A 56,292-nucleotide genomic window follows, 5' to 3' on the forward strand; every position below is an offset into this window, starting at 1 on the left:
TGAGCCCTTACCTCACCAACTAGCTAATCAGACGCGAGTTCATCCTCAGGCGAATTACATTTCACCTCTCGGCATATGGGGCATTAGCAGTCGTTTCCAACTGTTGTTCCCCTCCTAAGGGCAGATCCTCACGCGTTACTCACCCGTCCGCCACTAACCCCGAAGGGTCCGTTCGACTTGCATGTGTTAAGCACGCCGCCAGCGTTCATCCTGAGCCAGGATCAAACTCTCCATGTTAGTTATTAACTCCGAAAAGCTAATAATCAATTAGTCACTCCGTGAAAGAGCAACCCGAAAAGCATGTCCCGGATACCTCAGTATCCGTTTCTGTCTTCTTCCTTGACTTAACGAAAACACTCGTGCTATCGTTAAACCAATTTAATCCTTGACAGGAACCTTGGCTTTGTTTCTAGATTATGTAGTTGTCGAGGTTCGCTTCGTCCCTCAGTAAGCAGTTCGTTCGAGCCGCTTCCCTCAGGCGCTTTATCAATATAGGGCGGATTCTCGGCAGTGTCAACACTTTAATCGAAGAAAGTTTTTTCGTTCAAAACCCTTGCGATGCAAGGGTTTTTGGCGTTCTAGGGCAAGGTTGTGGGTGGATTTAGTCAATTTTTTTCGGAAAAAGCTTTTTTGTCTACACCGCATCTAGGGGGCGGGAGCGGCTACAAAGCGGCACAGCTAGCGTCGTGAGATCTATGCGGGGTAAGGGTTAAGGGCATTAAGGTGGCGTTAATCCAGCTCTGTGATTGGGGCTACAGACAATCCTGGCAAACCACTTGATGGCTGCACGAGCAGACGGTTTTGAGGGCGGGCTTGATTTGAGAGCAAGGTTATCGGTAAGGAGTTCGTCGCCGTCACGATCTATTGGGACAGGTCTGTTGAATACTAGTAGAGTATTGAGCCAGAGCCTGGACCAACGGGGGAATCTGTGAATTTTCAGTCTGTAATTGCGACGCTGAACGACTTTTGGGCCAAACAGGGCTGCGTGATTATGCAGCCCTACGATACGGAGAAAGGGGCGGGGACGAAGAGCCCGCACACATTTTTGCGAGCGTTGGGGCCGGAGCCGTGGGCGGTGGCCTATGCAGAACCGTGTCGACGACCGGCGGATGGCCGCTACGGGGAGAATCCGAACCGTTACCAGCACTATTTTCAGTACCAGGTGTTGATTAAGCCATCGCCAAGTGATATTCAGGAAACCTATATAGAGTCGCTGCGATCGCTGGGCATCAAGCCAGAAGACCACGACATTCGCTTTGTGGAGGACAACTGGGAAGATGCAGCGGTGGGAGCCTGGGGCGTGGGCTGGGAGGTGTGGCTGGACGGCATGGAGATTACCCAGTTCACCTATTTTCAGCAGTGCGGGGGGATTGACTGTCGGCCGGTGTCGATTGAGCTGACCTACGGGCTGGAGCGGTTGACGATGTATTTGCAGGAGGTGGATGCGATCGCCAAGATTCGGTGGAATGATCGGCTGACCTACGGCGACATCTATATGCAGGCAGAAATCGAAAATTCGACTTACAACTTTGAAGCCTCAAGCCCTGAACTGCTGTTTACGCTGTTTAGCCTATATCAGCAAGAGGCTGAACAGCTTATGGATAGAGGCTTGGTGCTGCCCAGCTACGACTACGTGTTGAAGTGCTCCCATACCTTTAATCTGCTAGATGCACGGGGGGTAATTTCAGTGACAGAGCGCACTCGCTATATTCGCCAAGTGCGTGGGCTAGCCCGGCGGGTGGCGCAGCTGTATCTGGAGCAGCGGGAAAAGTTGGGATTTCCGCTGCTGGAGAGGGAAGATAAACGGGTGGCATAGGTATTGAACGCTCACTTCTGCTAGCCCCCAGTTAGGACTGGAGTCTGTGCAGGCTAGCGTACAGTCCTTCCACTTTTAGTAATTCAGGATGGGTGCCAACCTCTACAATTTGGCCTTGGTTGAGCACCACAATTTGATCGGCCCGTCGGATGGTGGACAGGCGGTGAGCGACCACGAAGGTAGTACGGCCTCCCATCAGTTGCTGGAGGGCTGACTGAATGAGGGATTCGGAAGCGGTGTCTAGGGACGCCGTGGCTTCGTCCAGGATGAGCACTCTGGGATCGCGGATGAGGGCGCGAGCAATGGTGAGACGCTGGCGCTGACCGCCGGAAAGCTTGGCCCCGTTTTCGCCAATCAGGGTGTCTAGCCCCTGGGGCAGGCGGTGAATAAATTCATCGGCATTGGCGGCTTCGATGGCCCAATGTAGTTTTTGTTCGTCCGCGCTGTCGGTGCCGTAGAGGATATTTTCACGAACGGTGCCCTCAAACAGGATGGTGTCTTGGGAAACCACGGAGACCCAGCGACGGTAGGTGCGCAGGTCGAGACCGTTCATGTCTTGACCATCGAGGTAGAGGGTGCCCTGGGTCGGGCGGAGAAAGCCAATGACCAGGTTGATAAAGGTTGATTTGCCGGCCCCGGATGGACCGACCAGGGCGATGGTTTGTCCTGGAGGTACGATGAGGGAAATGTTGTGCAGGGCGGCGTGGACCTGGTGGGGATAGGCAAAGCCAACCTGATCAAAGCGGAAATTTCCTTGAACGTGGGCGATCGCGAGCTTGCCCTGATTTTGTTCTAGATCCGGGCATTCCAGGACTTCCCCCACCGATCGAATGGCCTCAAAGCCAGTGGAGATTTGCGGCATTACCGTCAAAATCATGACGGTGGAGGTGGTGAGGGTGTCGAAGTAACCCGATAGCAACACCACATCTCCGGCGGTCAGCCCCTGACGGCCCTGGTAAGCCAGCCAGGCGGCGGTGATCAGGCAAAGTGCATTAAACGACCGCAGCACAACCCAGGTGGAGGCATTGGTGATGGCGTTGATGGTGTCCAAGCACAGGCCTGCCTGCTTGACCGCCTCCAACTGCTGGTTGGTGCGGCGCATGGCTTCGGCCTCAACCCCGTGGGCGCGGGTGATGGGAATCAGCTTGAGGGCATCGCTGAGGTTGGCTGACATGCCCTCAACCTGCCTGCGAAAGGTATGATTGCGATCGCGCATTGGCTTTCGTAGCCCCCAAATCAGCAGCACCGCTGCCGGGACGGTAGCCAGGAAAAATAGCAGAAACCAGGGGGCGCGGCGGGCAGTAATAGAAATCGCGATGATAATAGTCAACACTGCCGATGGGACAAACTGGAATAGGTAGCTGGTCAGCTGCTCAATTTTTTCTACGTCCTGCAGCAGTTTGGCCTGAAGTACGCCAGTGCTGCGCTGCCAGTGAAATCCCATCGATAGTTCCTGAAGCCGCTGGGTCATAGCTGACCGCAGGTTGGCCTCCATTTGGCGAGTGGCCCGAATGTGCAGATAGTGGGTAGGCAGATTTTGCGCAATCATCACCGCCAGCAGGGCTCCGTTTAGCCAAAGTTCATGCAGGCTATGCTGGCTGGGCTGAGCCACAATATCAACCACGTTAGCGATGATAAGAGGCCTCACCCATTCAGGGCTGTGCTTAATCAGAAAAAATCCAAAGGATTCCACCAGTTTTGGCCAATCGTGCCGATACAGGTTGAGCAGGGTCAAAAAAGGAGCATCGCTGCGATACTTGGTCAGTAGCGATGCGGTAGGGGATGGGGTGGGAGATGGGGACTGGTCGATCATTGGGTTAGGTGACTACCAGTTCCTTCATATCTCAGCCCCCAGCGAAGCATCAACCATAGAAGTCACGGTTAAGGCCATTCTCCTGGTGTAGCGGGGGGCTGTCGACTCTGCTAACTACGGACTCAAACTTTGCGCTTTAGGACGACTAGGGTGATGTCGTCGTAGATGTTGTGGTTGCCAATGTGAGCGTGCAGATCGGCGATAATAGCCGTGCTGATTGTTTGAGCCGACTGGGCTGAATGCTGCTGTGCCACCCGGATGAGGCGCTCCAAACCATAGAACTTGCGATCGCAATTTTCGGCTTCGGTAATGCCGTCGGTGTAAAGCACTACAGCATCGCCGACTCCCAGGTCAATGTGATGCTGGGCAATAAAATCGGAAATATTGTCTGTCAGCCCCACCGGGTATCCCAGGTTGAAGGTGTCGATGCACTCGACAGCACCGCTAGCGCGGACGACAATCACTTCTTCGTGCTGGCCGCTGATGGAGAGTCTGCCGTCGCGGTAGTTGATCAGGGCTAGCGACAGGTTGCGAAAGGAACCCATGCGCAGGCGATTTTGGTACATCACCTGGTTGAGGGCCTTAAACGCAACCAGCGGATCCGTTATCTCCAAAGCCTGGAGCATGCGCACCGCCGTCTGGGTCATGATCATCAGCACGCCGCTTTCGAGGCCGTGGCCGGTGACATCGCCAATGCCAATGGTGACCCGACTGTGGTCGTTCTGCGGCCCGCTGCCGGGCAGAACATCGTAGTAGTCGCCCCCCACTTCCTCGGCGGCTTCCATAAAGCCGGCAATGTCGAGGTGGGCGATCGCAGCCAGCTCCTCTGGCTTGGGCAACATCATCTGCTGGAGCTGGCGGGCCACGCTCAGCTCGGCCTTCATGCGGGTGTTGTCGGCCTGGAGAGCCTGGTTTAGATTGGTAATTTCCGCATTGGCAGCGGTGAGAGCAGCTTCGGCCTGCTGGCGCTGGCCCACTTCCTGGCGAAGCTGGGCCATGGCTTGCTCCAGGCGGTGTGACTGCTGCTCTAGCTCCCAGCTGTACTGCACGCCGCGAGAAACCTCCGCCAGCATTTCAATTACCACAGCGGCGGTAGGAAAGGATTCGGTCTCAACCCCCAACCAGGGCAGCGGGTGAATAGGCCCTGGACTGGAGGATACAATGCAAAACTGGCCATCAGCCTGGGCCTGGCCAATGTAGCAATCTTTTTGCAGGTGGTGGTTGGGTTCGCAGCACACCTCGCCGCTGGGGGAGTCCCAGCACTGCCCGTAGGCCGCCGCTCGCACCGCCTCACTGGACACCGTCTGGGCCCGCTCGACCGCCTGCCGCCACAGGTAAACCTGGGTGTAGGCCGTTTGAATGGGGGAACTTGTCACTCGATTAGCGCCGTAGCGCTGCTTAAAGTTGGCGACGAACCGCTGGTTGGCGGGCGTGTCTAAGCTTTGAAAGTAGCTGCGGCAGGCGTAGTGCCCAGCGGCGGCGGAACCAATGCGCTGGAGTTCGGCCTCGGCCATGCTCATGGCCATAATCGGCATTTGGCTAGGGGTTAGCCCCGCCTCCTGAAACTGCCGGTAGAGGGCCAGGTTGCTATCGCCGTTGACGGTGCTAAATACCGCATCGGGTTGCAGGCGCAGCAAATCTTGGATCACAGCCTTAAACTCGGTGGTTCCCAGAGGTACGTAGGCCTCTCCCGCCAGATCGCCGTGACGGTGGCGCAGCTGCCCCTTGAGAATTTTATTGGTCACCCGAGGAAACACATAGTCTGCCCCTAGCAGGTAAATGCGCTGCTTGCCTTGGGCCAGGAGCCATTCGAGGGCGGGTTCTACCTGCTGGTTAGGGCAAGAGCCGCTGTAGAATACCCAGGGTGACTGCTCTAGCCCTTCGTACTGCACGGGATACCACAGCAGCACCCGATGGGCCTCGAAGATAGGCACAATCACCTTACGGCTCAGGGATGTCCAGCAGCCAAATACCGTGGCCACCTGATCTACGGCGAGGAGTGTTTGAGCCATGGCCGCAAACTGCTGCGGATTTGAGGCCCCATCCCGGACAATCGGCTCCAGAGGACGACCCAGCACCCCCCCAGCCTGGTTAATTTCGGCGATCGCCATCAGGGCCGCATCCACCAGGGGCGCTTCGCTGAGGGCCATAGTGCCGGTCAGCGAGTGCAGCAGGCCAACGCGAATCGGTTCAGAAGGGGAGGGGCGCGGCATGAATTTAAGCGATCAGCACTGGCTTTTGAGCATTCGGCGATCATTTGGCGATCGCTCTAGATTACCCAGTAACAGACCCTAACCCTGCACCCCAGATGACAAAACCTGGCCATAAAAAACCGGCTGGTGCCGGTTCACTTAACCCAAATAGGAGCTAGCGGCAAACTACACCTGAGACTGATACGAGCGACCCATAAAATGCAGTGTAACAGGCGTAGGGGCAGCCGTAGCAGCCACTGTGGGGCTATGATACCTGGCGCTCCAGGCCACGCCCCGATACTTACCGATAACTTCCCCTTCGCGGGTTTCAACGCTTGGCCATCGGCCGGTGTATTCGGCACCAAGAAAACGCAGTCGCATAGGAATACCTTCGGTTAATTAATAGCTGGATTTCAAACAGATGTAACCAATGCACTACAGGGTTGCCTGAATTATGGCCGCAGAACATTAAGAAGTCCTGATAAGCTGTTAAGCATCTAAACTACATATTAGGGAGTGTATTTTGGTGAGTTATACATGCCAATCAAGAATTACCTAACGGCCGAAGAGAAACAGGAATTGCAGAAGCAGCTTAAATTTCATGAGCATCCCGACGTTCGTGAGCGTATTCTAATTCTGCTATTGCGAAATGATGGCAGAAAACAGCAAGAGATTGCAGACTTTCTAGGTTGCTCCTTAAGGAAAGTAGCCTATTGGTGTGCCCACGGAAATCCAAGTGACTTAGCCAGTTTAACCGATGAACGAATGCATGGGAATTATCATAAGGCCACCGATCAATATGTCAACTTATTATTGGATGTCATTGAGAAAGAGCCTCAAGAATTGGGGTACGAATTTGGTCGATGGACGGCGGCTCGGCTCGCCACATATTTAGAACAAGAAACCGGGATTCAGCTAAGTGGGAGTCAAGTGAGGAGGATTCTCAAGTCAAAAAAGTACGTTTACCTCTGGGCCAAATATAGCTTAGAGGAGAAGCAAGATCCAGAGAAGCGAAAACTCTTCAAGGCAAAACTGGAGGAGTATTTAAGAATTACTAAAGAATCCCCAGAGAAGCTCCAGGTCTGGTTTTGGGATGAATGTGGCTTTAGTTTGAGAGTGACACGTCGAAAGGATTGGGTCAAGAAAGGGACGCGCAAGAAGGTTTCTGGAATTCGACGGAAAGGACGTATCAATGTGATGGGAGGAATCCGCTATTCGGACAAGAAGCGGTTGGTGGACTTTCTCCCCAAAGGAACCGGTGAAAATTTTTATAAGGTTCTCAAGAACTTTTACGAGGAGGTTATTTATGACTGGGCTGGCGAGGATAGGAGCGTGAGCGAATTTGAGAAAGACGGGCCTAAGGTTGTGATTATTTTAGACAATGCGAGTATTCACAAAAAGGAGGAATTTACAGAGAAGATAAAGTTAGAGATGCCAAATTTAGTTTTGGAGTTTTTACCTGAGTATAGCCCGGACTACAATCTGGTCGAATTGGTTTGGCATTCAGCAAAAGAGTTCATCTCAAATCGTTTATTTAAGTCTATTGAAGATCTCGAGGCTCTTATCAATAAGCTTCTCAATGAAGGAGAACTGGCCATAAATTGGCATCGGAAGGTGAAAAACAAGGGAAGTGCTATTGATGCAATTTAGATGCGCAACAGCTTATAAGCATTAAATTGACAAATTTGTTACAGAAATTTTTCTCTTTATCTCAACTAAAATGAACAATGATTGAGTCCCAATGTCCTTTGTGCTACGGCAACCAGGCGCGGGAAATACACCGTGACCAGGGTTCCAAGGGCGATCGCCCCCCCGTGGTGAGCCTGAACCTGCGCGCCTACTACCGCTGCGATCGCTGCAACCTCATCTTCGTGCTGCCCGGCAGCTTTCTCACGCCCCAAGCCGAAAAAGCCGAGTACGACCGCCATCAAAACGATTCCTGCGATCCGGGCTACCGCCGCTTTCTGGGTCGCCTAGCTACCCCCCTCATAGGCTGCCTTGCCCCCCAAAGCCAGGGACTGGACTTTGGCTCTGGCCCTGGGCCAACCCTCTCGGTCATGCTCGAAGAGGCGGGCCACAGCGTTGCCCTCTTTGATCTGTTCTACGCCAACAATGTCGACGTTTTCGATCGCCAGTACGCGTTCATTACCGCCACCGAAGTGATCGAACATCTGCGCCAGCCTCGCCTAGAGCTAGATCGGCTCTGGCGCTGCCTTCGGCCTGGCGGTTGGCTGGGCATTATGACCAAGCTCTCCCGCGACGACGCGGCCTTTGCCCGCTGGCACTACAAGAGCGATCGCACCCACATCTGCTTTTTTTCGCGCCAGACCTTTGAATGGCTGGCAAAACGATGGCAGGCCAAGCTCACCATTCTGGGGCAGGACGTGATTTTGCTGCACAAGGAACGCGATTTGGCCCCCCAGGAGCCAGACCCCATCGGCTAGGCAGCATCGGCGCGGACGGCGCGGGGACTAACCCACCACCACCGACTCGGCCTGCGACGCATCTTCGACCTCGGCCACCGGAGACGCCGGAGCGACCGGCTCTCGGTGGCTAAAGGCCAGCTTGCCGTTTTGCACATCTACCCCTATGATGGCGCCCTGGGCAAAGGTGGTCTCTAAAATCTGAGTGGCAATGGGGTTTTCGAGCAGTCGCTGGATGGCCCGCTTGAGGGGACGCGCCCCGTACACCGGGTCGTAGCCGCTCTGGGCGATGAAGTCGATGGCCTGATCGGTAATAGCCAGGGAAATTGCCTGGTCAGCCAGTCGGCGCTCTACCCGGTGAATTTGCAGGGCGACGATCTTGCGCAGCTCGGTCTTGCGCAGCGAGTGGAAGAGGATAAGGTCATCGACTCGGTTGAGAAACTCAGGTCGAAACTGCTTTTGCAGCACCTTGAGCACCTGGGTGCGCATTTCGTCGTAGCGATCGTCGTCCCCTGCCAGCTCTAGAATTAGGTCGCTGCCCAGGTTGCTGGTCATAATCACCACGGTGTTGCGAAAATCGACCCGGTGGCCCTGGGAGTCGGTGATGCGGCCGTCGTCGAGCACCTGCAAAAGAATGTTGAACACATCGGGGTGGGCCTTTTCCACTTCGTCGAGCAGCACCACGGAATAGGGGTGACGGCGCACCGCTTCGGAAAGCTGGCCGCCGTCTTCGTAGCCGACGTAGCCGGGAGGTGCCCCCACCAGCCGCGACACGGCATTTTTCTCCATGTACTCCGACATGTCGATGCGAATCAGGGCATCTTCGGTGTCAAAGAGAAACTCGGCCAGGGCGCGGGCCAGCTCGGTTTTGCCCACCCCCGTCGGCCCCATAAACAGGAACGACCCCAGGGGACGGCCCTGGTCGTTCATGCCCGCCCTAGCGCGGCGAATGGCGGCGGCAACGGCCTCCACGGCCTCATCTTGACCGATTACCCGCTCGTGCAGGTGGCCCTCCAGCTGGAGCAGCTTTTGCCGCTCCGACTCCATCAGCCGGTTGACCGGAATGCCCGTCCACTTGGCGACGATTTCGGCAATGTCGGCCTCGGTTACCTGTTCGCGCAGGAGGGTGATGCCCTGGGCCTGCACTTCGATCAGCTGGGCCTCTAGGGCTTCGCGATCGCGCTGAATCGCCTCCAGCCTGCCGTACTTAAGCTGGGCTGCTTTGTTCAGGTCGTAGGCGCGCTCGGCCTGCTCGATCTGAAGGCGAATCTGGTCTTCTTCTTCCTTGAGGGCGTTGATGGCGTCGAGGGCCTGCTTTTCGCCCTGCCACTGACCGCTGAGGGCCTGCTGCTTGGTTTGAAGGTCGGCAATTTCTTGCTCAATGCGGCCCAGCCTTGCCCGCGAGGCGGGAGTGGCCGACCCGTTTTCGGCCTCCAGAGAGAGCTTTTCCATCTCCAGCTGCATGAGGCGGCGATCGATGCCCTCCAGCTCTTCGGGCTTGGAGGTAATCTCCATTTTGAGCTTGGCGGCGGCTTCATCCACCAGGTCGATGGCCTTGTCGGGCAAAAAGCGATCGGCAATGTAGCGATCTGACAGCACCGCCGCCGCCACCAGGGCGCTGTCGGCAATCTCGACGCCGTGGTAGGACTCGTAGCGCTTTTTCAGGCCCCGCAAAATTGAAATGGTATCGTCGGCGCTGGGCTGGCCCACGTACACCTGCTGAAAGCGGCGCTCCAGGGCGGCGTCTTTTTCGATGTGCTTGCGGTACTCGTCGAGGGTGGTGGCGCCAATGCAGCGCAGCTCGCCCCGCGCCAGCATGGGTTTGAGCAGGTTGCTGGCATCCATGGTGCCCTGGCCCGCCCCGGCCCCCACGACGGTGTGCAGCTCGTCAATAAAGAGCACGATCTGCCCGGCGGAGTCGGTGACCTCGCGCAGCACCGATCGCAGCCGCTCTTCAAACTCGCCGCGAAACTTGGCTCCGGCAATCAGCCCGCCAATGTCCAGCGAAATCAGCGTGCGACCCTTGAGCGACTCGGGCACTTCGCCGTTGATAATGCGCTGGGCCAGGGCTTCGGCGATCGCCGTCTTGCCCACCCCCGGCTCGCCAATCACCACCGGGTTGTTCTTCGTGCGGCGCGAGAGCACCTGAATCACCCGGCGAATTTCGTCGTCGCGACCAATGACCGGATCGAGCTGGCCGTCGCGGGCTAGCTGGGTCAGGTCAATGCCAAATTTTTCGAGGGCTTCGTACTGCTGCTCGGGGTTTTGATCCACCACCTTCTGACTGCCGCGCACCGCCTGTACGGCGGCCATTAGCTCCGGGCCTTCGACATTAAAGCCCCGCAGCAGCCGTCGGCCAATCCGCTCGTCTTCTTGAAAGCCCAGCAGCAGGTGCTCGACGGAGATAAATTTGTCTTTGAGCGTGTTGCGCGCCGCCTCGGCTTGGTCGAGCATGCGATCGAGGCTCTGGCCCAGGTAGAGATTGCTGTCGAGGCCGGGCCGCACGCGGGCCTGGCGCTTGGCAAAGGTCTCCAGCTCATCGAGCAGCAGATCGCAGTCGAGATTGGCCTTGGCCAGAATTTTGTGAGCCAGCCCGTCCTCTTCCTGGTCGAGCATGGCGATGATGACATGCTCAACCTCCATATACTGATGTTTGCAGCGACGGGCCACGTCCTGGGCTTCAACAATGGCGTCCCAGGCTTTGGCGGTAAACTTGTCGGGATCGGTTGGCTGCATAATCTCCGTGGGCGGGCGAGCTTAAACTTTGCTTTTTGTAACGGTTGGACGTTCAGTATACCAGGTGGGCGCTGGGGCTGAGGATGGCTGGCTATGGCGGATAACCGTTGGTTTAAAGCATAGGGCAGGTAACGGTTACAGACTGTTTAGAAGCCGTGACGGATTCGACGCGCGGCGGGTTGCGGCGGGGTAGAAGCCGAGGAATTGGCAGCAACGCCTACCCCTGTCTCTGCCGCCCTAGCGGCCTGGGCCACTAACGATAGCCCCCCAAGGGCGGCTGACATGGCTCTGCTAAACGCTGACCTCTACATCTGCACTGAATCTGCACTGAGCTTCAAATTTCTTTACGATATTGGCAGGTGAAGACAGTGACGTCTACATAAATAAGGAGTTCACCGTGGTAAAAAAGCTGTTATGGGTAGTGCTAGCCGCCGCCGCCGCCCTGGTGATTGGGGTGGGCCTGGCGCCAGCGGCTAAGGCTGGTATTGTCGCCGAGCCGGTGCTGTACAACGCTGATGGGCAGACCTTCGAGGGCTATTTTGCCGTCAACCAAAATTTTGGCAAAACCCATCCTCTGGTGGTCATCGTCCACGACTGGAATGGCCTGGATGACTACGAAAAACGCCGGGCCGAGATGCTGGCCGAGCAGGGCTATGCAGCCTTTGCGATAGATCTTTATGGCCAGGGCGTGCGGCCCAGCAACCGCGACGAGGCGCAGGCCCAAAGCAGTGCGCTGTCCGCCGATCGCGCTACTATGCGATCGCGCCTGGAGGCAGGCCTAGCCCAAGCCCAGGCCATGGACGACATTGACAGCAGCCGCGTGGTCGCCATTGGCTACTGCTTTGGCGGCGGCGCAGTGCTCGAAATGGCCAGGGCCGGCATGGATCTGAACGGCTTTGTTACCTTCCACGGCAGTCTGGCCACCCCCGATGGGCAAGACTACAGCCAGGCTAAGGGCAGTATTCTAGTGCTCCACGGCTCCGACGATGGCTCGGTGCCCATGACCGCTGTGGCCCAGCTGGCCACCGAACTCGACGCCGCCGGGGTTGACTTTAATATGGAAATCTACGGCGGCACCGATCACGCCTTTACGGTGTGGAGCGATGCAGAACGCTATAACGGCATGGCCGATCGCCGCTCCTGGCGATCGCTAATGGCCTACCTAGACAAGACGCTGAGCTAGGTAATCTGCGGCAAGAGACGCCGGAGAAACCGGCTTGCGTAGGGGCGTTGGTGCTGAGCTGGAGGTAGCCACCAACGCCTCCACGGGTTAGCGATTTACTGAGTTTGGGAAAGATAGGCGCGATTGACTACTGTTCAGTTTCTTCAGTATTCCGGATCGCAAGGAGCCCCTATGATAGCTACCACAACTCGGCACCGCCTAGTCACCCGCAGCGATTTTGACGGCCTCGTGTGTGCCGTGCTGATGCAGGAGATGAACCTGATAGACGACATCATGTTTGTCCACCCCAAAGACATGCAGGACGGCAGAGTAGAGGTGAACGCCAGCGACATTACCACGAACCTGCCCTACGTCGAGGGGGTACACCTGGCCTTTGACCACCACTCCAGCGAAATGCTGCGCAACCAGGGGCAGCGAGACAACCACATCATCGATCCCCAGGCTCCTTCGGCGGCGCGGGTGGTGTACAACTACTACGGCGGGGCCGCTCGGTTTCCCCACATTTCCGAAGAAATGATGGTGGCGGTAGACAAGGCAGATTCAGCCCAGTATGCCAGGGAAGAAGTTCTACAGCCCGAGGGGTGGACGCTGCTGAATTTCTTGATGGATGCCAGAACCGGGCTGGGGCGGTTCAAAGATTTTCGCATCTCCAACTACACCCTGATGATGCAGCTGATCGAGTACTGCAAAAACCACTCGATCGCCGAGATTTTGGCCCTGCCCGACGTAAAAGAGCGGGTCGATCTCTACTTCGCCCAAGAGCCTGAGTTCAAAGCCCAGATTCTGCGCTGCGCCACGGTTCACGACAATTTAGTTGTGCTCGATCTGCGGCAGGAGGCTGTGATTCACGCGGGCAATCGGTTCATGATTTACGCCCTGTTCCCCCAGTGCAACATCTCGATCCACGTCATGTGGGGACTCAAGCAGCAGAACACCGTGCTGGCGACGGGCAAGTCGATTTTCAACCGCACCTCTAAGACCAACATCGGCGAGCTGATGCTGAAGTACGGCGGCGGCGGCCACGATGCCGCTGGCACCTGCCAGATCGAAAACGATCGCGCCGAGCAGGTTTTGGCCGAACTGGTGAGCCGCATTAACGCCGACGGCTAGGCTGCATTTGGCTGACGCCTTGGTAAGCACACTTTCTGATCTGTAAGTTGCCTCAGACAAAGGGAATTTCGCAGCATCGGCAGGTGTGCTTTGCTTTAGGGACCGATGCCCTGAATTATGGCTTCAGATATTGCTCCCCTGCCCCGTCGCTCCCCTACTCCAATAAGTAGCCCTGAGCGGAATAGACGGTATGACCGCCCGATCGCCGACTTGATCCGACCGATTCCGCCTGGGGAGATGGGTACGCTCTAAGTACGTTTTGATTGCCGTCTCTGGGGGCCAGACTGTGGACCATTTTTCAACCCTGATCCTGCTGCTGCGCGATCGCGCCACCTTTCTAGACGAAGTTCGCCAGGGCAAAAAGATCGAGTCTAAAATTCTGTCGCTGCTGGTGGTCAGCTCGCTGTTTTTTGCCATCTATGGGGCCATTATTGGCGCATCGAGCGGCTGGCAGCAGCTGCTGGTATCGATGGTGAAGCTGCCCGCCCTGTATTTGCTGACCCTGCTGATCTGCCTACCAACGCTGTACTTTTTCGACATTTTGTTTGGCTCTAAGGCCGACTTTCGCCAGTATGCGGTGCTCAGCCTCACCACCGTGGCGGTGATCAGCGTGCTGCTGTTTAGCTTCGCCCCGGTAACGCTGTTCTTTTTGGTGTCCATTCGCAGCTACCACTTCTTTTTACTGCTGAATGTGGCTATTTTTGGCCTCACGGGTTTCATCGGGGTGCGGCTGTTTTACGCGGGCATTCGCTCGGTGATGAATTTTACAGAGGAGACGCCCCAAATTCGCAATCGGCTGCTGCTGTTTTGGCTTACCCTCTACGGCCTGGTGGGTAGCCAGCTGGGCTGGACGCTGCGCCCGTTCTTTGGTTCGCCGGGGCAGCCCTTTGAGCTATTCCGCCAGGTGGAGGGCAATTTTTATTCCCAGGTAATTCGCAGCTTTTTCTCGCTGCTGTTTGGCAGTTGATTTTCGGAGGGTAGGCAAACCACCGTTTATCCCTCCGGAAGCCCGGGCTGTTTGAGCCATGCCTAGATTGGGCCGTACCTAATTCTGCAACGCTATGGAATCTGATTTGCAGGGGCTACGCATCACCTACGACGAACTCGACCGGCTGACAGGGCTCGACATTGGCTCGGTGTTTATGGGCGGCATTGTCCGCCCTTCGGTGTGGCGATCGCGACGGCAATTGTGCTCATTGCTAATCACTGAATGCCTGGTGCTGGGCACCGTGTTTATCGTCTGCCTGGGCATTAGCCTGGTGCTGGTGCGCAATCTGCCAGGGTTTAGCCAGTTTGGAGCGCTGCTGCTGGGCGTTGCGACGGCGATCGCGCTGGGGACCGTCGCCTGGCACCTCTACCAGGGTTGGCGGTCTAACGCCTTTATTACCCTGGCGCGGCTGCTGGATGAGTGCGATCGCCACAACGAGATCATCCAGGCATTGCAGGTAATGGCCGAACTGGACGCGGCGCAGGGCAGCGGCTTGGGCCTGCAATATGGAGAGATATTGGCGGCCCTCCAGGCCACTCGCAGCAGCCTGGTTTCGGCCCTCATGACTGAGAAGATCATGCGTCGTCATCGGGCGCTGATGCAGCGACAGCAGGCCTTATTCAGCACCATTGAGACCAACCTGGCAACGCTGCAAGCGCTCCAGGTCAACCACCAGGCCAGCGAGTATCGCCAGTTTTTGCAGGAAGCATTCAACATTGGCCTTGCTGTACAGCAGGCGATGTGCACCCACATGCCGCCCTGCCTTGAGCCCCCCGATGCACAGGGGCGCTAGCAATCTCTAGCGAACTAATACCGCGCTCAAACAAAGGGCAGAGCCTTTTTCTCCTTCTCTAGAGGCGTATTTGCCGTTCATAATCTACAACTATCAGCCGATTATGGGCGCTTAAATTGTCGTTACTTTAAGGAAATGCAGCAAAAAGATTGTATCTAAATGTTTTCAACCAGCACTTCGCTTTACTACTGACATTATTCAGTCCGAATCCATTCAAGATAAATTTTTGCTGCTGTCATTCAGCTATCACTCAGTTGAGTGAAACGACAATACAAGGAGACGCAATGAAACGCTTTATTTTATGTTCTTTGTCTGCCACTATGGCCATGGCCGTAGGAACAGCGGCCCAAGCTCAAACCAATATCAACACGGCTGGTGCTAGATCAGAACAAGGCGTAGTGAGCCGATTTGAATACCGCAGCAACAGCCTGACCCGAGGCATTTTGTCGCCCGATGCCATAGGACCTAATAACCGAGCTATACCCGTAGAGAGCATGTCTTTCTATGGCTATGACACCAACGGCTATGACTCGTCCAACGGTATGACGGATGCTCGAAGCGCGGCGCCGACCGACGGCATTTTGTCCCCTGACTCCCAGGGCCCCAACAACCGCGCTGTGCCTAGCCAGGGCAGCACCAACAATGGGTCTATGTACAACAACCAGCCCATGGGGGGAACTCAAAACACGGCGCCGACCGACGGCATTTTGTCCCCTAACTCCCAGGGCCCCAACAACCGCGCTGTGCCCAGCCAGGGTAGCGGCACCAGCGGGTCCATGTACAACAACCAGCCCATGGGGGGGACTCAAAATACGGCGCCAACCAATGGCATCGTTTCCCCTAACTCCCAGGGTCCCAACAACCGCGCTGTGCCCAGCCAGGGCAGCACCAACAATGGGTCCATGTACAACAACCAGCCCATGGGGGGACCTCAAAACACAGCGCCGACCGACGGCATTTTGTCCCCCAACTCCCAAGGCCCCAACAACCGCGCTGTGCCTAGCCAGGGCAGCAGCACCAACCGCTAGATTCAGCTTTTCCTGGATCTAACGGTGGGCGGAATCTCTTAGTTCTAATCCACTTATCTCAAACGTCTCTGAATGTTTTAGCCTAAGTGACTTCTAACCTAATCTCAGTGGCTATGGCTATAGCCACTGAGATTAGAACTAAGGGTAAAGCCCGTTCCCGCCTGTGCGGGAATCTGTTCAGGAGCGTTGGAAACAAAGCGCCCTGATGGTGAGGGCTACGGCTGTATCAAATCAGCGGAGCGGGCAGGTTGCTGAATCAACACCTACTCCGCTCGCTCTGCTAGCTCCATCCAGCGCTCGGTTGAAGCGTCAATTGTAAGGGTGAGCTCTGCCAACCGCTCGGAGAGTTTGGCTACTTCGGCGTAGTCGCTGGGTGGGTTGCTGTAGAGCTGTTTCTCCAGCGCTTCTTTTTCAGCTTCCATGGCGGGAATTTGGGCTTCAAGCTGCTCATATTCCCGCTTTTCTTTGTAGGAAAGTTTTCTGGGTTTGGCCTCAACTGCTTCGGTTGCTTTCCCCATCGATTGGGCAGGGACAACGGCTGGCAATTTGCTGGCGATCGCCTGTTTTTCAATCACTTTTTCCGCATCTGAGGCCGCTTTTTTGTAGTCTAAATACACCGAGTAGTTGCCCGGATAATTTCGCAGGATGCCTTCACCTTCGAAGGCAAAGATCGTGTTGACGGTGCGATCGAGAAAGTAGCGATCGTGGGAAACCACAATCACGCAGCCGTTAAACTCTTCCAGGTATTCTTCGAGCACGCCCAGGGTTTGCACGTCGAGGTCGTTGGTGGGCTCGTCGAGAATCAGCAGGTTCGGGGCCGCCAGCAGCACTCGCAGCAAAAACAATCGCCGCCGCTCGCCGCCGGAGAGTTTTTCCAGCGGAGAATACTGCTGATTAGAGGTAAACAAAAACCGCTCCAGCATCTGGGAGGCGGTAATTACGCTGCCGTCGCTGGTGGTGACCAGTTCGGCGGTTTCTTTCAGGTATTCGATCACCCGCTGGCTGGGGTTGGCGAACAGGTCTTCGGAATGCTGGTCGAAGTAGCCGACGTGGATGGTGCTGCCGATATCGACGCTGCCAGTGTCGGGCTCTAGCCGCCCGGTAATCACGTTCATCAGGGTCGATTTGCCGACGCCATTGGGGCCGATGATGCCGATGCGATCGTCGGGGGCAAAGGCGTAGGTAAATTCTTTGAAGAGGGTTTTGCCCTCGTAGCTTTTCGAGACATGCTCCAGCTCAATCACCTTTTTGCCGATGCGGCGGCCGACGGTGGAGATATCCACCTTGCCGAGGGATTCTTTGAACTCGCGGTTTTGCATGTCGCCAATGCGATCGATGCGGGCTTTTTGCTTGGTGCTACGGGCCTTAGGGCCGCGCTTGAGCCACTCCAGCTCGCGGCGCAGCACGCCAGCGTGCTTCTTTTGGCTGCTCTGGTCGGCGGCTTCAGCGAGGGCTTTTTTCTCCAGGTAGTAGGAATAGTTGCCCGCATAGCCGTAGAGGTCGCCCCGGTCAATTTCCAGAATGCGGTTGGTGACCTGGTCGAGAAAGTAGCGATCGTGGGTGATCAGCAGCAGCGCGCCGCGAAAGCCGCCCAGGTAGCTCTGCAGCCACTCCACCGATTCGGCATCGAGGTGGTTGGTAGGCTCGTCCATCAGCAAGGCATCGGGGTCAGAGAGCAGGGCAGCGGCGATCGCCACCCGTTTTCGATACCCGCCCGAGAGATCGCCCACTTTGGCGTCAAAGTTATCAATGCCCAGCTTGCTGAGAATGGCCTTGGCGCTGGTTTCCAGATCCCAAGCATCGGCGGCGGCGATTTTTTCGGAGACCGCGGAAAGCTTCGCCATCAGGGCATCGGCATCCCCCGTGCCCTGGGCCATATGGTGGGAAATATCCTCGTACTCGCGAATCAGCGCCATCTGCTCGCCCGCGTCGGCAAACACCTGCTCTAGGACGGTGCGATCGGCCTCAAAGTCGGGCTGTTGGGGCAGGTAGACAATCTTGGCCCCAGGGTTGACCCAAAAATCGCCGCCGTCGAAGGGCTCTAGCCCGGCAATCATCTTCAGCAGGGTCGATTTGCCAGAGCCGTTGGTGCCAATCAGGCCCACTTTATCGCCCTCATCCAGGCTAAAGCTGGCATCGCGGAGAATTTCCTTGATGCCAAAGTCTTTGGTGGCCGATTTTAGAGTAAATAAAGTCATGGGGGGCTGGGTCTTGAACCCCTCGATCATAGACCCTAGGGTATGCTGGCGGGGGCAAATCCGTGTCGCGGCCTGCGCGCCTAGCACAATGGCTAACGATAAAATCCCTTACAGCTTGAGCCACCATGCTGAGCTAAGACTAGCTGAGCGCAAAATTAAATGGGCTTGGGTCGCTATTACAGTCACCGATCCAACTCTGACTGAACCCCACCCAAAAGATGCCACCTGCCAATGCGCTTACCGGGCGATACCCGAGGCAGGCGAACGAGTCTTGAAGGTTGTCTACAATAAAACTACCGATCCCTGGCATATAGTGACGATTCACTTCGATAGGCGAATGCGAGGCAGGCTATGAACATTGAATACGATGCCGATGTTGATGCTCTTTACCTGCGGTTGGCCGAAGGTGAAATCTTAGAGTCCGATTCTATTGAACCTGACGTGATTTATGACTACGATGCCGACGATCGGGTAGTTGGGGTCGAGCTGTTGAGGGTACGCGCTAACTTACCAGAGCTGGCCATCAAAGCTTTTCCGTTTCGGAGCCTGGAGCAGCAGGTGGAATTTATGCACTTTTTAGAGGCGATCGCCGATGCCGACCTGCAAGCAAAACTTGCCTTTGCCAGACAAATTCTGCAAAACCAGCAGGCTTTGCTGCAAAGCGCCTGAGCGGGGTATCTCTCTAGTTAAGGGTTTCCAGAAGCCGAACTCTGGGCAGTAGCCGCAGAAGCCCCAAATAACCGAGGCAGCAGCATCCCCGATCGCGCCTTATAATCTGCAAACTCTGGATAGCGCGATAGCGACTGGTCTTTTTTGCGCATGTTGGGCACAAACAGCACGGCGGCAAACAACCCCAAAATAGCGAAGGGCAGCCAGTGCATCGCCAGCAGGGCAAAGGATAGGTAGGTCAGGATTTCGCCCAGGTAGTTAGGATTTCGGCAGCGGGCAAACAGCCCTTCGGTAATGAGCCCAGGCTGATACTTGAGAGTGAAGTACTTTTGGGCATCGCTGGCGTAGTGCAGAAACACGCCCAAAATGTTGAGGGCGATCGCCCCGGCGACCAGCGGCAGCGGCGGCTCTACCCCCCGGATAATCAGCAAAAAGGGCGCTACCCAGTACAGACTGATAACCCCAAAGCCAAAGATTGCGGTTATTGGGGAAATGGTTTGCTCCCACTGCTTGTCGGGATACAGGCGATCTTTCAGCAGCCACAGGATGCCATAGGTGCCGTGGAGAGCCAGGTAGACCCACGGCCCCAGGCCAAAGTTTTGGTAAGCCACCATCAGCGCCACAACGAAAAGAGCCGTAGTGCCTTTGTGGAGGTTGATAATGTGCTTTGCTTTCATGGCGCCGTTCCGGGAGGTTTCACCATGGTAGCGATGAAGCTGGTGCAAACCTCAGTACAGGAACAAAAGTTGTAGCGCCTGATCAAACTCAGTGGTTCGGAAAGCGAGATCGCAGAAGGTGCGTCGCAGAAAGTCACAGCCATAGCGGAACAGACTTTTGGCCGGGCGCTCATGGGCTTTGAGCAGAATGGGGTGCTGCTGGTGTTACCACGCTTATCTAACATCGTTCACAGCAGGGGAAAGGCCACCCCTTCCTGGACAATGCCCAGCATCAGGATATTGAACTGGACGCTGCCAAAGCTCCAGTTCAATATCCTGATGCTGAACGAGGCGGCGCGCCGGGATGGGGCGTTTGTGAACCGGGCGATCGCCCAGCTCTGCTGGGGCCTCAAGGAACAGGGCGTCTGCTCAGCCTTTTTTCGGCTGCACCCGTGGCTGAATGCCGACTTTTACACCAGCGTGCCCGGCTGCACGGTGGTCAACCACAGCGAAACGGTGGCGATCGATCTTACCCAGCCCGAGGCGCAGCTGTGGAACCAGACAAAGTCGGGCCACCGCAACAAAATCAACCGCTGCCGCCGCCAGGGCTGGGAGGCCAAACTGGTGCCCTGCGCCACCCACCTGCCGCTGCTTGTCGATATCTATACCGAAACCATGCCACGGGTGGGGGCCACCGGCACCTATTTTGAGTTTGACCGGGGCTACTTCGAGGGGCTGCACCAGGCCCTGGGCAATCGCCTGCACCTGTGCATCGTCGAAGCCGGGGGCGAAGTCGCCTCAGCGGGTCTATATACAGAGTCCTGCGGCATTGTGTAGGCCCTGTTTGGCGGCACGGGGGTGCGGGGAAGGGGTGGAGGTGGGGTGGGGGGACTTTTTATTTTCAATTCTTTTTCGTATTTGATCGAAGGCCTAAATCATAGGAATTTCATAGGAAGTTTCGGGAAGATAGCGGCTAGCTTGCTCCCCCGTGGCTTAAGTCTTTTTGAGATTTTTCAGGCTCAGGTGGGGATCAGGCAAAAATTAATCTACTTTCATCAGGCAGGACAGCACCGTGAGCGCAGAAGCCAATCGCCTTGCAGAAATTCGTGCCCAGCGTTCCCCCTGGCAAAAGTGGGGGCCTTACCTGAGTGAGCGCCAGTGGGGCACTGTGCGCGAAGACTACAGCTCCGACGGCAACGCCTGGGATTATTTCCCGCACGACCAGGCGCGATCGCGGGCCTACCGCTGGGGCGAAGACGGCCTCGGCGGCATTACCGACGACCACAACCTGCTCTGCTTTGCCCTGGCCCTGTGGAACGGCAACGACCCGATTCTCAAGGAGCGCTTGTTTGGCCTCACCAACAGCCAGGGCAACCACGGCGAAGACGTGAAGGAGTACTACTTCTACCTCGACAGCACGCCGACCCACTCCTACATGAAGTACCTTTACAAGTACCCCCAGGCGGCGTTTCCCTACGAAGATTTGGTCAACACCAACGCCGGTCGCGATCGCTACGAGCTGGAGTACGAGCTGCTGGATACAGGCATCTTCGACGACGATCGCTACTTCGACGTGTTTGTGGAGTACGCCAAGGCCGACGCCGAAGACGTGCTGATTCAAATTAGCGTGGCCAATCGGGGACCAGAGGCAGCGCCGCTGCACCTGCTGCCCACCCTGTGGTTTCGCAACACCTGGTCGTGGCGCGAAACGGGCGAAAAACCTCAGATTAGGGCTTTGGGCAATGGGGCGGTGCAGGCCAGCATTACCAACCCGGTGCTGACCGAGTTTATGACCGACTACTACTTCTACTGCGACGCCGGGGTGCCGCTGCTATTTACTGAAAACGAAAGCAACAAGGAGCGAATTTTTGGCGAACCCAACCCCAGCCCCTACGTTAAGGACGGCATTAACAACTGCGTGGTGGACGGCAAGACTGACCTGGTGAACCCCGACAGGGTGGGCACTAAAGTTTCGCCCCACTACCAACTCACGGTGGGGGCGGGCGAAACGGCGGTGGTGAAGCTGCGCCTGACCAAGAGCGGCCCTGAGGTGGTGGGCAACCCCTTTGGCGCCTATTTCGACGAACAGTTTGCGGCGCGGGTGCAGGAGGCGGATGAGTTTTATGCCACGGTCATTCCCCCCAAGGTGCAGGCCGATCGCGATCGCGCCAATGTCATGCGCCAGGCCCTGGCCGGCATGATGTGGACCAAGCAGTACTTCTACTACGACCTCGACCTGTGGCTGCGGGAGCGCGGCGTCACCCCCTGGACCCCTGTGTCTGACAAGAGCCACGTGCGCAACAGCGAGTGGTTCCACATGATGAACGACGACATTGTGTCGATGCCCGACAAGTGGGAGTACCCCTGGTACGCGGCCTGGGACCTGGCTTTTCACGTCATTCCGATCAGCCTGATTGACCCTGACTTTGCCAAAGATCAGCTAATGCTGATGCTGCGCGAAGACTACCTGCACCCCAACGGCCAGATTCCGGCCTACGAGTGGAACTTTGGCGATGTCAACCCGCCCGTGCACGCCTTTGCCACCTGGGAGATCTACGTGCGCGATCGCGAGCGCAACGACGGTGTGGGCGATCTGGACTTTCTCAAGTACGCCTTCTCGAAGCTGCTGATCAACTTTACCTGGTGGGTCAACCGCAAGGATGAGGGCGGCAACAACCTGTTTGAGGGCGGCTTTTTGGGCCTCGACAACATCGGCGTGTTTGACCGCAGCTCGCCGCTGCCCACCGGGGGCCGCCTGGAGCAGGCCGACGGCACCGCCTGGATGGTGTTCTTTAGCCAGCGGATGTTTCAAATTTCCATTGAGCTGGCCCTGCACGACTCGCTTTACGAAGACCTGGCGATCAAGTTCTTTGAGCACACCATGTGGATTGCCGGGGCGATGGACCGCATCGGCAACAACCAGGACGAGCTGTGGGACGAAGAGGACGGGTTCTTTTACGATGTGCTGCGGCTGCCCGACGGCAACTCGACCCGGCTGAAGGTGCGATCGCTGGTGGGGCTGCTGTCGCTGATGGCCGTGGCCGTGTTCCCCCGCGAGGCCTTTGATCAGCTGCCGCGCCTCAAAGAGCGGGCCAACAAGTTTATCAGCCGCCACCCGGAGCTGGTGGGCAATGTCCACCTGCCGATTAAGTTTGGCGTGCGCGATCGCCTGATGCTCTCCATTCTCAACGAAGACAAGCTGCGCAAGGTGCTGAGCCGCATGCTCGACGAGGGCGAGTTCCTCAGCGACTTCGGCATTCGCTCGCTGTCGCGCATTCACCTGGAGCAGCCCTACAAGTTTTACCACGGCGGCCAGGAGTACAAGGTGGGCTACGTGCCCGGCGACTCCACCTCCGGCATGTTTGGCGGCAACTCCAACTGGCGCGGCCCGATCTGGATGCCGGTCAATTTGCTGCTGGTGCGGGCGCTGTTGCAGCTCTACAGCTACTACGGCGACAGCTTTACGATGGAGTACCCGACCGGATCGGGCGACCACAAAACGCTGTTTGAAATTTCGCAGTGCATCGGCGATCGCCTGGTGAGCATTTTCACCAAAGACGAAAACGGTCGCCGCCCGGTCTACGGCGGGGCCGAAAAGTTCCAGAGTGACCCCCACTGGCAGGACCTAATTCTGTTCTACGAATATTTCCACGGCGACGACGGCTCGGGCATTGGGGCTAGCCACCAGACCGGCTGGACGGGCTGTATTGCCCGCATCATCCAGGCGCTGGGCTACTTTACCCCCGAAACTGTGCTCGACACCATTTCGCCGGGGGAATTGGTCAAATACAGCGTCGATTGATGGCTATGCCGTGATGGCTATTCCCTAGGGCTGCCACTATAGCTGGCAGCTCTAGCCGAGTAAGCCAGCTCTCCCATGATATAGGTGGCGGCAACGGCGCGATCGCCCCCCATGATCACCAGCGAAAACAGCAGATCCGCCAGGCCCGCCAGGGTTTCGGGAATTCCGCTTTCGTTGCGCAGCGCCAGCAGGGGGGTCGCCTGGGGGTCGAGCACCACAAAGTCGGCTTCCTTGCCGGGGTCAAAGCTGCCCAGCCTATCCTCCAGGCACAGCGCCCTGGCCCCGCCCAGGGTAGCGAGAAACAGGGCCTTAAAGGCCGAGAGTTTTTGGCCCCGCAGCTGGGCCACCTTGTAGGCTTCGTTGGTGGTTTGCAGCAGCGAAAAGCTGGTGCCCGCCCCCACATCGGTGCCCAGGCCCACCTTGACCGGGTGCTCGGGGTTTTTGGCCTGCTCAATGCGAAACAGACCACTGCCGAGGAACAAATTGGAGGTGGGGCAGAAGGAGACCGCCGCCTTGGCCTCCGAGAGCCGCTGAAATTCGCCGTCGGTGAGCTGCACGCCGTGGGCAAACAGCGATCGCTCCCGCACCAGCCCCGTCTGGTCGTACACGTCCAGGTAGCCCCCATACTGGGGAAACAGTTCCCGCACCCAGGCCACCTCATTGACGTTTTCTGACAGGTGGGTGTGCAGGTAGAGATCGGGAAACTCATCTAGCAGCCGCGCCGCCTGTTTTAGCTGCGCTTCGGTAGAGGTGGCGGCAAACCTGGGCGTCACCGCGTAGAGCAGCCGTCCGCGCCCGTGCCACTTCTCGATCAGCGCCTTGGATTCGTCGTAGGATGACTGGGCAGTATCGCTCAGATAGTCGGGGGCGTTGCGATCCATCATCACCTTGCCGCTGATCATGCGCAGGTTGCGGCCCTCGGCGGCCTCAAAAAACGCATCGACCGAGGCCGGAAACACCGCCGCAAACACCAGGGCCGTCGTGGTGCCATTTTTGAGCAGCTCATCGAGGAACAGCTCGGCTACCGATCGCGCGTAGTCGGCATCGGCAAACTTGCGCTCGGTCGGAAAGGTGTAGCGGTTGAGCCACTCCAGCAGCTGCTCGCCGTAGGCGGCCATCATGCCCGTCTGGGGATAGTGAATGTGGGTGTCGATAAAGCCGGGGGTAATCAGGCTGCCGCTGTAGTCAACCAGGGGGCGATCGCCCAGGCTAGGGCTTAAATCGCCGTAGGTGCCCGCCGCTTCAATTTTCCCCTCGCGCACCAGCAGCAGCCCGTCGGCAACGTACCGCACGGCCTCGGCCTCAGGCCCATAGAAAGGATCGCCCACAAAATCTAGCAGTGCTCCCTTGATAGCAACACTGCCGCCAGTTAGCTCGGGTAACGCCATTGATAGGCCCATAGATGTCTCAAACCCCTTTTGCGGGTACTGTGCCGACGCCTTACCCTACCTCAATCCAAATCATCTTTTCGTCCAGGCCTCACCAAATCGAGGGGCAAAATCCAGGGATTTTTCTGAGTATCTAGCTGATTTTGGGGGCACAGGGCCTGAATAGCCGCGATAGGCCGAATAGCGCTCCAGCTGTGGCGATGCCTAGACCGTCATGCCCTAAGCCGCTGGTTGCTGGTCCAACCTGATTCAGCCCGCGCCCGCGCCCCCATTTAATCTCAGCAGTAATATCAGAAGCTCCGATCCGACTGGGCAAGGGGTACTTGCCCGGTCAAATCGGAGCTAGCCCAATCGGGCTAAATCTGGGTTTAGCTGTCCCCAGCGCCGGGGATCTAGATGCGAGGGTCCGTCGAGGTATGGGTAGTCACGCGATCGTCGGTGCGATAGGTGGCAGCGCGATCGGAGTTGCGCCCGACCAAACCGGCCAGCCCAATCAAACCTAGCAGCCCCAGCCAGCCCCAGCTCACGCCATCGTCTTCGACGGTGGTGGTAGTCGTAGGCGCGGTTTGGTCAGGGTAAGTGGTTCCCGGCACCGTTGGATCGGAGGTAACGCCGTTGGGATTGGTCGAGCCCGAGGGATCGGAAACCGTTGGATCTACCGTGCCCGAGGTCCCGGGGCTGACCGGATCAGAGGTAGTCGGATCCATGGTTCCAGGGGTGGTCGAATCCATCGAGTTCGGGGAGGTCGAATCCATCGATCCAGGGGAAGTTGAATCCATCGATCCAGGCGCGGTCGAATTCGGAGCGGTTTGGGTAGTCGGATCGGAGTTCACCTGGGCCGAAGCAGAAAGGGTTGAGGGTAAAACAGCCAGACTCAGCGCCAGGGTACCGGCCCCAATCCATTTCGATGCAAAATTGCCTTTCATAACCTGAGTTCCTTAAAGTTGGGTTCTCAACAGCAAAGGGGTCGGGTCTGCCCGCAGCAGCTAAACTCGACAAAGCGACCTTGAGGCCGCCACAGTAATCCCTTTTGCCTACAAGGTAGAAGCTTTTCTGTGGGGTGTTATTCATCCTTGGTTAGACGTTTGCGATCGCCCCTCCCAGCCCAAAGTTAGACAAATTGTCGCCAGAGAAGCCGATTTAACCCCGTCTAACCCCCCTGCACCCGTTGGTTCGGCCCCTTACTTTATGTCTCTTTACACACAGAGGCCAATAATCCCTCACCATTTAAAGCAGGTGGGAATGAAGGCCAACGGGAACGCAGGCCGACGGGAACGCAGAATCGCACAACAGCCCCCACTTCTGAACGGCCCAAAATCCTTCTTAGGTGAGATGACACCCCTGCGGACTTAACCAAAACTGCCCTTTAGCACCACGAGCACCACGCCAGCCTGATAAATCGTTGCCTTGTACTCACAATCAGGATCCTGCGACTTATGGCTGCATTTACGATCGCTGACTTTACCTTTGACGACACCGACTTAGTTACCGGCGGTTCCATCGTTAATGGAAAGTCCACAACTCAGTTTTTCGGCTCTGGACTTCAGTTTCCTGGTCTCCTAGACCACACCGTCGGTTCCCTGCTGGGAGGCAGCACTGGGCAGTCCATCGCGCTGGGCAATCTGTTCAATCGCTCCACGATCGAGTTGACCTGGGATGCTGGCTCTAGCCCCGTCAATCGGGCGGGCGACGATTTTGTCGTCTACGAAAACGGGTTTGCCAGAGCCCCAGAAACCTACGCCGTGGCCGTACGCGAGACGGGATCTGAGCAATTTACCCCGTTTCGCTACGAGAACTTCGATCGCTACGACGAGACGGCAATCAATGGCCCTGCCGACAACACAGGGCTCTTTGCCACCGCCTTCGACCTGAGCGATTTTGGCCTTACCCCAGGGGAATCCATTGAGGCCGTTCAAATTGTCAGTCTGCTGCCCGCCGACAGGGCCGATGGGGCCGACGGGCAGGGAACCGTTGAGCTGGTGGATGCTGGCGGTTTTAACCCCCTCGCCAGCTTGTTTCAGGGGCCTTTTTCCCTGGGCAACTCAGACCCCGATATCACCCTGGTAGCAGGATTAAACTCGGGTATTGAGTCATCCCAGCCTTTGCAGTTGTTCGATGCCGACAACAATCTAGTCGGCGGTTTCGATAGCCTTCAAGCTGCGGTTGATGCCGCCAAGGATGGCTACACACTGATCGCGGCGGCGGGCACCTACCAGGAAGATGTCACCCTCGACAAAGCCATAACCCTAGTCGGGGCCAACTTTGGCCTGGCTGGCAGCGATGGGGCGCGGGGCGCAGAATCAGTCATTGAGGGGACTTTGACCCTGGGCAGCAACAATATTTCTGTTCTAGGGTTTGAGTTTGCAAACGATGCAGCGGCCATTCAAGGCGGCAATAACCGCAATAATTTCAGCAACATCAATATTGCCTTTAACAACTTTGCCGCTCTAACCAACGATACGCAAACCTTTATCACCAACGGATTTGGCACAGGGGGAGCGCCATCTGGCGGCTCTAACTGGTCAATTACCAAAAACTACTTTGGCGGCATTACCGGCAACGATGCCTCCATGCTGCGCATTGACAACGTCGATGGGCTGCTAATTGCCGACAACGTAGGCGTCCATAACGATGCCAGTGCCGCTGGGCGGCGAGGCTTTCAGATCGACAATTCTCAGCATGTTGAGGTGCTCAACAACACTGTCGATCTGGGCATCACAGACTTCTCCGACCCGGCAGCAGCCTCTACCGCCGCCCGCTATGCCCTTCAGCTTTCCGTCGATGACGATGGCTCGGCTGCCTCTACTGCCAATGTCGCGATCGCGGGCAATACCTTCTCCGGAGCCTACGACGGCATTGTCACCCTCGACGACCGCGATCTAACCCATGTCGATATTGATAACAATCAGTTCGCCAACGTTTTCTATGGCGTTCGCTTAGCAGCCGCTGAGGGAACCTCAGCCCAGGGCACCCAATCGGATATCGACATCAGCGGCAATACTTTCGACGCCGTCACCGCTTCGGCCGTAGCCTTTGACAATCGAGAACCAGCCGAAGCGTTTTCGAATATTGTGGTTGAAAACAACACCTTTAACGGCCCCTTTGCCGGCATTACCCACATCAGCGGAGACACGCGCATCGTGTCTGGAACCAACACCTTTGAGGGTTCCGACGGAGACGATCAGCTGCTGGGGGGCAGCGGCGATGACACCCTGCTTGGCTTCGGGGGCAATGATTTACTCGACGGCGGCGGCGGTAACAACACGGCCTCTGGCGGAGCAGGAACCGATACCTTTGCCCTATTTGATGGCCCCGGCGTGACGACCATCCTGGACTTTGATGCCGCAGTGGATAAGTTCACCAACGCTACTTTTTCGGATGTAATTCTGGCCCAGGGCACGGGCGCAGAGGTAAACAACACGTTTGTTTTAAACAACGCCTCCCTCGACGTTATGGCCAAGCTGCTCTCTACCGTCGCGACTGACATCACGCCAGCCAATTTTGTTTAGCCTGAGTTCGGGATATGGACGTTCACAGGTTCGAACGTCTCGTTTGAACGTCTATAACTAGGTAGCCCCAATTAAACGTTGCTGTAGATACTGTGTTGGCCCGAGATCGTCAAGGGACAGCCAAGGCCGATTTTTGGGGTTTCAGCTTTTCAGGATCGTAGAGTTGACCTGAGGACAACACGCCGTAGACGATACGAATGAGCTTGTGCATAGCAGCGCCGATAATCGCCATTTTGGTTTTGCCCGCCGCCGTTAGGCGCTCACACCAAGGGTGAAGTTCTCGGGCATGGCGCAGGAAGGCGATGGCCGGGAAATACAGCGCTTTTCGCATGCGGGCATTGCCAATCTTGCAGAGTCGGGTTTTGCCCTGCACTGATGTGCCAGAGGTATGTTCTTGGGGCGTTAACCCCGCATAGGCAGCGAGCTGACGAGCGGAGGTAAAGGCATGAATATCGCCGATTTCAGCCAGCAGCCGGGCGGCGGTATCGGGGCCGATGCCCACGATGGAGACCAGCAAGTCCGCCTGGGCCTGCAAGTGCTCATGGCTCTGGATATGACTGCGCAGCTGCTTTTTTAACGCCTTGACCTGGGCTTCGAGGAAGGTGATGTGGGCTTGAATATCAGACTTTAGCGCGTCGGAACTGATGGCCAAGCGGTTCTTCTCCTGGGTCAGCATGTGGGTGAGGGCATCGAGACGGCGGGTGTACTCTTGTAGCGTTTGGATGTCCGCTGATGACGGTTGCCAGGCACTGGGCTTGAGGTCACGGCAGAACTGGGCAATCAGCGTAGCATCAGGGCGATCAGCTTTGGTGCGCTTGAGTTGGCTTTTGGCGTAGCCGTGAATCCGCACCGGGTTGACAATGCTGACCCGGTAGCCCTGCTGGTGGAGCGCTGTCGCTACACCATGGCCATATATACTGGTCGCCTCTAGGCATACATGGGCCGTCTTCACCCCGGCCTCGATTAACCACGCCTGCAAGGCGGCATAACCCACTTCGGTGTTATCAAAGGTCTGATACTGGGGTTTGGCACGCTCTGGAAATAGAATCGCCACATGTAAGGTGGCTTTGCTCACATCAATGCCAACGGGAATCAGGTTTTGAGTCATGGTTCGATACTCCTGATGACGGCAAGGGGGCAGATCGCTCTCAGCGCTATCCTTGTTATCCAGCTTGGGAATCTCAGGACTCCCTAATATACTGTCCAGTCTGCTGGCGGCAATCTAGGTCAATGAAAGGGGGAGGCTCTTGTTCTACATAGCAAGCTCCAAAGGGCTTTAGGGTGCGTCCAGAGTCACTCCTAGGTCTATTTTGGGCCAAACCTTACATACAAGGGTGTGTTGTGGCGAAGCCCAACGTACCGCTAGGCATGGGCCTGGTGCGTCACGCCCAGCGATGACGCACCCTACGATAATTAAGGCGTTCTACTTAGAAGACCTGCCTTAACCAGACTGGCTACAGCTATAGCGCCTGTTTCTTCAGCAAAGCCCGATTGACGGCCTCTATATTTAGATGCCGGGATTCTCTCTACATATACAGATGGGGGGTTAAAGCATTGAGCTTTAAGGTGTGACCACACGAGGTTGATAGGGAGTTGATAGAGGGCGGCCCAATTCTGTGGCCCACTGCCGCTTGGTCTGCTGAGGCGACAAGCGAAAGCGAGACAGTCAGAAGCGCTTCCCTTTTTAAATTTTTTTGAAACGAATCGGCTTCGTAACACTGCAAGCTCCACAAGGGTAACTATGTTTTTTCACAAAAAAGATCCTGTCCACACCGTTCAAGTCAGTGAAACCAATCCGGTCTTTGCGCAGCTGCTGCTAGAGCAGTTTGGCGGGGCCACCGGAGAACTTTCCGCCGCGCTTCAGTACTGGGTGCAGTCTTTTCATATCGAAGATGCAGGTATCAAGGACATGCTCCAAGATATCGCCGTAGAAGAATTTGGCCACCTGGAAATGGTGGGCAAACTGATTGAAATCCACACCAAAGACACCGACCAGAGCGAGGCCTACAACAGCACGCTGTTTGCCGTGCGCGGCATGGGGCCTCACTTCCTCGACAGCCAGGGCAACAACTGGACCGCCAGCTACCTCAACGAAGGTGGGGACGTGGTGAGAGACCTGCGGGCCAACATTGCCGCCGAGGCTGGCGCACGCCAGACCTACGAGTCTCTGATTAAGCTGGCCACCGACGACGGCACCAAGAAAACCTTGCAGCATCTGCTGACTCGGGAAATTTCCCACACCAAGATGTTCATGAAAGCCTTAGATTCCATGGGCAAGCTGACCGATCCCATGTTCGGCAACATTCAGCCAGACGACACGGTGGAGCTGTACTACAACCTCTCCACCGACGACAGCGGCAAAGATGAGCGCGGCCCCTGGAACTCCGAGCCGGACTTCAAATACATTGCTGACCCAGTTAGCTCTCGCTAGGGCTAAACTCTGCGGCTGACTTCTGCCATTGCTCAAGGGCAGGATTTTAGCTCGCCTAGGCCTCTATCGCCCTCGTTGCTCTTATGGGCAACGGGGGCTAATTTTATAGCTAAGGCCCGATCGCCTGGGAGATTTCCCACGGCCCTCCGGAGCCGGGGCCGGGGCAACACCGACAGCCCACTGACGCTATTTTGAACCTGGACGCAGATCTGTGAACAACCCAACCTCTGCCCAGATGATCGAGCACCTGCGGCGGGCCAATCGGGTGGCCGAGGCTGCCGTGGTTGAGGGACATCATCCCTTTGGAGCCATTTTAGTGGCCCCGGACCACACCACTGTGCTGCTGGTGCAGGGCAATGTGGATATGGTAAACCACGCCGAACTGACGCTGATGCGGCGAGCCTATGCCGAGTTTGAAGCCGAGTTTCTGTGGGGCTGCACACTTTACACCACGGTGGACCCCTGCGCTATGTGCGCCGGAGCGCAGTACTGGGCCAACGTGGGGCGGCTGGTCTATGGGGTTGCAGAGCGCCAGCTGCTGGCACTGACCGGCAACCATGCCGAAAACCCAACCCTGGATCTGCCCTGCCGCTACCTGTTTAGCCAGGGGCAGAAGGCGATTCAGGTATGGGGGCCGATCGCGGCGGTGGAGGCCGAGATTTTGGCTCTGCACCAGGGGTTTTGGCGCCAGCCTTCCTAGTAGACTGCGGCCCAAGTGCGGGGACTATTGCCAATTGCGAGGGAGCAGGGGAGCGAGGGAGCCAAGCGAGCTGGAATAGTCGGCATATTTCTGCCTCAGAGTACTAGGCGAACGGTGCCCCGGCGCTAGGTCATGGCGTGTTAACTTATCTGGCGCGATCGCCCCATTTAATCACCTATTTTGTAAAAATGAATACAGAAATGTCCATGCGACCTTCTTTGTCCTGACAGAGAAGACGGTTGTGGTGGGCATTCATTCCTAGGAAGACGATCTATGACCCCGCAACTTCATTCCCAGGCTAATGTTAAATCTGCTGCGGCCTGGCAGCCTGTTTGCCACATTACCTACACCCGCGACACCTGGGTTAAGCTGACCAATTTGCCCAACGAGTACGCCGCCGCCGAGGCCAAGCTGCTGTGTCAGGAGTCGCCCGATACCTGGGTGGCCTGGGTGCCCGACCACGGCGAGACGGTGCTGCACAAAAGCCATTTTTACGCCTAATGTATCCCGAGTCGCCCATCGACTGGGATGAGCTGTTTGAGTACCTGCCCGGCACCCTGGTCGAGCTGGCGGATCAGCCTGGCACCAGCTATCAGATCGATTGCTACGAAGCCACAATGGTGCCGCCGATCTGGCTGGTGGGCGATCCGCGCCCGCGCTATCCCCACGAGCTGCAAATTGTGTCTGGGCAGGCGGCTCGGGTTTGTGCCTTGGGGCCGTCTAAGTCGCGGTCAGCCTACTCCGCTTGAGCAGTTTTTCTCGCCAGTTGCGAGAGAGCAGGGGGCAGTGGGCCAGCTTTGCGATCGCCGCTCGATCGCCGCGATCGTGGTGCATCAGGCGGTTGGCGCGAGCTACGGACCACTGGGGGTAGGGGCGATCGCACAGGGTCACGGCTATCCCTGCCTGCACCATGCCCTCCTGTAGCACCCGGAAATACCAGCCGCTGCGGCCATTGGCTTTGACCTGGAGAGCCAGATCTTCAATCCGCCAGCGGCGAGAGAGCTTCCAGCAGGGCTGCCGGGGCTGCGAGACTTGCACCCTGGCGCTGCCGATCGCGTAGGTGTCGCCAATGCAGACCTCGGCTTCGGTCTGCCCCGCTACGGTGAAATTTTCGCCAAAGCCGCCGTAGGGCAGATCGGGGTTATGTAAGTGCGATCGCCAGTCAGGGTAATGATCAGCGCTGTAGGCCAGCACCGCCTTATCGACGCCGCCGTGATTCTTTAAATCGGCCTGCCCATCGCCTGCCAGGTTGGTAAAGCCCAGCCACACCTCACCCTCAACGGGTTGCTTAAAGAACCCCGTAGTCCAGCGCTGGTCCATCGGGTCGGCGGCGGTTTCGGTGCCCAGAGTTTGGGGCAGGCCTACCTGAATCGAGACAATCTCAGGCATTTTGGTCAAACGATAAGCGATAAAAAAGAGCGTATCTTTGCTAAGACACATTCTCTCTAGGATACACTTGCTGCAAGTGTACGCCCAAACTCTATGCATACCTCCATGGGTAAACAACGGTCAGGCATTCTAGAATCCAGTAGGATCTCTCCTTAGAGTTTAGATTAAGGCAAAGTTCTTTCTGGCTGAGTTTTTAGTCTATACTCCGGAATTTTCCAAAGCTTTGCCTGAATGCCTGTCCACCTGGCTAACTCATTACAGAGCCATACAATTTCCCCACGATCGCTGTTGATGATAATCATTTGATTATCATCTGGGAAATACAAGTTGAGTCTATAGTTAGTCAGGGCCTCTGCGCCAGCAGAAGTGCTCCCTAGTCTTCCTTCAAAAATTGCAGTCGTTTCAACACCTTTTAGCAGGTTGAGAGTAACAACAACTGCCCCATCCTTTTTTTGAAATGCAACACTAGTACTAGCATTAGGTAAACTTCTAGCACTTTCGAAGGACTTATCAACCGCTTCCCCCTCATCTGAATTTTGAAGTACAGATAGAAGCATAGTTGCTAGACCAGCACAAATCGAAATTAGAGGAAACAAGACCCAAAATAATAAATCGAAGGGAATAATTCCATAAAACACCAATATTAAGAATGCGGCTATGGAGACCCCCATAATGAAGGGATAGTTTATGAATGGAAACTTATTTAAAAGCCAATCCAAAGTATTGACTGAAGAGATATATTTAATTTGCTTTAACGGTACTTGTAGTAAAAGAGTGGTATAAGTTTCCGTCAGGGGAATGGAAGAGGATGAATCTGTTGTTGTACCTAAGTAGTTTTTTTGTCTGGTCAATGCCGCTTTTGGCTCTTGGCGAGGCTTGAGAAAGTGTAGCCTTGCGTCCTGTGCTGTTGCCGGTCTTTCAGTTAGGCTTGGGTCTGTTAGCCATTCGATCCAACTGGTGAAAGACTCGCTGAGGGATGTCAGGTGCTTAAATTCGACGTGTAAATCGTTCTGAGGCAGATCGGCAGGATGTTGACCTGTCGCCAAATAAATTAAGGTCATGCCGACACCATACAAATCGGATGCGGGTAACGATCGTCCACCAAATTGTTCGGGTGGCATATAACCATAGGTGCCAACCACTGTTACCGTGCCACCATGGGCGGCTGTTTGCACCGAGCCAAAATCAATCAAATAAACATCACCCGGACTATTGCCACTGCGGTTTTTGAGCAACACATTGCTCGGTTTAATATCGCGATGAATGACCGGTGGCTGAAGTCGATAAAGGTATTCCAGAATATCTAGCAGGTCTTTGGCGATTGCCATTAAATCTGCTTCGCTAAATCTGCACCCGTCCTGTGCTAATTGTTGAAGTGAGCGTGCCTTGATGTAGCTTTGTACCAGCGCAAAACCCTTGCCGAACTCAATTTCTACCTCAAAAAAATCGAGGTACTGAGGTATTGCCGGATGATCAAGAGCTTTGAGAGTTTCTGCCTCGCGCTCAAATAATTTGAAATCCTCCCAGGTAAAATCTGGACTAAACAGTAAGAGTTTAATGACAACGGGCAATTGGCTTTGCAAATCGAGTGCCAAAAACGTTTGCCGACCGGGTTTGCGACCCAGCATTGCCTGAATTTGATAGCGATCCTGCAAGATTTGGTTTACGAATGGACTGCCAACACTGCCTTCGAACTCGGCCATTGGTAAACCTTTTTGATTTGAACGCTACGGATGCCTTTAGCATCTTTGCATCAAAGGTACCCAATTTTATGGGGTTCACTTGCGTCTAATGACCAAATACGAGGTCAGTAAGAATGCGAAAGCTCTGTCACCATCAAGCCGATCCATCGGCAGCTTGGCGACATATCCATGGGAATGGGCACTACACCTTCCACAGTACGGTGTTGGCGATCGACCTGGGTACGATCGCGGCAGGGCTGGATTTGGTCAGACGGAAATTTCTGGGTTTTGGGCTTATATTCCCTTACTCGTTCAAAACATTGCGCTTGTACTGGGGTGCTGCCGCAATAGCAGCCATCTGCGAGCGCGGCAGCACCAAGACGCCCGTCTCTTTGTGAGCTGGTGAGCGGTTTGATTAATAGCGAATCTGTAGGGTCACCTGGGCCTGGACGGTCTGATCACCTCCCACCACCGGGGTAGAGGCGTCAGCCCCAGCGGCATATTCCGCCCGCCGCAGCATCGGCACCGGCATGGGCGGGGCGGCCCCGTTAATTTGAATGCCGATGATCTCCTGCGATCGCAAATTCAGGCTGCCCAGCACCGCCCCCGCCTGGGCCTGGGCATCTTCCACGGCAGCCCGCAGGGCGCGCTGGCGAGCCGTCTCCAGGGCGTCGTCGTCGGCCACAAAGCTAACGCCGCGAATTTGGTTGGCCCCGGCATTCACCGCATCGTCGATCAGCGAGCCGACGCTCTCGGTGGGCATGCGAAAGCTGACCGTATTGCTGCCGCTGTAGCCGATCACGTCCGAGCGGCCATTGTCGTAATTATAGCGGGGACTGAGCTGAATACCGGTGGTTTCGAGCTTTTCGACCTGGCGCGATCGCAGCAGTTCTACCACCGCCGAGGTTCGCTGGGCCACCTCGCGCTGCACCGCCGCCGCGTCGGTGCCCTGCACATCGACCCCTAGCTCAACCTGGGTTTTGGTGGTGGGCACCGATTCCTCACCCTGGCCGGTCACCGTTAGGGTTCTAATTGCTGCTTCCTGGGCCATGGCTATGGGGGTAAAGGCGGGGGCAAAACTGAGTCCTGAGACTAGGGCCGCAGACATCATCGCCGCTGCCGCAAACCGTCTGGAAGTATATCGTTTAGGGGTCATGGGCCTCACACTCGGCTAGAAAAGTTAACCCATTCACTGTGCCACGGTGGCCCCCAGCCGACGGCGTTGTTACTAAATTCGATACAGATTTGAATTCAAACCTGTGTATGACCGCCTAGGAGAAGGAGCCTCCATTAAACCAGGTAATCCAGGTCAGGGCCAGGCCGCCGATGACGACATTGAGCAGAGGCAGGCTGATCAGAGCGCAGGCCCAGAGATAGCGATGGGGAAAGTGGGCTAGGGCAGGCAGCCCAAACACCAGCCAGCCCAGCAGCACCGCTACAACGCAAACCACCGGAAAGGTGGCAATGCTGAGCGCAAACGTGACCGTCATCGGGTTTTCTAGGGATCCTGGCGCATCGAACATCATCGGTGTCATCAGCGCTGGCAGCAGCCCAAGGACGGCCCCTGCAATCCAAATGACCGTGGCGACAAAAAGAAACATTAACGCCGTTTTCTGCTGCATAGCTGTGAACAACTATTGTTTCACCCAAAGCTAGGTTGCCCAAAGCCGTGCGGCAAACATCTCTCCCGGTAGCGGTAGCCTTAGTAAGTAGGAGGGCCAAATTAAGCCCAGCTTACGTTTCCGGGTTTTCTCCCTCAGGGAGACACTTCGTGTTCGCGATCGCGTTGCGGAGCAAAACGACTCCGCTCAACCCTCTACCCAGCAACGGATCGAGCATTGAGCGGAGTCGAAATGCGTCTTATAGATAATCAGACCTACTTACTTACAGCCAACTACAGGTAGGCCACCGTGACGCCGGTGCCGCCATCGGCCTGGGCGGCGGGTTCAAACCGCTGAATCTGGGGGTGGCGCTTGAGAAAGTCGTGCACTCCCGCCCTGAGCTTGCCAGTGCCGTGGCCGTGGATAATCCAGAGGGCACCGCTGCCCTGGGCGATCGCCTCTTCGAGCACCGCCTCCGACTCGGCCACCCGCATGCCCCGCAGGTCGATGGTGTTGCGGCTGGTGCGAATGGCTGGGGCCGGGGGGGCTGCCTGGGCCGCGGGCACGGTATCGACGGGTTTGGCCTTGACGGGCACCTCGGCCTTTTCACCCCGCAGCGACTCAATATCGGCCAGGCCAACGGTGGTTTTCATCAGCCCAAAGCGCACCGTAATGCGGTGGTCGTCGTCGGGGGCGGTGAGCACCTCAGCGGTTTGCCCCAGGCTGGGAATCCGGACGCGATCGCCCACCGCTGGACGGTAGCCGGGTTTAGTTGCCGCCGGGGCCGCCGCCGGCAGGTGCGACTGGGCGATCGCATCCACCGCCGCCGTAGCCCGCTGGGCATCCTGGGCGGTGGCATCGCCCTGCTGCAAGCGCCGAATCACCTTGGCAATGTCGCGCTTGGCCTCGGCGATCGCCTGCTGTACCGCCGCCTGCTGCTGTAGCTTGAGCTCCTGCTCGCGATCGCGCAGCAGATCGGCCTTGCGCTGCACCTCGTCGTGGAGCTTTTCGGTGGCCACCAGCAGGTCCGCCGCCGCCTGGGATCGATCCTCCTGATCGCGCCGCTGGGCCTCCAGGCCCGCAATCACCTGGTTGACATCGTCCTGGGAACCCAGCGCCATCAGGGCGGTGGCGTCATCCACCACCGCAGCATCCAGCCCCAGCCGACGGGCAATGGCCAGCGCGTTCGATCGGCCCGGAATGCCCCACAGCAGCCGGTAGGTGGGCGACAGGGTAGCCTCGTCAAACTCCACCGAAGCGTTCTCAAACCTAGAGTCCTGGTACTTCAGCGCCTTTAGCTCGCCGTAGTGGGTGGTGGCCATGGTCAGCCGCGCCCGCTCCGCCAGATGTCTGAGGAGTGCGATCGCCAGCGCCGTGCCCTCGCTGGGGTCAGTGCCCGCGCCTACTTCGTCGAGCAGGACGAGGGCGTTGGCGGGGGAAGAGTGGGGGGATGGGGGGATGGGGGGATGAGGGGATGAGGAGAGCGATCCCTGGTCCTTTAAAGAGTCAGAAGCCGCAGTGGGATCGTCAGGAACCAGCTCGAAGCCTTCCCCATCTCCCTCACCTTCCCCATCTCCCAGCGCCGCCAAAATCCGCCCGATCCGGCGAATGTGCCCCGAAAAAGTCGACAAGCTCTGCTCGATGGATTGTTCGTCGCCAATGTCGGCCAGCACCTGCCCAAACCAGGGCAGCTCCACCGGCTCGCGGGCGGGGATATAAAGCCCGGCGCGGGCCATTAGCACCGCCAGGCCCAGGGTTTTGAGGGTGACGGTTTTGCCGCCGGTATTGGGGCCGGTAATCGCCACCACCCGCAGATCTGGGCGAATCAGCAGGTTGATGGGCACCACCTCGGGGCCTTGCTCGTGGCGCTGCTGCCACACCAGCAGCGGATGGCGCAGCTGGCGCAGGGTGGTCTGCTCGTGGGGCTCAATAAAGCGGGGCGGATTGCCCCCCAGCCACAGCGAGTAGCGAGCGCGGGCGTGGGCCAGGTCCAGCTCGGTGACGATCGCCAGCAGCGCCGTGAGATCGGCATAGACCTCGGCCACCGCATCACTGAGCTGGCGCAAAATCACCTCTTCCTCGGTTTTTTCCTGGCGCAGCAGCTGACGCAGGCGGTTGCCCAGCTCGACCACCGCCTGGGGCTCGATGTAGAGGGTGGCCCCGCTGGCGGAGGCGTCGTGGACAATGCCGGGTACGGCGTCTTTTTGGGGGGCTTTGACGGGCAGCACAAAGCGATCGCCCCGCTGGGTAATCAGCGGTTCCTGCATGGCCCCGGCCTGGCGCTGCAAAATCCGCTGTAGCCGCTGCTGAATGTCCTGGCGAAGGGCCTTGAGGCGATCGCGAATGCCCCCCAGCTTGGGGCTGGCCCGGTCGGTGACATCGCCGCGATCGTCGATGCAGTGGTAGATCTGCTGCTCCAGGTCGGGGTGGGTGCGCAGGTCGGCCACCAGCTCCTGGAGCACCGGCAGATCCTCCGGCGGCTGGCCATCGATGGTGCGGCGCAGCTGGCGAGCGCCGCTGAGGGTGGTGGCGATCGCCAGCAGTTCCTCACCGCTCAGCAGGCCCTGGCGATGGGCGCGCTCCACCGCTGCGCCAATGTCGCGAATGCCGCCAAAGTTGAGGCCGTTGTTGTGTTGCTCCAGCCAGCTGGCCTCCTCGGTTTGGGCCAGCAGAGCGCCGCTGGCCGCCTGGCTACCTGGAGCCTTCAGGGCCTGGGCCGTCAGCGCACCCATTTTGGTCGCGGCAAAGGTCGATAGGTGCTGGCATAACCGAGGCCACTCCAGCAGGTCAAGGGTTTCGTCGTGAATCGATAGGGGCTCAGACAGGGGAAGATGCTCGCGTAGATGAAACCAATCCTTCTAGTATAAAGAATTCAGTTCTAGAGAACTTGCCCCTAGCCCGTGGGAAAGCTCCGGTCTCCGTACCCCAACTGATCTACCACAGGGAATATATGGCTGAGGTTGACCCTAACTCCAGCAAAAATACGTAGCTCGTTTGCGATCGCAGTTGTTAAGCCCTGCTCAATAATGACCCATCCCCCGTGGGCGACGGGCAGTCTAGATCTGTAAGAAGGTCCACCAGGAAACTACGCCAATGACTGCTACCGCAGCAGCAGACAGCCGTTATTGATGTAGCCTCGTCACCGTGGGCCAGCATCTGCCCTGCGCCCTAGCGCACTGTTCTCGGTTTGTCGCCTATACCTACCCCATCCTGGTTCCTGCAACCCGTGCCTGAAAACGACCTGGTTAACGCCGCAGCCCTAGCGGCAACCATCGATCCTTCCCCCCTCTGTGTAGACGCTGAGGACACCCTGGACCGAGTGGTTGAAGCCATGGGCCAGGCCACCAAGACCTATGCTCTGGTTTATCGCCGGGAGACTCTGGTGGGGATATTTAGCTACGACAATGCGGCCCAGGCCAGCACCCACCAGGCCGACTTTAGCCACGTCCCGGTGAGCTTGTGGATGACCTCCATCGACTGGTTGCGCCCCCTCAACGCACCTCTGCCCTGGCCCCTGACCTTTGAGCAGCTCCACCCGGAGCAGCCCTACCAGCCAGTGGTGGACCAGTCCCACCACTGGCTCGGCCTGCTGACCTCCGACGGCTTTCATACCCTGCCCCCCGGCGCTGAAGCCGGGTTGACCAGTCGAGCCGAGCTCACCGCCTGCCACTACTCTGCTGCCCTGTTCCAGCAGCAGCAAGAGCGTCTCACCCTGGCCCTCAAGGGGGCTCAAATGGGCACCTGGGACTGGGATCTGGCCCAGGGAACCATTGTGATTTCAGAGGAGCAAGAGCGCCTGCTGGGGCTAGACCCCGGCGAGTTTGACGGCAGCTACGACGCCCTTTTCACCTACCTGCACGAGGACGATCAGGCCGCCGTGCACCACGCCCTCCAGCAGGCCGTCCGGCAGGGGCAGCGCTACGGCGTCGAGTTTCGGGTGCTGTACCGCAATGGCCAAACCCGCTGGCTATCAGCTCGAGGGCAGGTGTTTGACGACGGTGAAAACCCACCCCGGCTGGCCGGCGTCACCCTGGATATTTCCGATCAAAAACGGGCTGAGGCGGAAATTAAGCTCCAGTCCCAGCGGGAGCGGCTGGTGGCTGAAATTGCCCAGCGCATTCGCCACCTCCTCGACCTGGACAGCATTTTGGAGCAGACAGTCACCTCGGTACAGGAGTTTATCGAGGCCGATCGCGTCATCGTCATCCAGTGTGGAACCGACATGGGGGGTGAGGTGATTCAAGAATCCTGTTCCGAGGCCTACTCGCCCATGCGGGGCTGGGTCTTGCGCGACCCCTGGTCGGTGGGCGAAAAGTTTCTGGCCCACTACCGTGCCGGGCGAGGGCTGGCGGTCGACAATGTTTACACCCAAAGCCTGCCGTCCCCACAGCTAGAGTTTTTAGAATATTTTCAAATTCAGGCCGAAATTGTGGTGCCCCTTATGCAGGAGCAGACCCTCTGGGGTCTGCTGATCGCCCACCAGTGCCGATCGCCTCGGGTCTGGCGCACGGCAGATGTGCGGCTGCTGCAAAACCTGGCCACCCAGGTGGGCATTGCCATTCAGCAGGCCAAGATGCACCGCGAGCTGACCCTGGCCAACCAGCGGCTCAAGCGCATGGCCTACCTCGACGGGCTTACCGGGGTCCCCAACCGCCGCCGCCTGGAGCAGTACCTCGACCAAGAGTGGCGGCGCATGAGCCGTGAAAATAGCCCTATTTCGCTTGTTATGGTTGACATCGACAGCTTTAAGGGCTTTAACGATCGCTACGGGCACCAAGCCGGTGACAACTGCCTGCGGCTGGTGGCCCGCACCCTGTCCCGAGCCGCAAAGCGCCCTGGGGACCTGGTGGCCCGCTACGGCGGCGAAGAGTTTGTGCTGGTGCTGCCCAACACCGATATCGAGGGGGCCGAAACCGTGGCCGAAGACGTGCGCCTGCTGGTGCGCGGCCACCGGATCCCCCACGAGGGGTCGGCGGTGGCCAAGGTGGTCACCGTAAGTTTGGGCGTCGCCAGCGCTTTACCGGCCCGCGGCGGCAGCCCGGCCCGCTTGATCAAGGCTGCCGACGACGCCCTCTACATGGCCAAAAACCAGGGGCGCGATCAGGTCAGGGTTGCTGCGCCTTTGGCGGAATAGGGGTGCGAAGGCGGCCAGCGCCGCCCGTCATCGACCTGGCACAGATTCTGAGCCGATAGACTGACGCTGACCGTCAGCGATGCCAGGGTGGGGAAGCGCTGCTGCCGGGTGGCCAACGGCTGGCAGGCGATCGCCAAGGCCCAATCGCCTGGTCCCGTATACGTCTTTTCGGGCTGAATCTGGGCCTGTAGCGCCAGGATACTCTGAGCTGCCTCGTGCTTTTTTAGCAGCAGACATTTCCACCAACTGCCGAACGCTGGCTGGGGTTTTGCTCCATGCGGCGGGGGAAATAGGCTTGGGCAGCCCAACGGGTGGGGGAGCCACAACCGCCGCAGAGCCGCCATTACGCCATTACTAAGTGTACTGATCAGCCTTGTACAAAGAGAATAAGCCACTGAGCAAGGCCATTCTCGGTCAATTTTCAGCTCTATGGGTTGTAATACAAAGAGAGGCTGCCGTTGGTACCGAGTGGGGTATCAAACTGGCTACGGCCTGGGCAAAAAGCCAAATCGTTTGGGTAATCGTATTACCAGTGCTGTTTTAATTGCGAAGGGCTCATGGTTCAATCCCCCCCGTCTCCTGCCGTTATCCCCTTTGACCAGCGGCTCGATCGCCCCCTGGATAAGCTGCCGATTAGCGTATTGCAAATCAACCTGGGCCGCAGGTGCAATCTGGCTTGCACCCACTGCCATGTCGAGGCCGGGCCGAATCGCACCGAAGAGCTGTCCCCGGCGGTGACCGAACAGCTAATTGAGCTGATGCGTCGGTTTCCCCAGATCACCACCGTCGATTTGACCGGCGGTGCCCCGGAGATGAACTACGGGTTTCGCCCCCTGGTGGAGGCGGCGCGGGGGCTGGGCAAAACGGTGATGGTGCGATCGAACCTAACGATCTTTTTTGTGCCGGGCTTTGAGGATTTGCCTGAGTATTTTGCTCGCCACCAGGTGCAGGTGGTGGCCTCGCTGCCCTGCTACCTGGAGGACAACGTGGACAAGCAGCGGGGGGCCGGGGTCTATACCGACTCGATTCGGGCATTGCAGCGGCTGAACCAGCTGGGCTATGGCCGCGACCCGGCCCTGCGCTTAGACCTGGTGTACAACCCGCCAGTGCCCCGCAGCGCCGAATTTTCGCTGACCCCTAGCCAGGGCACTCTCCAGGCTGACTATGACGAATACCTGCGATCGCAGTTTGGCATCACCTTCAACCGGCTTTACACCATCACCAACCTGCCGATTGGCCGGGTGAAGCAGTACCTGCACAGCAAAGACCTCTACTGGCCCTACTTGCGCTTTTTGGCCGACCACCACAACCCGGCCACCGTGCCTAACCTGATGTGCCGCAACCAGCTCTCGGTCGACTACGAGGGCATTCTCTACGACTGCGATTTCAACCAGATGGAGGCCGTACCCTGCCCGTCGCCCAGCGGCCAGCCCCTGACCGTAGCCGATCTGCTGGCGGCCAACTCCCTCGATCTGATCACAACGGTGCAGACTCGCCCCTTTTGCTACGGCTGCACCGCCGGGGCGGGGTCCAGCTGCGGCGGCGCGCTGACCTAGGGTCTAGCGGCAGCCCCCTGGCCCAAAGACTCAGCCTGCTGCCTGCGACTCCACCGGGGGCAAGTGGGCCTACAGGGTTGGAAAATCCGCCGCCAGGGCGGTTCCATCTAGCCCCAGGGCCGAGCCGTATTTTTGAATAAAGGCGCGAATATAGAACGGCTCGGGCAGCTGCTGCAAGTTGCCGGTCTCGATCGCCCTGAGGGTGTAGGGCTGGATAAAGGTCTGCTGGTGGATATCCTCCAGCGACAGCGACTTTTCCTGCCGAATCTGCCGCAGGTGAGCCCCGACCTTTTGGAGGGTGGCATGCTGGACCGAGGCCAGGTCGGCCCTGGCCTGAAGCTTTTTGGCCAGCCCCGCGTGGATATAGTCGCGCTGATCGGAAAAGCGGGCCGTCGGGGTGGAAGAGAGGGCCGCCTCGGGGCCAGCCGTCACCCGATCTGGCCTGGGGTGGACGCTGGGGCGTTGGGGCACCGCTGGCGCTGGCCTAGGGGTTGCCTCTTCCAGGCTAGGGCCGCCGGGTTCGCTGGCTTGCAGTCGCTGGTCAAGGCGGTACCGATTGAGCAGGCCCAGGGCCACCAGGGTCGTTACCGGCAGGGTTGCCATGGCGGCCTGCTGCGCCGCCACGGACACAGCAGCCGTCGCACCCGCCCCCAAAATCAGAGCGTACTCTGAGGCAGGAGGTAGCTTAGAGCCAGAAAATTGAGGGGTCTTCATAGCACCTTTAGCAAGTCTAATAATTTAGTCTTTCGCCGGGGACAGCCCCCAGTCCGGAAGGGGTGGCTAAAGTTCCTAGTAGACCGCGGCGCAGGTGGGGCGGCTATTTCCAATCGCGAGGGAGTGGGGGAGTGGGGGAGTGGGCAGCAAGGGAGAGCCAAGCGAGTTGGGATAGTCGGTATATTTCAGCCTTCGAGTACTGGGCTGGCGCGATCGCCCCATCACCTCCATCACCCCCATCGCCCTATCGCTCCATCACCCCATCGCCCCCATTGACAGAAGCACTACTGCGGCCACAGCCGCGATACCGCAGCGGCCCGCCCCAGGTAGTGGGGTCGCAGATGCTGCCAAACGGCCACAAACCAGCGGCGGGCCGCCTGGCTAGAGGGGCCACGGTAGCGGCAGAGGAGGCCCGACTGTAGGCGAGTAACCCCAATATCGCCGGGCTGGTCGGTGGGCCACAGCTGCCGTAGGGCTTCCACCTGGGCGGCATCAGGGCTATGGCCGAGGATCGCGAAGCTGCCCGCCACCGGCTGCCCGGCCAGACCGTTGGGGCTGCCCAAGGGCCTGCTGCCGCCGCTCAACCGCTGGCGATCGAGCCACAGGGGCCGGTCGGTTTGCCAGACCTCTAGCTGCGATCGCCACTGCCCCTGCTCAAAGGTTTCGCCCCTGGCGCTGCGGCCAAAGCGAGTGATGTCCCAACCGGCCCAAATTGCCCCTGGGGCCAGGTTGACCCGCAGCTGCTGGCGGTAGTGGGCGCCGTTAAACACGATGGTTTCCTGGGGCATCCACTCCAGACAGCTGCCGGGGGCCAGGGTAATGGTGATCTGGTGACTGGCCAGGGCTTCGGCGCTGCTGCCGTAGACCTTGCTGGCGGCAGCCGTAGTCACCAGCGCCTGGGCCTGGGCGGCCAGGGTCAGCCGCACCTCCAGGCTGTCTCCCCCCACCAGGCCCCCGGCGGTGTGCACCAGCACCGTATGGCAGAGGTCCGCGCCCTCGGGGTAGAGGGGGCGCTGCACCCGCAGGGGGGCGCGAGTGTAGGTGTGAGTCGGCACACACCGACCCGACTCAAGGGCGTAGCTGAGGTGGGCCATGCCCAGCCATCCCCTTTGCTCTTGGGGCAACGGCACCATAGCCACCTAGCGCCGGTAGCCCTCGGACACTGAAAACTCTGAGCGCCCCGTCTGGGTGCGCAGGTTTTGGCAGCGAATTAGCTCGTTGACGGTCAGCACCTGCCGCCCTTCCAGCGGCGGCACGGCTTCAATGGCGCGAATGAGAGCCGCTGCGGCATCGGCCTGGCTGTAGCCGCGCCGACAGGCTACCTGCACCGCCTTGTCGTCGGCGGCAATGTCGGTTTGGGGGCCGGTGACCCCGCGCCAAATCTGCCATCCGGCCAGGGCGGTGACCCCGGCGGCAGCCACCACCCCTACCGCATCGCCCTGAAATAGCTCGACGACGCCCCCAGCCAGCCCCGCCCCGGCCAGGGCCTGGTACCAGTTGGGCTTGAGCACGTTGGCCAGGGTGACCCAGCACACGGTGCGCAGAAACAGCAGGTCGCGATCGCTGACCGCCAGCCGGTGCCACAGGTCGAGGTTGATAGAGACCGTGTGGGCCTGCTGCCAGGGGCGCGGCAACTCAGCCTTGATCACCTTAAGCTGGCGATCGTTGAGCATTAGCTTGGTTTTCATGCGGGCGGTGGCGGGCATGAGCTCCCGCAGTCGGCCAATCTCTGCGTTGGGGTTAACCACGGTCAAACCATCCCAAAAATCACCCCTAAGCCTACCATTTTCAAGGGCTAGAAAGTGTGGGGTGCCGGGGCAAACCCCAGGCTCAGCGCAGGCCCAGCCAGCTAAAAAAGGTTTGGCCAGTGACCAGCTCTAGCAGCAGCAGCGCCGCAAAGCCCACCATGGCAAACCGCCCGTTGATGCGCTCGGCATAGCGAGTCCAGCCAAAGGCAGGGGCAGGTTCGGCTGGGGTCGTCACGGCTTCAGCATCCAGCGGAGCAGAGGAATCAGGATCTGAGGTCATGGGCAAGTTGAGAATTTTAGAAAACAACGTATGGAAATCTTACTCCCAAAAACTGGCACTTAAATATTAATCCTTGCGGATTTTGAAGCCTTCTTTGAGATAGTCTGTAATGGCTTCAGCGAGCTTTTCATCGACGGTTTTCTTCTTAGGTGCAGGTGGAAACAGCGTCGCATTGGTCCATACGATGAAGACCAAAACGAGAATAATGGTAAGTTCCATAATGACTATTGTGACTAAGTTTCAGGGATCCAATTCGGGCGGCTGCAATTAATAACTGCGGATCGCTGCTCCATACAGCCAGCTACAGAGAAGCAGCCGCAGATTCCGGAAATGAATTGCCCAAACTATATCGAAAGATTCTGAAATGGAACGTCTATTTTGCCTATTTTTTCCCAGCGCCTAAAAGTGATGTAGCAGTGATGTAGCGATGAGTTAGCTCTAGGCGATAGGGCGGGGCAGCCTCAGCCCCAGGTGGGTGTTGGGGTTGTCGGCGGAGCTGAAGGACTCCAGGACCGCGCCCAGGTGGGGAACGAGGCGCGCCACTAGCTGGTAGCGAAACTCCGGTGACAGGGCGGCGGCGGCGGGGGCGATCGCCTCCCCAGCGTTGGCCCCCAGGTGCAAAACAACTTCATCTGCGGCGGGGTCGTCGGCCACGGTGAGGCTAATTTGGGGGCTACCCTGGGCCAGCGCCGCTTCAATGAGCATGACCAGCCCCTGCTCCAGCCAGGTGGCGTCGGTCTGGACAGCCAGACTGGACTCGACTGGCCCCAGACTAAAGCGGCAGTGGCGGTTGATGCACTGCATTTCGATCCGGCGCTGCACGCGGGTCAGCAGGGGTTCTAAAAAGGTGGGCTGGAGCCTGGGTTGAACGGTGCCAATGTCGAGCTTGGAGAGGGCGATTAGCAGATCGAGGTTTTTGAGCACCGTTTGAATGGTCTGGTTGGCCTGGGCAATAAACTCCCGCTCTTCGGCAGGATTTTCGCACAGGTCCTCCAGAATTAGCTGATGCAGGCTAATAATTTGATTGATAGGGGCTCGCAACTCGTGGGAGGCGGTGCCCAGAAAAGCCGCCTGGTGCTGGGCCTGGTGCAGCAGGCGATCGTAGGCCAGCTGTAGGGTGGCCAGATCGGTAAAGTCTTGACCCTGGGGGTAGTCCATAAAAGTGGAGTGATGCGGTAGAGGAGGTACGCCATTGCTAGCCTACGCCCTTAGGAGCAACCGGGCAGTTTTTAGGGATGGGCATTTTGGGTATCGGCCTCGATCGCAGAGCCAGGTAGATGTACCGCGCCCGACCGCAGCAGTTCCCAGCCGCCGCCCTGCCAGCGGACCACGGTGGAGGGCAGCCCCGACCCCTGGGGCTCGCTGGGGGGAATTTTCGTGCCGATCATTTCATAGATCTCGGCCTGCGCCTGGGGAGAGAGGGTAAATACCTGGGGAAAGTGAGCCTCGATCGCCGCCATGGTTTCCAGCGGGGGCTGGCCCGAGCGGTTGGCGCTGGTGGTGGCCAGGGGGCCGGTGTGGGTCAGCAGATGAAGGGCCAGGGGATGGTCGGGCACCCGCAGGCCAACGGTGCCGGTTTGCTGCGGGTTCATGGCCGGGGGCAGGCGATCGCTGGCGGGCAGCACCAGGGTTAGCGCGCCGGGCCAGTGGCGGCGGGCGATCGCCTGCCACTGGGCCAAGTCGGCCTCACTACCCGCCATGTAGGGGCGCAGTGAGGCCAGGCTGGCCCCCATCAAAATCAGGGGCTTGTCGGGACGGCGAGACTTGGCGGTGTAGATGCGATCGCCCGCCTCGGGGCGCGCCGCCAGGGCCGGGACGGTGTCGGTCGGGAAGCTGACTAGCTCGCCAGCACCCACCGCCGCAACCAATTCTGCCAGAGACACGTGGGGCATGGGATGACGTTTGGGGCCTAGGGTGCACTATAGAGCAAATTCTCTCTGGACTGTAACCCGTACCCCCTGCGGGTAGCACCCCCCCTAACCAGCCCCCGCCCGCCGCTTCACAATGGAGACTGTCCGCCAGTGAGCCATGCGTCTCGCTGCCCTACGGCTTGAGCAATCTTCCCATGACCCAAATTCACGATTCCGATCCCAAGACCAGGGATCTCAGCGCTGCCGCCCTCAACAGCAAGGGCTGCGCCCTCTGCGCCCAGAACCAGTTTGACCAGGCCCTGGCGGCCTTTGATCAGGCCCTGGCCCTCGATGGCGCTTTCTGCACCGCCTGGAACAATCGCGCCAATGCCCTCTGCGGCCTCCACCGCCAGGCCGAGGCCCTGGCCTCCTACGATCGCGCCGTAGCGCTCAACCCCCACTACCACCAGGCCTGGTTCAACCGGGGCAAGCTGCTGGCCGACCTGGGGGCCTACGGCAATGCGGTGGAGTCCTACGATCGCGCGATCGCCCTGGTGGCAGACCCGGTCTACCTCCACGCCCGCGCCGATATCTGGGTCAAAAAACAGCTCATCGCTACGGTTTAGCGATCGGTTTAGCGATCGCCCTCCGAGGCCGCAGAATAGAGGTTCTGCGGCCTTTCCCTGAAGCCCTGTGGTTAGCCCCGGGGCACTGCCTCCGGCACCACCGGAGCCTGCACCAGCTGCCAGTCTCCCACCGTGGCAATCACCTCGTAGCCCTCGGCCAGGGGCAGGGCAGCCGCCTGCACCCAGGCGTACCCCAGCGAAGGAATTTGGCTCCAGTTGCCCAGGGGTTTACCCAGGTGCGGGGTGTAGACCGTCAGCAAAACGGGAATGCGATCGCGGCTCGGCTGCACCATGTACACCGGGTTGTGGGCCAGAGCTTCTGCCACCGGCGGCGGTTGCAGGGCCTGCGCCACATCGGCGCCATAGTTGCCAAACAGGCCCGTGGCAAAGGCCGCCATCACCGCCAGCCACGGCCCCAGCAGCCACCCCCACTGCCACAGCCGCTGCTGCGCCTGGCTCACTCGCCCCCAGCGGTTGAGGGCCATCAGCCAGGGCAGCAGCAGCCCCAGCCCGCCCGCCACGCCCAGCCAGCCGTAGGGGCGCAGATCGGCGGCAATCAGCTCGCCGGGGGTAATCAGCAGGGCGGCCCCAGTCGACATCAGCAAAATGCCCCCCACCCCCGCCGCCCAGCTGAGGCCCACCGCCACCCGGTAGCGGCGAGCAGCCCTGGAGCGAAACAGCCGCCCCAGGTGATTTAGCCCCACCGCCGCCAGCAGAGCAACGAAGGGATAGACCAGCAAATCCTCAGAACCCGCGCGCGCGGGTGTCAGGCACAGCAGCCCTACCAGCACGGTCGGGTACCCCAGCCAGAGCGTGCGGCGGCCCAGGCGGCGATCGCGGCCCACCAGCCAGGCCCCCACCAGGGCAAACCCCAGCCACGGAAAGGTCACCAGGGGCAAATGCCCCAGGGAGTAGAAGCCCCCGGCGGTAGCCCCCCAGGACGACTGAAACACCCCTTGGGGAACCGTTGGCCCGTCGACCCGCCCCAGCTGATCGGTGAAGTGAGCCGCAAGCTGACCCAGGGGCAGATCGCCGTAGCGGGCCACGGCCCGGCCCAGCCAGATGGCCGTGGGAACAGCGCCAAAAACCAGGCCGTAGTACAGGCCAATGTTGGTCAGGTGGCGGTGGGTTCTGTGGCCCCAGACCAGGTAGGGCAAGAGCGCCACCAGGGGCAACACCGCGATCGCGCCCCCGACCAAAAAACCAAAGCTCAGGGCCAGACCCGCCACCAGGCCCCAGCCGATGCGCTGGGCGGGCTGATCTTCGCTGTGCAGCAGTGCCCAGACCGCCAGCAAACTCAGGCTCACCAGCAGCGCATCGGGGGTAGCCAGCTTGGCCGCCTGCATCCACAGGGGCATAACCGCAAAAATTCCCGCCCCCCAGAGTCCTACCTGGGGCGAGCCGGTCGGCTGAGTCAACCGCTGGCCCAGCCGCCAGGTCAGCCAGATCGCAGCCCCGGCGGCGACCATGCTGGGCAGCCGCGCCGCCAGCTCGCTACGACCAAACCAGTGGTAGCTCAGGGCGATTAAATAGTGCAGTCCGGGCAGGCGATCGAACTGGGGCGTGCCCCACCAGCCCAGGCCAATCCAATCGTTGTAGGTGAGCATGTCCCAGGCCTGCTGGGCGTAGATGCCCTCCCGGGGGGCCAGCAGGCTTTGCGGGAGGCGGTTGAGCAGCAGCAGCGGAGCCACCCACAGCAGCAGCCACAGCCAGGGCTGCCGCCTCAACCGCCAAAATAGCCGGTAAATGGGCTTGTAGATGTCGTTGGGTACCATGGGCAAAGGCTCCCGCTCCCGGTTTGGGATGTTTGGGGGGTGTCTGGGGGCGATCGCACCGCCTGATTTGCGCCAGCCACCACTGCCCCTGACCACCCCAGGTTGGCCCTATACTAATGGCATTCCCAGAAGTCGGCGAACGGCTTTTACTCCCATTCCGCACAGCCCAATGCTGGAGCTGATCAGGACTTCATCTTTTCACTCCATCTTGTCTATGAGTGCCATGCGTTCCCGTCGTCGTCGTCAGGTCAAGTCCCAGGTTCCCGAGGTCAACCTCGTCCCCATGATGGACGTTCTGATGACGGTGCTGACCTTTTTCATCATTATTTCGATGAGCCTTACCGGGCAGCAGTTGCTAAACGTGCGCCTGCCCCAGTCGGTATCTGAGGGCGGCAAAGTCGCAGAACCCCAGGTGGTGCAGATCGACGCCCTCGTGGTGGGGCTCGACAAAGACGGCAACCTGGTGCTAGACAACGAACCCATTACCTTTAACCAGCTCAGCCAGCGGGTGCGCACCTACTTTGCCCAGCACCCCGACGGCAAGCTAGTGCTAAAGGCCGATCGCGAGCTGACCTACCGCGAAGTCTCCGGTCTGCTCATCGATCTGCGCAGCATTGGCGGCAACCGGGTATCGCTGGCCGTAGAGTGATCGCGCCGCGTCGGGCACAGCGACTAAACCGCAAAGCCGGTCTTTTGCTTTCGCTTGTTTTTTGACTTCTTCTTGGAGGAGTTTTGGCCGACTTCCTGAAGCGCTTCTTGAAACAGGTCGTTTAGATGAATCGGCACGCTGGCAATTTCTGGAAGCTTTGGCTCCAGGGGCTTATCAGCCTGGGCCAAAACATTGTCTAAGTCGGCTACCGTCAGGTCTGAACGGTTGAGAACTCGCCCCAGGGACGCCATCAGTGCGTCCGGGTTTTCTGCCGCAAGACGGTGCCAGACGTAGGCATTTACCGCGTCTTCTTTGAGATATTTCTGAACTATCTGATCCAGCTTTTGCTGATTGTCCCCATCGGTTGCCTCAGCCAGCTGGGTGAGGCGCTGGTAGTCTTTTAAGAACGTCTGCCCCCAGCGGGGATGGACAAACACGGTAACGGCTTCCGCCCGGCGCAGATCGTCGGGCAGGTTAATCGAAGGCATCACCATTTTGAGCGCCTTTTTGCTGCTCAAAAGGCGGTTTACCTGTTTCCCGTCTTCACCGAGGGACTCCATAGAATCGGCCAGCTCTTGCTCAGAAATACCGGCCTGGTCGGCCAGCTCCTGGAGAGACTTCGACCCGTCAATACCGGCTTCTTCCCACTGGCGCTGGGTGGTGACCTCTTGATATTCTTGCAGCTTTTTGTTCAGCTCGTACCCCGACAGGGTGAGCTGATCCTGGCCAAAAAAGTCAACAAAATCGCGATGGAAACGCTCTACCGATGCCCAGGCCTCCTCTAAAAGCTCAGGCGCATCGCCGTAGAGATAGTTGGGAAACCAGTTCTTAAAGTTACCGATCGCAACGGCCAGCTTGGGCTTGCCCAGCTTGCCCAGCAGCATCAGCGGCCCCGAAAAGGTCCAAACCTCAGGGGCAATTGGCAGCAGACGGGTGACAATGATTTCCCCTAGGCTCAGTCGGGCCAACTCTTCCGCCGATTGCAGGCCGCTGGGCTCTACCCAGTAGCGCTTTTCGGTGAGCCAGTTCATCAACTCATAGCGGTCTGTGGCTACTTGAAGGACCACAAACAGGCCGTTAAAGGTTTTTTCCCAGTCTTTGAGCAGAGCGCGATCGCCCTGGGGCAGATCGGGCTGATTTTCTATAAAAATATCCAGTACCGATTGACCAGCTACCAGTCCCTCGGTCAAAAACATATCGATGGCCAGCGCCGAGCGGTTAATTCCCTGCAAGTTGGTGGCTGACCAGTGCTTTAGGCGATCGGCGCTGTAGCTTTCCAATGCTGTGGCCAGAGGGCCATCGGCAGCTAAAACAAAATCGTGCAGCGCCTGCTTTAAATCTTCAGATCGCTTTGACTGATCGCTCACAGAGTACCCCAACAGCACAACAACAGGTCACAAAAAGCAGATTAGGACAACCTTAAAACGGTTGTCCTAAATCATTATAGGCGGGTAGGCTTAGCTGATACATATGGAGCCGCTGCGGCGCAGCCTGCGCCGCGAAACCCCTATTGGTATTTGGGGCTGCTGCCCCAGTACGCTCTATGCTTCAGGTGACCTACGCCTCTCAATTTTGGCCGGTTGCCAGCAGATTCAACTAGACAGTCCGCTTGGTGGCTGCGTAGTAAAGAAACAGGGCTACGATCGCCCCCAGAACAGCAATGACTACGCCGCCAATGCTCAGACTAGTGGCCGCAAATGTCAATGTTCCTGTCGTCAGCAGGGTAAAGAGGCTGCCCCCAACGAATGCGCCGATGACGCCTAAAATCAGGGTGCCCAAGATGCCGCCGCTTTGATGACCGGGATAGATGGCCTTAGCAATTGCACCAGCAACCAAACCCAACACGATCCACGCCAGAATATTCATAAGCTATCTCCAGATGTTCTAACAGGCAACCGAATGCCTTTTTCCTTACAGCCATCAATTTAGCGGAGCAGACCGGGCTAGCGAGACTGCCCAAAGATACAGTTAGCGCTTGTCTAAAGACATACATGCTGGTGGTGACAATGCCCTGATGGCTATCGATCCAGGCGCTCTGCTGCCAGGGAAACGTCGCCCGAAAGCGATTCGCCAGACTGGCGGTGGCCCCAGATAGAGCCCCATTCGGAATTGGCGTGAATCAGTCTGTGGTACACCGATAGCCCTGTAGCACGCTGCGACCTGAGCGTTGCCCTGCCCTGGTTGGCTGACAAAACCCTTGAAACCCTTATGCCGCCGTAGATTTTGCTAGTTTTGGAGGGCGTTTGAAACATGATCTGCTGTAGCTTTAGCCAGCTGCTGATCCCCCCTGCCCCCTTAAAAAGGGGGGTAAACGTCCCCCTTTTTAAGGGGGCTTGCGGGTTCCCGCAGGGTTAGGTGGATTTAGGGGGATCTCCACTTTTGCTGCAAAAAACAGGACCTTTCAAACATTCTCTTAGCAAACCCAACAAAACTGTAACTGGTGTTGGGTTTTGCTTCGCTCAATAGCAACCTGCATCAGGGCTTTTGGCAGTCAATTAGCCTGCATGGTCTTGTGTTTGATGGGGACTTCCTGCCTATCGGCCTGCATCATTCAATTCTTCTAGGTGGCTATACCCGCGTCTAAAATATGCGTGAAGCTACGGGCCTGAGGGCTAGAAGGCTGGGCCTGTTCGCTAGAATGAGCACCGTCATCCTAATGAAAGTTGCTATTAAAAAACATATGACTATTGCTCAACCCGTTCCGAGGGCTACTGCCGACTGTCCTCTGGCCGCTGCCCAAGCGTTTTGTCGGCTAATGCTGCAAATTAGCCTGATTGCGATTCCGGTGTATTTAGGCCTTTTTATGATCGCGATTCCCTTCGATAGCGATGCGGGGGTAAAGCGCGGACTGCTTTTATTTATGCCAGTGGTGATCTTTGTCATCGCCTCTGCTTTGTATTCCATCGGTTTTTTGACGGCTGCTCCTAGCCTGGAGCGAGAAGGCTTTGACGGAGCCGTCAAGTATGGTTCCTCTAGGTTAGGGCACCGCAGCATTCGCCGCAAAACGACGTTTATTTTGCTTGGCTCGATCGCGCTGTCGGTGGGAATTTTCTCCAGTGCGCTAATGCTGATCAAGGCTCATCTTTAAACCCTCGCCAAAGCAGATGGGTGAATGCCCTCAGCCAGCCACCGGGGACAGCCTAGAAAGGGATGGCAAAAAGAGATTAACGATGGGCAAGAGTTATGAAGATACGATCGCAAACGGTAACCAAAAGCACTAAAAAACAGCGGCCAGATTATGATGGAGCGACCCTTACCTGGCGAGCTATGAAATATCCTAAAACGCTTCACCTATCCATTCTTCTAGCGATCGCAGCGGTATTGACCAGCGGCAGCGCCTACGCCGCCGGGCAGAGCAGCTATGGGGCGCTGAGCGGGGCTACCGCCGGGGGCATTAAGAGCCACCAGAGCCAGCAGACGGCGGAGCAGGCGGAGCTGGACGCCTTTTTTAGCAGCAAATATACCTACTGGGATGCGGCTCAGCTGGCCACCTACTGGGGCCAAAATCTTGAAGAGGCCAAGGCCCGCATTGGCCGCAAAATTCGCTGGGGGCCTGCCGATGTCGCCATTCTGGAGCAGTTTTTGCTGGATGCCCGCCTCGAATCGCTGCAATCGGTCAACGACCTGCGCTTTTACGGCGAAAGCAGCTACACCTACGACGATGCGGCGGCTCTGGCCGAGTTTTGGGGTGACCCCACCCCCTACGACGCCAAACTGCGCATCGAGCGCAACCTGATTTTGGGCAATGCCGACCAGGTAGAGACCGCCCTTCAACTGGCCCGACCCTAGCCGCCAGCTATGACCCCAGCGGGCACCATTGGTCTGGAGATTGAGCTGATGGCCCCCAGGGGGTCGAGTCGTCAGGCGCTGGCCGAGGCGATCGCGGTCTGCTGCGGGGGCAGCGCCAGCCGGATTTTTTATCCCCAGTCGGAGCCCAGCCAGATTTTGGGCACGCCCATTTTAGAAAACCTCACCCTGGGGTTTGAAGTTCGAGATGCCCAGCAGCGGGTGGTAGCCCAGTGCGTCGATGACCTGACCCTGCAAGCGGACTGCGATCGCGCCCACGCCCCCCAGCCCGGCTGGTACCGCATTGTCGGCGACGACATTCGGTTCATGCAGATTATCGGTCGGCTGAGCGACGCCAACCTGCCCCTGGCCGAGGTGCTACAGCCCGTGGCCAAGACCCTGGGCTTGACGCTACAGCAGGGGCCAGAGGGCATGGTCAAGCTGGCCGATGAGCTGGGTCCACCCATTGCCATTGCGGCCCTGCTGCCCGGCGAGCGGGAGCGGCCCTGCGAGCTAATTACCGCGCCCCTGACCTACGACCAGCTGCCCCAGGTGGAGGCCTACCTGCGGGTAGCTCGTCAGCTGGGGTTCTACGCGCCCGTGGAGGGGGCCACCCACCTGCATTTTGATGCCGCGCCCCTCTGCTCTGCCCCGGTAATCCGCAATCTGGTCCACCTGTTTTGGGCCTACGGTCCGACTCTGAAATGGCTGTTGGGCAGCAATCCCCACTGTCGGCGGCTGGGCCTTTGGCCCCCCGAACTGCTGGGTCTGGTGCAAGATGCGGACTGGGACCAGCTGCCCTGGGAGCGGGCCTGCGATCGCCTCAAAACCGTTTCGCTGACAAAATACTGCGACTTTAACCTCAAAAACATCGTCTACGCCCCTCGCCACAAGCACACCTTCGAGGTGCGAATTCTGCCGGTGCACCTGGACCTGCCGCCGATCGTGGCGGCGATTGATCTGATGGCTGACCTGCTGGGACGCGCGATCGCCCCCGAGCCAGTGCCCCCCCAGGAGCCTCTGCCAGCGGGCATAGAGGGGCTTGAAGCCTTGCTCCAGGCGCTGCCGTTGTCCGAAGCGCTGCATCAGCTGGCGGCAGACGCAGATGGTTCAGCCGCCAGCCATGGACCGGGCGATTGAGCTACAAAAAGCACTGGGCAAGCCTGGCGAAACTACCCATTTCACTGGTGGCAGACTACCCGTTTAGGCGGGGTCAAGCCGCCCTGACCTCCCGCATTGTAGGACTACCTATCTGCGGGAGTCTGATATGACCGACATGACCGATTCGAGCCGTTCAAACCCAGGGGCCCTAGCCGCCCTGTCCGACGGGCTGGCGGATGCGGTGAGCGCGATCGCGCCTGCGCTGGTGGCCGTTAAGGGGCATCGCCGCTTTACATACAGCGGCCTTCACTGGCAGCCGGGGGTGATTGTGACCGCCGACTACGGCCTGGGGCGATCGAGCCAGCTCGCCCTCACCCTGCCCGATGGCAACGTGGTTGAGGTAGAGGTGTCGGGCCGCGATCGCGCCCTCGACCTGGCGGTCCTTCGCATCGAGCGCACCGACCTGCCCCTGCCCGCCATCAGCGACGGCGCTGCGCTGCGGGTGGGGCAGCTGGTGCTGGCGGTGGGCCAGTCGTGGGAGTACGGGGTGAGTGCCAGCCTGGGCCTGGTGGGCAATCTGGGCGGCCCGTGGCAAACCTCCCAGGGGCGGGCGATCGATCGCCTGATTCGCCCCGACCTCGACCTCTACCCCAACCTGCTGGGCGGGCCGCTGGTGGATACCGCCGGGCGAGTGCTGGGGCTAAACCTGAGCGGGCCGCGCAACCGGGTGGTGACCCTCCCCGCCTCGACTCTAGACCGCATCGTTGCCACCCTGCTGGAGCACGGCAGCCTGAAGCGGGGCTACCTGGGCGTGGGGCTACAGCCGGTGGCCCTGCCCAAAACCCTGGATTTGCCGGGGGATACGGGGCTGCTGGTGATCAGCCTCGACGCCAGCGGGCCAGCGGAGCAGGCGGGCCTGCTGATTGGCGACATTTTGCTGGCGGTGGGGGGGCAGCCGGTGCAGAA

The 56,292-nt window shown here is 58.4% G+C and carries 50 protein-coding genes, 1 pseudogene and 1 other annotated feature (2 of these 52 cut by a window edge); of the genes and pseudogenes, 25 read left to right on the top strand and 26 right to left on the bottom strand.

Translation table 11 applies throughout. The features are described from left to right. Positions 1–140: a sequence feature (most likely nonfunctional fraction of RNA operon), on the bottom strand (it extends 264 nt beyond the left edge of the window). Positions 141–928: 788 nt separating this feature from the next. Continuing rightward, positions 929–1,816 carry a glycine--tRNA ligase subunit alpha gene (glyQ, locus tag LEPTO7104_RS0124640; protein ID WP_017301259.1) on the top strand — a complete coding sequence of 296 codons (888 nt, stop codon included), beginning with the start codon at positions 929–931 and terminating at the stop codon, positions 1,814–1,816. Positions 1,817–1,847: 31 nt separating this feature from the next. Here the strand turns inward: glyQ and LEPTO7104_RS0124645 are convergent, their stop codons facing one another. The 3 genes from LEPTO7104_RS0124645 to LEPTO7104_RS43750 form a co-directional block, all read right to left on the bottom strand. Next, positions 1,848–3,629, bottom strand: coding sequence for an ABC transporter ATP-binding protein (locus tag LEPTO7104_RS0124645; protein WP_017301260.1), 1,782 nt, complete (start codon positions 3,627–3,629; stop codon positions 1,848–1,850). A gap of 122 nt (positions 3,630–3,751) precedes the next feature. After that, a complete protein-coding gene (locus tag LEPTO7104_RS0124650) occupies positions 3,752–5,842 on the bottom strand; it encodes a transporter substrate-binding protein (RefSeq protein WP_017301261.1) in 2,091 nt (696 codons plus the stop codon). Between the two features lie 165 nt (positions 5,843–6,007). Continuing rightward, on the bottom strand, positions 6,008–6,202 hold the full coding sequence (locus tag LEPTO7104_RS43750; protein ID WP_071527305.1) for a DUF4278 domain-containing protein: 195 nt from the start codon (positions 6,200–6,202) through the stop codon (positions 6,008–6,010). A 156-nt stretch (positions 6,203–6,358) separates the two neighbouring features. Here LEPTO7104_RS43750 and LEPTO7104_RS0124655 point away from each other — a divergent pair, with 156 nt between their 5' ends. Together LEPTO7104_RS0124655 and LEPTO7104_RS0124660 are read left to right on the top strand one after the other, a co-directional pair. Beyond that, entirely contained in the window at positions 6,359–7,471 is a 1,113-nt protein-coding gene (locus tag LEPTO7104_RS0124655; RefSeq protein WP_017297916.1) for an IS630 family transposase, read from the top strand. A 77-nt stretch (positions 7,472–7,548) separates the two neighbouring features. After that, complete coding sequence (locus LEPTO7104_RS0124660) at positions 7,549–8,265, top strand: class I SAM-dependent methyltransferase (RefSeq protein WP_083887135.1); 717 nt, start codon at positions 7,549–7,551, stop codon at positions 8,263–8,265. A 27-nt stretch (positions 8,266–8,292) separates the two neighbouring features. Here LEPTO7104_RS0124660 and clpB read toward each other — a convergent pair whose 3' ends face one another. Further along, the gene (clpB, locus tag LEPTO7104_RS0124665) at positions 8,293–10,980 is read right to left on the bottom strand and encodes an ATP-dependent chaperone ClpB (protein ID WP_017301263.1); all 2,688 of its coding nucleotides are present in this window, start codon (positions 10,978–10,980) and stop codon (positions 8,293–8,295) included. Positions 10,981–11,377: 397 nt separating this feature from the next. Here clpB and LEPTO7104_RS0124670 point away from each other — a divergent pair, with 397 nt between their 5' ends. The 5 genes from LEPTO7104_RS0124670 (at position 11,378) to LEPTO7104_RS0124690 (ending at position 16,082) form a co-directional block, all read left to right on the top strand. Then, a complete protein-coding gene (locus LEPTO7104_RS0124670; RefSeq protein ID WP_071527411.1) occupies positions 11,378–12,163 on the top strand; it encodes a dienelactone hydrolase family protein in 786 nt (261 codons plus the stop codon). 171 nt (positions 12,164–12,334) lie between these two features. Continuing rightward, a complete protein-coding gene (locus LEPTO7104_RS0124675) occupies positions 12,335–13,273 on the top strand; it encodes an exopolyphosphatase (protein ID WP_017301265.1) in 939 nt (312 codons plus the stop codon). A 286-nt stretch (positions 13,274–13,559) separates the two neighbouring features. Beyond that, positions 13,560–14,240: a hypothetical protein gene (locus LEPTO7104_RS0124680; RefSeq protein ID WP_026073052.1), complete on the top strand. Its 681-nt coding sequence runs from the start codon at positions 13,560–13,562 to the stop codon at positions 14,238–14,240. A gap of 94 nt (positions 14,241–14,334) precedes the next feature. Continuing rightward, complete coding sequence (locus LEPTO7104_RS35180; protein WP_017301267.1) at positions 14,335–15,054, top strand: hypothetical protein; 720 nt, start codon at positions 14,335–14,337, stop codon at positions 15,052–15,054. A 398-nt stretch (positions 15,055–15,452) separates the two neighbouring features. Continuing rightward, positions 15,453–16,082 carry a hypothetical protein gene (locus LEPTO7104_RS0124690; protein ID WP_155523762.1) on the top strand — a complete coding sequence of 210 codons (630 nt, stop codon included), beginning with the start codon at positions 15,453–15,455 and terminating at the stop codon, positions 16,080–16,082. Between the two features lie 263 nt (positions 16,083–16,345). On the opposite strand, the gene LEPTO7104_RS0124695 is transcribed toward LEPTO7104_RS0124690, so the two are convergent. Then, a complete protein-coding gene (locus LEPTO7104_RS0124695) occupies positions 16,346–18,280 on the bottom strand; it encodes an ABC-F family ATP-binding cassette domain-containing protein (RefSeq protein ID WP_026073053.1) in 1,935 nt (644 codons plus the stop codon). Between the two features lie 88 nt (positions 18,281–18,368). On the opposite strand from LEPTO7104_RS0124695, the gene LEPTO7104_RS43755 reads away from it, so the two are divergent. Beyond that, positions 18,369–18,635 carry a DUF4258 domain-containing protein gene (locus LEPTO7104_RS43755; protein WP_071527412.1) on the top strand — a complete coding sequence of 89 codons (267 nt, stop codon included), beginning with the start codon at positions 18,369–18,371 and terminating at the stop codon, positions 18,633–18,635. After that, positions 18,632–18,949 (top strand): DUF2283 domain-containing protein, encoded by a 318-nt coding sequence (locus LEPTO7104_RS37340; RefSeq protein WP_017301270.1) that lies wholly within the window; start codon positions 18,632–18,634, stop codon positions 18,947–18,949. The genes LEPTO7104_RS43755 and LEPTO7104_RS37340 overlap by 4 nt, the downstream gene beginning before the upstream one ends. A 17-nt stretch (positions 18,950–18,966) precedes the next feature. Here the strand turns inward: LEPTO7104_RS37340 and LEPTO7104_RS0124705 are convergent, their stop codons facing one another. Both LEPTO7104_RS0124705 and LEPTO7104_RS41805 read right to left on the bottom strand, forming a co-directional pair. Continuing rightward, complete coding sequence (locus LEPTO7104_RS0124705; RefSeq protein WP_017301271.1) at positions 18,967–19,626, bottom strand: methyltransferase family protein; 660 nt, start codon at positions 19,624–19,626, stop codon at positions 18,967–18,969. A 51-nt stretch (positions 19,627–19,677) separates the two neighbouring features. Then, a pseudogene (locus tag LEPTO7104_RS41805) lies at positions 19,678–19,830 on the bottom strand (IS4 family transposase); the annotation flags it as partial. 57 nt (positions 19,831–19,887) lie between these two features. Between LEPTO7104_RS41805 and LEPTO7104_RS35190 the strand changes: the two are divergent. After that, on the top strand, positions 19,888–20,442 hold the full coding sequence (locus LEPTO7104_RS35190; RefSeq protein ID WP_155523764.1) for a hypothetical protein: 555 nt from the start codon (positions 19,888–19,890) through the stop codon (positions 20,440–20,442). A 235-nt stretch (positions 20,443–20,677) separates the two neighbouring features. Next, positions 20,678–23,407, top strand: coding sequence for an MGH1-like glycoside hydrolase domain-containing protein (locus LEPTO7104_RS0124715; protein WP_017301273.1), 2,730 nt, complete (start codon positions 20,678–20,680; stop codon positions 23,405–23,407). A gap of 17 nt (positions 23,408–23,424) precedes the next feature. Here LEPTO7104_RS0124715 and guaD read toward each other — a convergent pair whose 3' ends face one another. Both guaD and LEPTO7104_RS43325 read right to left on the bottom strand, forming a co-directional pair. After that, positions 23,425–24,807 carry a guanine deaminase gene (gene guaD, locus LEPTO7104_RS0124720; RefSeq protein ID WP_225887036.1) on the bottom strand — a complete coding sequence of 461 codons (1,383 nt, stop codon included), beginning with the start codon at positions 24,805–24,807 and terminating at the stop codon, positions 23,425–23,427. Between the two features lie 380 nt (positions 24,808–25,187). Further along, a complete protein-coding gene (locus tag LEPTO7104_RS43325; protein WP_340627228.1) occupies positions 25,188–25,721 on the bottom strand; it encodes a WGxxGxxG family protein in 534 nt (177 codons plus the stop codon). Positions 25,722–26,231: 510 nt separating this feature from the next. On the opposite strand from LEPTO7104_RS43325, the gene LEPTO7104_RS42500 reads away from it, so the two are divergent. Further along, positions 26,232–28,304, top strand: a complete 2,073-nt coding sequence (locus LEPTO7104_RS42500; protein ID WP_017301277.1) for a right-handed parallel beta-helix repeat-containing protein — start codon at positions 26,232–26,234, stop codon at positions 28,302–28,304. A gap of 109 nt (positions 28,305–28,413) precedes the next feature. Here the strand turns inward: LEPTO7104_RS42500 and LEPTO7104_RS0124740 are convergent, their stop codons facing one another. After that, positions 28,414–29,412, bottom strand: a complete 999-nt coding sequence (locus LEPTO7104_RS0124740) for an IS110 family transposase (protein WP_017298187.1) — start codon at positions 29,410–29,412, stop codon at positions 28,414–28,416. A 633-nt stretch (positions 29,413–30,045) separates the two neighbouring features. Here LEPTO7104_RS0124740 and LEPTO7104_RS0124745 point away from each other — a divergent pair. The 4 genes from LEPTO7104_RS0124745 (at position 30,046) to LEPTO7104_RS0124760 (ending at position 32,184) form a co-directional block, all read left to right on the top strand. Next, entirely contained in the window at positions 30,046–30,735 is a 690-nt protein-coding gene (locus LEPTO7104_RS0124745; RefSeq protein WP_017301278.1) for a manganese catalase family protein, read from the top strand. Positions 30,736–30,970: 235 nt separating this feature from the next. Beyond that, positions 30,971–31,435: a nucleoside deaminase gene (locus LEPTO7104_RS0124750; protein ID WP_017301279.1), complete on the top strand. Its 465-nt coding sequence runs from the start codon at positions 30,971–30,973 to the stop codon at positions 31,433–31,435. A 273-nt stretch (positions 31,436–31,708) separates the two neighbouring features. After that, a complete protein-coding gene (locus LEPTO7104_RS0124755) occupies positions 31,709–31,936 on the top strand; it encodes a hypothetical protein (protein WP_017301280.1) in 228 nt (75 codons plus the stop codon). Next, entirely contained in the window at positions 31,936–32,184 is a 249-nt protein-coding gene (locus tag LEPTO7104_RS0124760; protein ID WP_017301281.1) for a hypothetical protein, read from the top strand. The genes LEPTO7104_RS0124755 and LEPTO7104_RS0124760 overlap by 1 nt, the downstream gene beginning before the upstream one ends. Here LEPTO7104_RS0124760 and LEPTO7104_RS0124765 read toward each other — a convergent pair. The 5 genes from LEPTO7104_RS0124765 to LEPTO7104_RS0124785 form a co-directional block, all read right to left on the bottom strand. After that, a complete protein-coding gene (locus LEPTO7104_RS0124765; protein WP_040697486.1) occupies positions 32,156–32,824 on the bottom strand; it encodes an MOSC domain-containing protein in 669 nt (222 codons plus the stop codon). The two genes, LEPTO7104_RS0124760 and LEPTO7104_RS0124765, sit on opposite strands and share 29 nt — an antisense overlap. A 164-nt stretch (positions 32,825–32,988) precedes the next feature. Next, the gene (locus LEPTO7104_RS37345) at positions 32,989–34,527 is read right to left on the bottom strand and encodes a serine/threonine protein kinase (protein WP_017301283.1); all 1,539 of its coding nucleotides are present in this window, start codon (positions 34,525–34,527) and stop codon (positions 32,989–32,991) included. 394 nt (positions 34,528–34,921) lie between these two features. Beyond that, positions 34,922–35,662, bottom strand: a complete 741-nt coding sequence (locus LEPTO7104_RS0124775; RefSeq protein ID WP_040695642.1) for an SIMPL domain-containing protein — start codon at positions 35,660–35,662, stop codon at positions 34,922–34,924. Positions 35,663–35,777: 115 nt separating this feature from the next. Continuing rightward, complete coding sequence (locus LEPTO7104_RS35205) at positions 35,778–36,107, bottom strand: hypothetical protein (protein ID WP_155523765.1); 330 nt, start codon at positions 36,105–36,107, stop codon at positions 35,778–35,780. A 293-nt stretch (positions 36,108–36,400) separates the two neighbouring features. Next, positions 36,401–38,914, bottom strand: a complete 2,514-nt coding sequence (locus LEPTO7104_RS0124785) for an endonuclease MutS2 (protein WP_040695645.1) — start codon at positions 38,912–38,914, stop codon at positions 36,401–36,403. 419 nt (positions 38,915–39,333) lie between these two features. On the opposite strand from LEPTO7104_RS0124785, the gene LEPTO7104_RS37350 reads away from it, so the two are divergent. Then, a complete protein-coding gene (locus tag LEPTO7104_RS37350; RefSeq protein WP_017301287.1) occupies positions 39,334–41,241 on the top strand; it encodes a diguanylate cyclase in 1,908 nt (635 codons plus the stop codon). On the opposite strand, the gene LEPTO7104_RS41815 is transcribed toward LEPTO7104_RS37350, so the two are convergent. Beyond that, positions 41,208–41,585, bottom strand: a complete 378-nt coding sequence (locus LEPTO7104_RS41815) for a hypothetical protein (protein WP_155523766.1) — start codon at positions 41,583–41,585, stop codon at positions 41,208–41,210. The genes LEPTO7104_RS37350 and LEPTO7104_RS41815 overlap by 34 nt on opposite strands. A 213-nt stretch (positions 41,586–41,798) precedes the next feature. Between LEPTO7104_RS41815 and arsS the strand changes: the two genes are divergently transcribed. Continuing rightward, on the top strand, positions 41,799–42,797 hold the full coding sequence (gene arsS, locus LEPTO7104_RS0124795; RefSeq protein WP_017301288.1) for an arsenosugar biosynthesis radical SAM (seleno)protein ArsS: 999 nt from the start codon (positions 41,799–41,801) through the stop codon (positions 42,795–42,797). A gap of 69 nt (positions 42,798–42,866) precedes the next feature. On the opposite strand, the gene LEPTO7104_RS0124800 is transcribed toward arsS, so the two are convergent. From LEPTO7104_RS0124800 to LEPTO7104_RS0124830, 7 genes are all read right to left on the bottom strand, one after another. Next, on the bottom strand, positions 42,867–43,511 hold the full coding sequence (locus LEPTO7104_RS0124800) for a helix-turn-helix domain-containing protein (RefSeq protein ID WP_017301289.1): 645 nt from the start codon (positions 43,509–43,511) through the stop codon (positions 42,867–42,869). 284 nt (positions 43,512–43,795) lie between these two features. Then, positions 43,796–44,644: an urease accessory protein UreD gene (locus LEPTO7104_RS0124805; protein WP_026073056.1), complete on the bottom strand. Its 849-nt coding sequence runs from the start codon at positions 44,642–44,644 to the stop codon at positions 43,796–43,798. Positions 44,645–44,650: 6 nt separating this feature from the next. Beyond that, positions 44,651–45,259 carry a DUF3318 domain-containing protein gene (locus LEPTO7104_RS0124810; protein WP_225887038.1) on the bottom strand — a complete coding sequence of 203 codons (609 nt, stop codon included), beginning with the start codon at positions 45,257–45,259 and terminating at the stop codon, positions 44,651–44,653. Positions 45,260–45,341: 82 nt separating this feature from the next. Further along, on the bottom strand, positions 45,342–45,539 hold the full coding sequence (locus LEPTO7104_RS0124815; protein ID WP_040697493.1) for a chlorophyll a/b-binding protein: 198 nt from the start codon (positions 45,537–45,539) through the stop codon (positions 45,342–45,344). Positions 45,540–45,605: 66 nt separating this feature from the next. Further along, positions 45,606–45,758, bottom strand: a complete 153-nt coding sequence (locus tag LEPTO7104_RS40395) for a hypothetical protein (RefSeq protein ID WP_017301293.1) — start codon at positions 45,756–45,758, stop codon at positions 45,606–45,608. A gap of 219 nt (positions 45,759–45,977) precedes the next feature. Then, entirely contained in the window at positions 45,978–46,697 is a 720-nt protein-coding gene (locus tag LEPTO7104_RS37355) for a sensor histidine kinase (RefSeq protein ID WP_017301294.1), read from the bottom strand. A gap of 71 nt (positions 46,698–46,768) precedes the next feature. After that, positions 46,769–47,431, bottom strand: coding sequence for an L-threonylcarbamoyladenylate synthase (locus LEPTO7104_RS0124830; protein ID WP_017301295.1), 663 nt, complete (start codon positions 47,429–47,431; stop codon positions 46,769–46,771). Between the two features lie 173 nt (positions 47,432–47,604). Between LEPTO7104_RS0124830 and LEPTO7104_RS0124835 the strand changes: the two genes are divergently transcribed. Then, positions 47,605–48,015, top strand: coding sequence for a tetratricopeptide repeat protein (locus tag LEPTO7104_RS0124835; RefSeq protein ID WP_017301296.1), 411 nt, complete (start codon positions 47,605–47,607; stop codon positions 48,013–48,015). Positions 48,016–48,086: 71 nt separating this feature from the next. Here the strand turns inward: LEPTO7104_RS0124835 and LEPTO7104_RS35220 are convergent, their stop codons facing one another. Further along, complete coding sequence (locus LEPTO7104_RS35220; protein ID WP_017301297.1) at positions 48,087–49,790, bottom strand: ArnT family glycosyltransferase; 1,704 nt, start codon at positions 49,788–49,790, stop codon at positions 48,087–48,089. Positions 49,791–50,004: 214 nt separating this feature from the next. Between LEPTO7104_RS35220 and LEPTO7104_RS0124845 the strand changes: the two genes are divergently transcribed. Further along, on the top strand, positions 50,005–50,439 hold the full coding sequence (locus LEPTO7104_RS0124845; RefSeq protein ID WP_225887039.1) for an ExbD/TolR family protein: 435 nt from the start codon (positions 50,005–50,007) through the stop codon (positions 50,437–50,439). 23 nt (positions 50,440–50,462) lie between these two features. On the opposite strand, the gene LEPTO7104_RS0124850 is transcribed toward LEPTO7104_RS0124845, so the two are convergent. Then, a complete protein-coding gene (locus tag LEPTO7104_RS0124850; protein WP_026073058.1) occupies positions 50,463–51,806 on the bottom strand; it encodes a hypothetical protein in 1,344 nt (447 codons plus the stop codon). Between the two features lie 229 nt (positions 51,807–52,035). Then, entirely contained in the window at positions 52,036–52,305 is a 270-nt protein-coding gene (locus LEPTO7104_RS0124855; RefSeq protein WP_017301300.1) for a GlsB/YeaQ/YmgE family stress response membrane protein, read from the bottom strand. An 814-nt stretch (positions 52,306–53,119) separates the two neighbouring features. Between LEPTO7104_RS0124855 and LEPTO7104_RS0124860 the strand changes: the two genes are divergently transcribed. The 4 genes from LEPTO7104_RS0124860 to LEPTO7104_RS0124875 all read left to right on the top strand — a co-directional run. After that, entirely contained in the window at positions 53,120–53,527 is a 408-nt protein-coding gene (locus tag LEPTO7104_RS0124860) for a hypothetical protein (protein WP_155523767.1), read from the top strand. Positions 53,528–53,706: 179 nt separating this feature from the next. After that, positions 53,707–54,228 (top strand): hypothetical protein, encoded by a 522-nt coding sequence (locus tag LEPTO7104_RS0124865; protein WP_155523768.1) that lies wholly within the window; start codon positions 53,707–53,709, stop codon positions 54,226–54,228. Positions 54,229–54,237: 9 nt separating this feature from the next. Beyond that, the gene (locus LEPTO7104_RS0124870; protein ID WP_017301303.1) at positions 54,238–55,365 is read left to right on the top strand and encodes an amidoligase family protein; all 1,128 of its coding nucleotides are present in this window, start codon (positions 54,238–54,240) and stop codon (positions 55,363–55,365) included. A gap of 127 nt (positions 55,366–55,492) precedes the next feature. After that, positions 55,493–56,292, top strand: the 5' portion of a protein-coding gene (locus LEPTO7104_RS0124875) for a S1C family serine protease (RefSeq protein WP_017301304.1). The gene runs 133 nt beyond the window's last position; only the first 800 of its 933 coding nucleotides appear in the window; its start codon is at positions 55,493–55,495; its stop codon lies off the right edge, out of view.

It is taken from the genome of Nodosilinea nodulosa PCC 7104, assembly GCF_000309385.1.
Lineage (GTDB): Bacteria > Cyanobacteriota > Cyanobacteriia > Phormidesmidales > Phormidesmidaceae > Nodosilinea > Nodosilinea nodulosa.

Bases quoted from the DNA above. Each gene is read 5' to 3' on its own strand.
- LEPTO7104_RS0124645 (WP_017301260.1), bottom strand. From the start codon at position 3,629: ATGATCGACCAGTCCCCATCTCCCACCCCATCCCCTACCGCATCGCTA.
- LEPTO7104_RS0124650 (WP_017301261.1), bottom strand. From the start codon at position 5,842: ATGCCGCGCCCCTCCCCTTCTGAACCGATTCGCGTTGGCCTGCTGCAC.
- LEPTO7104_RS43750 (WP_071527305.1), bottom strand. From the start codon at position 6,202: ATGCGACTGCGTTTTCTTGGTGCCGAATACACCGGCCGATGGCCAAGC.
- LEPTO7104_RS0124655 (WP_017297916.1), top strand. From the start codon at position 6,359: ATGCCAATCAAGAATTACCTAACGGCCGAAGAGAAACAGGAATTGCAG.
- LEPTO7104_RS0124660 (WP_083887135.1), top strand. From the start codon at position 7,549: ATGATTGAGTCCCAATGTCCTTTGTGCTACGGCAACCAGGCGCGGGAA.
- clpB (WP_017301263.1), bottom strand. From the start codon at position 10,980: ATGCAGCCAACCGATCCCGACAAGTTTACCGCCAAAGCCTGGGACGCC.
- LEPTO7104_RS0124675 (WP_017301265.1), top strand. From the start codon at position 12,335: ATGATAGCTACCACAACTCGGCACCGCCTAGTCACCCGCAGCGATTTT.
- LEPTO7104_RS35180 (WP_017301267.1), top strand. From the start codon at position 14,335: ATGGAATCTGATTTGCAGGGGCTACGCATCACCTACGACGAACTCGAC.
- LEPTO7104_RS0124695 (WP_026073053.1), bottom strand. From the start codon at position 18,280: ATGACTTTATTTACTCTAAAATCGGCCACCAAAGACTTTGGCATCAAG.
- LEPTO7104_RS43755 (WP_071527412.1), top strand. From the start codon at position 18,369: ATGGCTAACGATAAAATCCCTTACAGCTTGAGCCACCATGCTGAGCTA.
- LEPTO7104_RS37340 (WP_017301270.1), top strand. From the start codon at position 18,632: ATGAACATTGAATACGATGCCGATGTTGATGCTCTTTACCTGCGGTTG.
- LEPTO7104_RS0124705 (WP_017301271.1), bottom strand. From the start codon at position 19,626: ATGAAAGCAAAGCACATTATCAACCTCCACAAAGGCACTACGGCTCTT.
- LEPTO7104_RS35190 (WP_155523764.1), top strand. From the start codon at position 19,888: ATGCCCAGCATCAGGATATTGAACTGGACGCTGCCAAAGCTCCAGTTC.
- guaD (WP_225887036.1), bottom strand. From the start codon at position 24,807: ATGGGCCTATCAATGGCGTTACCCGAGCTAACTGGCGGCAGTGTTGCT.
- LEPTO7104_RS43325 (WP_340627228.1), bottom strand. From the start codon at position 25,721: ATGAAAGGCAATTTTGCATCGAAATGGATTGGGGCCGGTACCCTGGCG.
- LEPTO7104_RS42500 (WP_017301277.1), top strand. From the start codon at position 26,232: ATGGCTGCATTTACGATCGCTGACTTTACCTTTGACGACACCGACTTA.
- LEPTO7104_RS0124740 (WP_017298187.1), bottom strand. From the start codon at position 29,412: ATGACTCAAAACCTGATTCCCGTTGGCATTGATGTGAGCAAAGCCACC.
- LEPTO7104_RS0124745 (WP_017301278.1), top strand. From the start codon at position 30,046: ATGTTTTTTCACAAAAAAGATCCTGTCCACACCGTTCAAGTCAGTGAA.
- LEPTO7104_RS0124750 (WP_017301279.1), top strand. From the start codon at position 30,971: ATGATCGAGCACCTGCGGCGGGCCAATCGGGTGGCCGAGGCTGCCGTG.
- LEPTO7104_RS0124755 (WP_017301280.1), top strand. From the start codon at position 31,709: ATGACCCCGCAACTTCATTCCCAGGCTAATGTTAAATCTGCTGCGGCC.
- LEPTO7104_RS0124760 (WP_017301281.1), top strand. From the start codon at position 31,936: ATGTATCCCGAGTCGCCCATCGACTGGGATGAGCTGTTTGAGTACCTG.
- LEPTO7104_RS0124765 (WP_040697486.1), bottom strand. From the start codon at position 32,824: ATGCCTGAGATTGTCTCGATTCAGGTAGGCCTGCCCCAAACTCTGGGC.
- LEPTO7104_RS37345 (WP_017301283.1), bottom strand. From the start codon at position 34,527: ATGGCCGAGTTCGAAGGCAGTGTTGGCAGTCCATTCGTAAACCAAATC.
- LEPTO7104_RS0124775 (WP_040695642.1), bottom strand. From the start codon at position 35,662: ATGACCCCTAAACGATATACTTCCAGACGGTTTGCGGCAGCGGCGATG.
- LEPTO7104_RS35205 (WP_155523765.1), bottom strand. From the start codon at position 36,107: ATGTTTCTTTTTGTCGCCACGGTCATTTGGATTGCAGGGGCCGTCCTT.
- LEPTO7104_RS41815 (WP_155523766.1), bottom strand. From the start codon at position 41,585: ATGGCGGCTCTGCGGCGGTTGTGGCTCCCCCACCCGTTGGGCTGCCCA.
- arsS (WP_017301288.1), top strand. From the start codon at position 41,799: ATGGTTCAATCCCCCCCGTCTCCTGCCGTTATCCCCTTTGACCAGCGG.
- LEPTO7104_RS0124800 (WP_017301289.1), bottom strand. From the start codon at position 43,511: ATGAAGACCCCTCAATTTTCTGGCTCTAAGCTACCTCCTGCCTCAGAG.
- LEPTO7104_RS0124805 (WP_026073056.1), bottom strand. From the start codon at position 44,644: ATGGTGCCGTTGCCCCAAGAGCAAAGGGGATGGCTGGGCATGGCCCAC.
- LEPTO7104_RS0124815 (WP_040697493.1), bottom strand. From the start codon at position 45,539: ATGACCTCAGATCCTGATTCCTCTGCTCCGCTGGATGCTGAAGCCGTG.
- LEPTO7104_RS40395 (WP_017301293.1), bottom strand. From the start codon at position 45,758: ATGGAACTTACCATTATTCTCGTTTTGGTCTTCATCGTATGGACCAAT.
- LEPTO7104_RS37355 (WP_017301294.1), bottom strand. From the start codon at position 46,697: ATGGACTACCCCCAGGGTCAAGACTTTACCGATCTGGCCACCCTACAG.
- LEPTO7104_RS0124830 (WP_017301295.1), bottom strand. From the start codon at position 47,431: ATGCCCCACGTGTCTCTGGCAGAATTGGTTGCGGCGGTGGGTGCTGGC.
- LEPTO7104_RS0124835 (WP_017301296.1), top strand. From the start codon at position 47,605: ATGACCCAAATTCACGATTCCGATCCCAAGACCAGGGATCTCAGCGCT.
- LEPTO7104_RS35220 (WP_017301297.1), bottom strand. From the start codon at position 49,790: ATGGTACCCAACGACATCTACAAGCCCATTTACCGGCTATTTTGGCGG.
- LEPTO7104_RS0124845 (WP_225887039.1), top strand. From the start codon at position 50,005: ATGAGTGCCATGCGTTCCCGTCGTCGTCGTCAGGTCAAGTCCCAGGTT.
- LEPTO7104_RS0124855 (WP_017301300.1), bottom strand. From the start codon at position 52,305: ATGAATATTCTGGCGTGGATCGTGTTGGGTTTGGTTGCTGGTGCAATT.
- LEPTO7104_RS0124860 (WP_155523767.1), top strand. From the start codon at position 53,120: ATGACTATTGCTCAACCCGTTCCGAGGGCTACTGCCGACTGTCCTCTG.
- LEPTO7104_RS0124865 (WP_155523768.1), top strand. From the start codon at position 53,707: ATGAAATATCCTAAAACGCTTCACCTATCCATTCTTCTAGCGATCGCA.
- LEPTO7104_RS0124870 (WP_017301303.1), top strand. From the start codon at position 54,238: ATGACCCCAGCGGGCACCATTGGTCTGGAGATTGAGCTGATGGCCCCC.